This window comes from Planktothrix sp. PLAVEN19ND, assembly GCF_057220675.1.
Genome location: NZ_CM170132.1, coordinates 3,423,261 through 3,480,931, shown reverse-complemented (window position 1 = coordinate 3,480,931; position 57,671 = coordinate 3,423,261). Strand labels below are relative to the sequence as shown.

Here is a 57,671-nt window from a genome sequence, read left to right as displayed (position 1 = left end):
CCTATGTGAATATGGAATTACCTATATGATTCCTAAATACAAAGAGGGAGAGCTAAGACAGATATTATTAGGGAATTTATCTCCTAAATATTCAATTGCTTTAATGGGAGTTATTCAGGTTTTACAAGATCGAAATTTAGTCTTCTGGTTTCAATTTGATACCTTGGAAAAACTCTTGGAAAAAAGCGGTAATATTGGGGATTATTTTGATGTTTAATCGCAGAGAAGGGAATGGGGAATGGGGAATGGGGAATGGGGAATGGGGAATGGGGAATGGGGAATGGGGAATGGGGAATGGGGAATGGGGAATGGGGAATGGGGAATGGGGAATGGGGAATGGGGAATGGGGAATGGGGAATGGGGAATGGGGAATGGGGAATGGGGAAGAAAAGAGTTTACCCTTTAGGTTTTAGTTTTAGACTCCTTTGTCTCCCATAAATTAAGATAAAACTAACTGAGCAAAATTATCAATCTGATCTGTAGCACTAAATTCTTCAAAATAACGACGCACAGAGGGCGGAAACAGTTCAAAATTGAATTGCGTATCTCCGTTGGCAATATCCGCCCAAAAATAACGCAGATGGGGAACTATTTTTTCTGCTTCTTGAGGGGTTAATTTTAACGGGGGATTGGTCAATAGTTTCATCATAAAGGGAAAAGAACGCTCCGCCATCCATTCCCGGGATTTTAATGGTAAATCTGGCCAATCTTCAACGGCGGTAATTCGATGGGATTCTATCTTTAAAACGGGTTTTCCCTGAGTATTGGTATGAACATGAATCACGCGATAGGGATGGGGATAACTGACTAATGATCCCGTAGTAATATCATAAATTCCTTGCCATTCGGCAATATCTTGAACGTGCAAATGTCCGGTAAAAACTAACTGCACCCCCGCCTGTTTTAAAATTTCTAAAAAACGCGGAGCATTTTCTAACATATATCGTCGCCCTAAAGGATTCGTCGCTTGTCCGGGTAAATGTTCAATCACATTATGATGAATCATCACAAAAACCAATTGATTTTTGACTTGAGATAATACCTGTTCTAACCACTCTAACTGTTCCGATTGTAAACAGCCTATTTGATTGCCATGATCATCAAAATGATTGGAATTTAACCCAATTAATTGTAACCCAGGTAAAATTTCCCTGGTATAATCTAAACCTTGGTGATTTTCATAGCCAAAAGCTCGATAATATTGGGGAAATTCCCTCAATCCAATGTGATTTTTATGGCTTTCTAAGGCTGGAAAATCATGATTTCCAGGAATCACATAAACTGGATAGGGCAGTTGGCTTAATCGTTGACTTAACCATTGATGATTTTCCCGTTCTCCATGTTGAGTTAAATCCCCGGGTAAGAGTAGAAAATCTAAATCTAATTCCCCTAAATGGTCTAATGCCAATTCTAAAGCCGGGATGCTCACTTCCACTAAATGGAAACGGTGGGGATGATCCCATATTGTTTCAGGCAAGGCAATATGCAAATCACTGACAATGGCAAATTTAAAATTTAAGTTCATAAGTAAATCGGCAAAAGGGCTGACAAAAAAGGTATTACTCGACGCAATAATTGACAAAATTAAGGTATAATTAAACGTCCATCATTTTGTTAAATTGGATGAACTTTGATCTCTTTACTAAAAGAATATAGCGAAATTAATCCCATTTTTTAAAGAATATTAATAATTTTAACATTACTTCATTATCCTCTCCCCGAACGGTCAGATATTTTTATTTTTACGGATAAAATTGCATCGGCTAAAAAAGGCGGGTATTTGTACTTTTCAATACATAAGAAACGGATTTTTGGAGGTATACAATCCGTATATGTACTCATTTCTTAATGTAACTCTAACAAAAGTTAAAATTATTTAAGAAATGTAATACAATAGTTAAATAATTGTTAAGGATTTTCAGCAGTATTATCGATGCACAAAAACTATTACGGCTTGTTAATCTCCACCCTCAGTCTTCGCCATCGCTGGAAATGGCAAATTATTCTCCCCTATGGCGAATATTTGACCTCCGACGAAGACTATGCCTCCGCAGAAGAAGCGCTCCAGAAAGGAAAATCCTGGTTAGAACGGAAGTCAGCGTTTAATGCCATTAATAGCTGTCTGGCTCAGTTTTATAGTTCGGGGGTACTCAATCCTTCGGAATACAGCAGTCTGATGGATTCTCTGCGGGGAATCACCGAAAGCTGTTCATCCGATTAAATCGGCTTGAATTCATCAATCCAACCTGTCCGAAAATGACCGATTTGATTGGCTTGCCAAATTTTACCACTATTAATATCTAAACCTGTTAACCAACCTTGTCCATAAACCCAAGTATCAATACAAATGGCATAGCCTAAATTAACAGGTTTACCACTGGTTTGACGGGTATGACCACAAACCATCGTTTTTCCCGAAATATGGGGTTTTGCATGATGAAATTTTGCCCCAAATAATTGTTCTGTGGGTTGTTGATTTAGGGGAAGTTGGGAGTCAACATTGCCATGAACAAAAAAATGGTGTTCCGTTTCCCAATAGTTCACACACAGGTTTTCCAGAAATTCCCAATGGTGGGCGGGAATGGTTTCTAACTTAGGTTTTTTTCCGGTGGTAGGATAGGAGGCTAAGGTTTGATCACCCCCCCATTTAAACCAAGCATCGAACTGTTGGGGAGAGTGACGCGCCTCTAACATCAGGATTTCGTGGTTTCCCCGCAGGGCGACTAACTGTCCGGTTTTGTGCAGGGTAATTAATCTTTCCAGTACCCCGTTAGAATCTGGCCCTCGATCCACATAATCCCCTAGGGTAATGATTAAATCATCCCCTTGGAGCTTAATCATAGATAGGAGAGTATCCCAAGCCATTGAACAGCCATGAATATCGGCAATAGCAATAATTCGCATAGTTAGTTATGTACAATAACGGGGGTTCCCACCGATGCCCACTCAAATAACCATTTGGCATGATTGACAGCAACATTAGTACAACCGTGGGAAACGGGTGTACCAAATAGATTATGCCAATAGGCTCCATGAATGGCCATACCCCCGTCGTAGTACATCGTGTAGGGAACATCGGGAACATCATAATCCGGGCCGGTCATGCGGGTAGTTTCGTATTTGGTATAGACTTTAAAGACTCCGGTGCGGGTGGGGGTGTCCGCTTTTCCCGTAGAAACAATTACCGCATAAACAGGTTTATTTCCCTCCCAAGCTATTAAGCGTTGTCGAGATAGATCAATTAAAATCCAACGTTCAGAAGATTGCTGTAATTCCATCATATTACGCGCAATTAGGTTGTGTTGTTCATTGGCGATCGCTAAATTTCCTGGGGAGAATCCGGTGATTAATGTTAACATTGTCGCGCTGGCTATCATTCCCCAAAAACTTGATTTTGTTCTGGGAAAATGGGGTCGTTTGACCGGATTAAACTTGAAACCAGATCGGGTTTTAATTAAGGGGTTTAAAGTTTTCATACTCGACTCCTTGGGTTTGACTTAGCAAGTATAGACATCCAATTGATCGTAGGGGGACGGCGCGCCCATCGGTGTCAACTTACGGCGAAAAGTAGGCGCTCAAACCCGAATTCACGCTGATCTGATCCCAAGTCAATGATCCCCCCTAGCCCCCCTTGGAAAGGGGGGAATTAGAGTTCAAAGTCCCCATTTTTAAGGGGGATTTAGGGGGATCTAATCTCGGCTGTAATCACGGGTTTTCGGCTTAAGTTGACGGACTTTGGGCGCGCCGTCCCCCTACAAGTGATCTTGAATACTGCGATACCTCAAATTGTATTCTGTTGTTGCCTATTCCTTCACCAATTCAAGCAGAAATTTCGGAGAACTGTTGTAGGAGGGTTTGAGTTTTTTGAGCGATCGCTTGCCAATTTTGTTGGGCAATTAAATCCGGTGGAAATAAATCTCCGGCGAGTCCCACCGCGATCGCTCCCGCTTGAATAAACTCAACGGCATTATTTAAAGTTACCCCTCCCGTGGGAATTAAGGGGATATTTCCCATCGGCCCTTTAATACTTCTAATATAATCTACACCCCCGACCGAGGAAACAGGAAATACCTTAACACAACTAGCCCCGGCTTGCCAGGCGGTGATGATTTCCGTCGGGGATAATGCCCCAGGAATTATCGGAATTTCCGCTTGTTTTGCCACCTGAATCATATCAGGGTTGGTATGGGGAGAAAATAGGAATTGCGCCCCGGCTGCGATCGCCTTCTGCACATCTTCAATGGTGAATAATGTGCCAGTGCCGATCAAACATTCAGGCAATTCAGACCGTAATTCCGCAATTAATTCTGGGGCTTGGTCACTATTCCAAGTAATTTCAATTAACCCCATGCCTCCGGCGGCGGTTGCCTGTGCCATTTGTTTTCCTAGTTGCCTTTGACGAGCGCGAATAACGGCGATCGCTCGATATTTTTTTAACCCAGATAACCAAAGTTCAGAAGTCACTTTTAAATTAAAATATCCTTAAAATTGATTAACAATATTACCAGGTTTATTATAGCAGATTTAAGATATTATTTATTTCCTATTCCTAGCTATCAAACTTAAAAATCCATGTTAAAATCAGAAAACTGAAACAATCTTAGCCAAACGGGGGCAAAACCATGAGTGGCGAAAAACGGCGATATGTGAGTGTTGAAGAACAGGAATTGCGACGTCTGAAAGAACACCGAAAGTCGTCTACGTTCTGTACAAAAGGATCTCCCAGAACGGTTAAATGCAGTTCGAGAACAGGCGCGACAAGAGTTCCAGCAACGTTTTGCACCCCTCGAACAGCGCGCCCAACGACAGGAACAGGAAAGCCAACGTTTAAAAAGTAGTTTAGCAGATTTAGAACAAAATACCCAAAAGCGCTTACAGCAACAGCGTCAGGAATTTCAAACCGCAGTTCGAGACTCAGATTGTGGATGGGATTTAACGCCCTATCCCGTGACTTTCCCTGGACATATCCCTAATGAATTTATTGCTAAGGAAAAAGCTAAATTCAATTGGGCAAAACAGGCATGGTTAAAATTAACAACCCTGCAAGATCAACTAAATCAACAACAACTTGCTGCTCAACAACAGTTAACCGAATTTCTTACTAAATTTGATCAATTTTCCCAAGTTCCCAGCCAACAGTTGACAGAATCTATCTCTACTCTCACCCAACAGTTAACAATAATTCAACAACAACTGACCACCGCAACCGCAGAACGTCAGGAACTCCAAACCCAAGTTAATCAGTTAAACCAATCTCAAATAGAATATCAGGAAAAATTAGCCCAAGAAATTATTACCCCGCAAACCTTACTCAATTTTTTTACTCCAATTAACGAACAGTTAACGGCGATTCAAACACAACTTGCAACTGCTAAAATAGAAGCATCAATTCCCGAACCTTTTAACGAACAGTTAACGGTGATTCAAACACAACTCGAATCTGCTAAAATAGAAGAACCAATTTCCGAACTTCCCCCGTCTTTAAAGATACAACTGCGCGAATTTAGCTTTGTAGCACTTACCGTTAATCGTCAAGGACTAATTATTAATTCTCAAACCCACAAAGCCCAAGACTTTCTGGAAGATTTAGGCAACAATATCATTTTAGAAATGGTGTATATTCCGGGTGGGACGTTCTTAATGGGTTCACCCCAGGGGGAAGGAAGTAATAACGAAAAACCCCAACATCAAGTTACCGTTTCGGCTTTTTTGATGGGCAAATATCCCATTACTCAAGCGCAATGGAAACGGGTTGCTAACTTACCGAAAGTTCGCCGTGACCTAAAACCAGACCCTTCTAAATTTAAAGGCGATCGCCGACCTGTAGAAAATGTAAACTGGTATGATGCCGTAGAATTTTGTGCTAGACTATATAAATATACAGGAATAGCCTATCGCTTGCCCAGTGAGGCGGAATGGGAATATGCCTGTCGCGCTGGAACTATATCGCCGTTCTACTTTGGGGAAACGATCACCAGTCAGTTAGCCAACTATAACGGCAGCATAGTCTATGCCAGCGAACCCTCGGGGCAATATCGCCAGCAAACTAATCCCGTCGGGGAGTTTTCCCCCAATGCCTTTGGGTTATATGACCTCCATGGCAATGTTTGGGAATGGTGCGCCGATCCTTGGCATGACAGCTATGCTGATGCGCCAATTCTAGGGAAAGTTTGGGATAATCTATATCAGAATGATAATCGTTATCAAGTTTACAGTGTTGAAAATTTAGTCAACTATTTATTGGATGACGGAAGAATTCGTTGTTTGCGGGGCGGTTCGTGGCTCTACAGTCCCGATTACTGCCGTTCTGCTTATCGTTTCAGGTACGATCCCGACCTCTGCTACAACGTCTACGGGTTTCGGGTTGCTTCCTGCTTTCCTGGCCAGGATTCGTAGGGGCGGGTTCGAGTTAACCTCCAATACTCAGAAATAATTTGTCTAAACCCGCCCCTGACTCAGAAATAATTTATCTAAACCCGCCCTGACCCTACCCCAAAATTTCATCAGCAATTGAAAATTAATGGTGGGGTGGGGCGGGTTTATGATAGTTATTGGTGGGAATTATAAATTTGTACGGAACCCGCCCCTACGGGTTTAGGGAATATTTGATCACCCTGACTTTGCTGGCCAGGATTCGTAGGGGCGGGTTCGAGTTAATCTTTGAAACCCACAAATAATTTGTCTAAACCCGCCCCTGACTCACCCCAAAATTGAATCAGTAATTTAAAATTCATGGCGGGGTCGGGCGGGTTTATAATAGTTATCGCTGAGAATTATAAATTGGTACGGAACCCGCCCCTACGGGTTGTATTGTTAGCCTGTGCTGCCTCACGCTAGATTGGTATTTACAACTGATCGATTGTCACCAACCCGCCTTCTGTAAATTGAATGACGAGTTCTTGCTCATCCAATAAAGCAGTTCCAAGCAAGGGTCGTCTCCCTGTAGCAATAACCAGGACTTCTCGTTCTTCACCATCCCACAGGACGGTGGCTTCGTGAATTGGCAGCAGGACTTCACTGTTATCTGCCAAGTTTGCAGGAGTATCGTGTCTGAAGGGTAAGCCCATCAATGAAACCGCTTCTATTGGAAGACACAGTTCTCCTGTAAAACCTGTATCTATAACAAACTCAATGGGTATGCTTGAGCCATTTGGCAACAAAAACGTCAGCGCGACAGTTGGATGTCTATCTGTCACGATTCCAGAAATCACTGATAGACACGCTCCATGACACCACCAAATGAAACAGCAACGTTGTAGCCGATGCGAATACCAAACAGGCGGGCGTTTGGGTGCTTTTTGCTAAGGTTTCGTGATGCTTGCAACCCAGTTTTATCGACCTCATAATCACCCGTTTCAATGTCGATGATCACCATTTTGCCAATGTTTTCATCGATCTCGACCTTTTGACGAATTCCGCACTCGTACAGTTGCTTTGCACGTCGCGCAACTTCTTCACGGCTTAGAAGGATCGCTTGCATGGGTTGACTCCCGATCGCTACACTATCTGTTTGAGATCCTCCATAATATAACATATAAGGAATATTTGATCACCCGTAGGGGCGGGTTCGAGTTAACCTTGAATACTCACAAATAATTTATCTAAACCCGCCCCTGACTGACTCAGAAATAATTTATCTAAACCCGCCCCTGACCCTACCCCAAAATTTCATCAGCAATTGAAAATTCATGGTGGGGTTGGGCGGGTTTATGATAGTTATTGGTGGGAAACATAAATTTGTACGGAACCCGCCCCTACGGTTTTATTCATATATTCATCCCTAATAATATGACTATTGAACGAATTACATCGGGGTTAAATTTAGATTCAGGCGATCGCTTTTTTATCTTCTACGGAACTAATACCAGCGATACCTTCTGCACTCCAGATTTATTATTACAAGATATCGAACAGGTTTTACATCGTTATTTACAATCCCAAGGTTATCAAAGAATCCTGTTTTATTCAGGAGTGGAAAAACTGTATTTCTTAGATAAAGTATCCCGCGATCGCTGTCTTCCCCAAACTCAATCTAACAATAATTCTGCCCCTTGTCAAGAACTTAGATTTTCCGGTTCATTAGGAAGAAAACGGGGATTATTAGGGCGACAAACTCCCGCACCAACAGTCGCACCCCAACCAACAACCAGCAATGCTCCAACTCGATTACAAGATGTTAATATTCTGCCTATTTTTGAAACTGTCATGCAGGATATTAACCAAAAATCCGTCATTATTTTTACTAATACGGAAGATTTAGGACAATTTGCTAATCACCGCGAACTATTTGGGCGGTTTGTTAATTGGTTACGTTTACCTCCGCAGAATTGTAACCTGTGTATTTTTATTTCTCACCATGAAACTATTGCCAAATTGCAAGAATATTGCGATCGCATTGGTTTCACTCTCCTGTCTAATTATATCAGAAACCGAGATGATTCTACAAGTCAATCCCTAAATTTAGTTCGCCTCTCCTCTCCCGATATTCAAGAAATTAATAACTTACAACAGTATTTTCGGTTACAGGAACAAAAAACCCTAGTTTGGAAAAATCTTAATCAACTCTCCCAATGGATATCGGCGGAAAACCAATCTCTAAAGACTTGGTATCATCGGTTTAAAATTGTTCCTGAAATTTCCCTCACTCAAGCAAAAGCAAAGCGTTGGTTTGTTGCGGATATTAGCACCCAACCTGCTTTAGAAAGGTTAAATCAAATGATCGGTTTATCGAGTGTCAAAACCTTAATTAGTCAACAAATACCCCAGCTAATTGTACAACAACAACGTCAAAAACAAGGACAACAAACCGACCCACCCCGTCTCCATTTAATCTTTACCGGAAATCCCGGTACAGGGAAAACCACCGTAGCGCGATTAATTGGGGAAATATATCGAGATTTAGGATTATTAAAACGGGGTCATGTTCGAGAAGTTGCTAAACAGGATTTAGTCGCTGGATATATAGGACAAACCCCAATTAAGACCAATGAAGTGATTGATCAAGCCTTAGATGGGGTATTATTTATTGATGAAGCTTATACCTTAAGTCAAGGGGGAAATAATGATTTTGGTCAGCAAGCGATTGATACTTTGCTAAAAAGAATGGAAGATGAACGTCATCGACTGGCGGTAATTATTGCGGGATATCTTGATAATATTAATGAATTTTTAGAAAGTAATCCAGGGTTAAAACGTCGCTTACCAACTACGATTATTTTTGAAGATTATACTCCCTCGGAATTGTTGGCTATTTTTCAACAACGGTTATCACGGTTACAGTGTTCGATGACACCGGAATTAGAATTAGCTTTAGTTAGTTTATTCAAGGATTTATATAGACGAAGGGATCAGAATTTTGGCAATGCGGGGGTGGTGGAAAATTTATTTGACAAAATGGATCAATTGCGTTCTCAGCGTGTAATTCAGCAGAATTTAGAACCGTTACAAGAACCTTTTCAACTTCAAGATTTACCCCCAGAATATCGCCAAGAATCTCGAAAAAATGAGCAAGTTTTACAAGAGTTATTACAACAATTAGATCGATTAACCGGATTAGATTCTGTGAAACAGAATATCAAAGAAATTGTTAATGAACAATTAGCCAATCAACAATTAAGAGAAGCGGGAATTTCTATTCATGAAGGTCAGCAAACTCGCCATCTATTATTTACAGGAAATCCAGGGACGGGAAAAACAACGGTAGCGCGATTAATTGGGCAAATTTTTAAGGCGTTGGGACTATTAGAAAAAGGGCATTTTATTGAAGCAAATCGCAGTAATTTAGTCGCCGGATATATAGGACAAACGACCTTAAAAACGAAAGAAGTTATTGAATCTGCCCTAGATGGGGTATTATTTATTGATGAAGCTTATGGGTTAAGTCGGAGTGATTCGGGTCAAGATTTTGGACGGGAAGCGATTGATACGTTAGTACCCATGATGGAAAATGAACGCGATCGCCTAATTGTTATTTTAGCAGGATATACCCTAGAAATGCAAGGGTTTATGAATGCAAATTCAGGGATTAAATCTCGAATTGGTAATATTATTGAATTTCCCGATTATACCGGAGAAGAATTGCATCAAATTTGTTTAGGAATGGGTCAGCAAGGGGGGTGGATAGTTACCCCAGAAGTATCGGAAAAATTGTTAACTATATTTCGAGATATGTATGAAAATCGAGGGCGAAATTTTGGCAATGGTCGAGAGGTAAGAAACCTTTATGAAAAAATGGTACAACGTCTCAAAAGTCGGATTGTTAGAGAGCATTTATCCGGGGAAGGAATGAGAACTTTTAGATTAGAAGATATTCCCAATTAACAAGGGATAATGGTGCGTGCGCGGAGCTTACAAACCCTACTTTGTGGCGGTATCAATGGCGGTTTTAAACTGATTAGAAAAATTAACAGGGGGAACACCAACCATTAAGGCTTCATTGGGGCGTAGATGAATTTCGACATCTCGCTGACGCTGTGTAAATAAACTTGCTTCGGGTAAATGACGAGGGGTTAAAAAATGTACGACTTGATTTGATGAACCTCGCCAACCTTGATTATCATTAAATTCAGGAAGATATTGTCCATCAATTAAAACATCAATTAAGGTTAAAATCTCATCAATAGCGGGGTTGTTTTGGGCTTGGAGTTGTGTTAAAGTAAACCCAGTAAAACAAATAATAGAAATATCCCGTTGTTGACGCAAATTATGAAATAATTCACTCAATGCAGCCGATTGTAACATCGGTTCACCGCCGGAAACCGTTAACCCTTCTGTACCCGGAATTGATAATATATAATTAGCTAATTGTTTCGGATGAATTTCTGTGGCTTGTGTCTGGGGTATCCACTCAGGAGACACACAACCGCGACAGTTAAAACAACATCCCTGCACCCAAATTACAAACCGTTGACCAGGGCCAAGGGTAAGAGTTGCAGGGCAAATTTCAGCAATATTAATTAAGGTCATTTTAGGAATAGGGAGCAGTCAAAAACTTTTGATTATGAACTATTATAACTATGGAGAGAGTGCTGATGACACTGCAAGAATTACAAAACCAAGCATTGCAATTACCAATTAGCGATCGCTGGCAGTTAGTCCAGTCTGTTTTAACCTCAATTCAACAAGAAACTCTGTTATCTATTTCTCCGACTTCAAGCGTTGAATTCATTGCTGATCTTGATCCTTGGACTCAAAGTTTGATCGGTGTAATTCAACTCAATGCAGATGATTTTATTGAGTCCTATATAGATTATTTGGAGGAAAAATACAGTTGAAACGGGTTTTGTTTGATAGTGATGTCTTATTGGATGTTTTGGCTCAACGTCAGTTATTTGTTGTTGCTTCCGCACAAGCATTAAACACAGTGACACAGGGACGAGTCCAGGGATATATTTCAGGTCATGCTGTGACTAATATCTTCTATATCTTGCGTCGTCAAATTGGTAACGAAGCAACAAAGGAATTGCTATCAAGATTATTGCAGCGTATTCAAGTTGTTAGCGTTACAGATGAGGTAATTCGGGCAGCATTAAAAAGCCCTATGACAGATTTTGAGGATGCGGTAACGAGTGAATCTGCAAAGGCGATAGGTTTGGAAGTCATTGTGACAAGAAATACATCAGATTTTCTGGCTTCTTCAGTTCCCGCAATGCGACCAGAGGAGTTTTTAGCAACCCTATCTGAATAGTGTCCTGTGACATCCTAAAAAGAGAAAGTATTAAAAAGTAAAGCGGATTTTTTGTTGCATCTGTTCTTGTTTTTGTCGAGATGTTGATAATTCTTGGTCAATTTCTACTAAAGTTTCCTGTACAGTTTTGAGCAGATGATCAATTTTTTGACAATATGATTTTAATAGTTATGATTTTTCAGTAATTAGGGTTTTTAAAGATTGATTGCGATCGCTAATTCTTTACTTCCGATTTCTGCAAATCGGAAAAGAATCTAGTAGAGGTTGCCAAGAGTTGAGCAGTTTGAATTGAGTTCCCAGGGTTTTAGAAAGAGCGATCGCCCAAGATTCTAAAGTTTCCGGTTCCGTTTCTGATAAATGTTTTAATACTTCAGGGGTAAAAGTTGATGCACAGGTTTGAGTGATAGCATCTATTAACTCAAAGGGTAAACAAATCGTTTCAAATTCCACTAAACTTTGACAGTTTTGAATTTGTTTAATCAGATTCAGAATTGCTGGATTTTGCCGCATAATTTTTATTGTTATGATTAATCTTAGGAAGAAAAATTTTTATAGAAACCGGGTTTCTATTCAGAAATTATTCCATCAATTAAAACATGACCAGGGAACATCTCAGAAACAACATTTCCCAAGGGATATTCTAATCGATTTCCGCTCCTGAGTTCTTCGAGAACTAAATAAGCAATTTGAGATCGATCTACTTTCATTCCGATTCGATATTTAGCATCAGGTGAACAATAGGGTAACTCAATCATATCAGGAAGGGGATGTTGATGTTTCTTTCCTTTTTATTATACTATTAACTAATAAAAAAGAGTATAAAATCCCAAAATTCGGTGAACTTAAATGTTGTTAATCACCAAAATCCCATAACTGGTTTCAAGTAAATATATCTTTTCCCCTTGCCTTGAGTTCCCAATTAATGTTATAGGATGACAGGACGTTTTAATCTGGTTAAGAATCTAACACCAATGGACAAAAAACTTGCTGTTTCTCTTTTGAGTCTTCTTTTCACCGTTAGTTTTCCCCTCTCGGTTTGGGCGGAAACCGTATTAGAAAAAGTCAGCCGGACAGGGGTACTTACGGCCGGGGTGAGGACGGATGCGGTTCCCTTTGGTTATACAGACAAAAACAACACCTTACAAGGGTATTCCGTTGATTTAATTAAACTCATTCAACAGCGCCTAGAAAAACAACTGAATAAACCGATTAAATTAGAATTAAAAACCGTTGACTTAAAAAACAGATTTAATCAGGTAGAAACAGGTAAATTAGATATTGTTTGTGAAGCCACCAGCATCACCCCAGAACGAGAACAAAATGTTGATTTTTCCACTCCCTATTTTACCACTGGGATTCAACTTTTGGCAAGAGAAGCGGATGCAGAACGTTTAAACCCGACCCGCACTTCTGAAACCAAATTGCAAACAATTAGGGAAAGTAATATTACCGTGGGATTCTTATTGGGAACAACAACCGACGATGAATTTCGTCCCATTTATCCTGAAGCGAAATGGCAAGTTATTGGAAGTCGCACCGATGGAATTCGTCGCTTAAAAGCTGGAGAAATTGATTTAATCGCCAGTGATGGAATTCTATTATTGGGCGAATTGTGGCGACAAGGACTAGACTTTAAAGCCTTTCGTTTAGTCCCATCACAACCCCTAACCTTTGAAAATTACGGTTGTATTTTACCTAAAAATAGTTCTCAATGGGGAAATTTAGTCAATCAAACGATTACCAGTGAAGAAAATACCCAACTCTGGAATAAATGGTTTGATCCCAAAACCGGGCGTTTTCCTTATCAACGGTTTCAAACTAGCACAAAATCTTAAAAAAACGAAACCACAGGCTGTTAGTTCCTGTGGTTTTAGTTCTGGGTTTAAGAGTAATTTCTGATGCTTAATCAACGACATGAATTAGCCCCCGTCTTAGGCGTTCAAAAACTTGATCAATATAGGAATGTTCTTCTGAACTCAATGCGTCTTTGGAGAGTAGTAATGACATCAGTAATCGTTGGTCGTTGCGGGTGATTTTTCGAGAGGAAAAAATTTGATTGACCAATCTTTCGACACTAACAGAGGGTTCAGTCATTAACATGGGCAGCACCTACAACCTGATGGGTTCATCCTATATTATTGATTGAATCGCCGATTTTACCAGTGATATAAACCGCGAAATTAGTGTGATTAAAGTCACTTTTTAATCGTGATTTTGATCAAGATAAAACCGAAAGTCCGCTTGGGAACGGTAGCAATTACCCTAATAATATTTTATCATAGCCATAACGAGCTTTTGATTAGTCTGTCCTATGAAACAAAAAATTATCGCTGGTGTTGCTTTGTTAGCAGTGCTTAGTCCCCTAACTCCAGCCCAAGCCGAAAATTTACAACAGACTCAACAACTTTTATCAACCAAACAATGTCAAAATTGCGACCTCAGTGGTGCAGGTTTGGTGTTGGCAAATTTGGTCGGTGCTAACCTCAATGGTGCTAATCTGGTGGGAGCGAACCTCAGCCGAGCTAACCTGACGGGAGCAGACCTGCGGGGGGCAAACCTAGCTGGGGCGAGTTTATTCGGGGCTAACTTAACCGGGGCGAACCTGGCGGGGGCGAACCTCAACGGCACGGATTTAAGAAGTTCCTACCTCAGTAATGCGGTTTTAGATGCCAAAAGTATTAATAATGCTCAGTTAGTAGGTGTTATCGGACTTCCGGCGAGTGTGGGCGATGCGGAGGACTTTTACCGTCTAGGAGTGAGTGAAGCCAAAGCGGGTCATTATGTTAATGCGATTGATTTTTATAATCAAGCCTTGAGATTAGACGAAAAGTTAGCTGCCGCCTATTTTGCTCGCAGTATGGCACTGGCAGATTTAGGGAATTTAACAGCGGCTATGGCTGATGCAAAACAAGCCGAACAACTGTATAAAACTTTAAATTCCCCAGAGGGCGAAAAAATTTCCCTTCAGTTAGTTGAAACCTTGGAATATCGATTAAATCCTCAAGAAAATAAACCTCGCGGTGGATTTGTCGGAATGTTAGAATCGGCAGCTCCGATATTATTAAAGTTGCTGTTTTAATCCAGAAAATCCCAGGAGAAAAACCAATTTAAAAATAGGGGTTGATCTGAGCTAAAATAACTTGATGGTAACTATTCTATTATGGCTTTAGGGGAGTTCAGGGGGGAATGAATCAATGGGCGATCACAAAAATAAATCCTTATGGAATTCGATCAGTCGAAAAGCAGCCAAAGCCAGTCAGTCTTTAACGGAAAAAGCCACCAAAGCCGCTAAACATGGAGTATCCCATGCGGGAGAAGCCATTACCCATAAAGCCACCGAAGCCGGAAAAACGATTCGGGATACGGCAACCCATTCCGTAGAATCCACTTGGAAAAAAGGTCAAGATTGGATGGATTATTTGGGTTCAGAATTAGAAGAACCTTTATCCAATCCCCAAGGAACCGATTGCAGTTTAGATGAACTGTATCATATTTTTATTGCCTATCAAACAGCCGATCAAGGGGGAAATCAAACCGTTACCTTAAAAAACGGTAAAACCTATACCGTTAGAATTCCGCCCCACCGCACAGAAGGAGCAAATTTACGACTCAAAGGCTGTGGAATTCGGGGAAATGATGCCTTTTTAGTCTTGCATAGTTTTTATAACTCAGAATTGAATCTGGATCGACAAATCAATCGTTTAATTAATCAATTCTCTCTCTATGAACAAACTAAGATTAGATGTTTAGAAGCCTATAATCGTCTAAATAATGGACAAGCAACTCAAGATTTTACCGCCTTAGATTTATTAGATTATTTGGTGCTAACCTCTAAACTGTATTCTGATATCGGTCAACGTTATATTATTGCCAGCCATCATTCCCGTTGTTTGACCTTAGAACATTGCTTGGAAAAAGCCTTAGAAACATCGGATTTAGGGTTAGAAGAAAAAAATCAGTTAAAAGGAACCTATCAATATGTCCGTTCAGGGGAAGCGGTTCCCGATTTAGATGCGTTAACAAAAATTGATACGATTATTCTCAATTCCTCCTTAAAATCTAACTTAAAAAAATACTATTTGCGCGGCAGTATTACCGCCAGGGTTTTAACCTTAGATATTCTGATTATTAATACTATTTATAATCAATCCGAATTATCCGAATCCGATAAAAAACGCTATGCAAAAACCTATATTCAACTGCGAGAAGGGAAAAGTATTCTTGATGCTTTAACTTTAATTAGTTTAGATGAATGGATAATCAATGCAGAGATTCCAGCCCTAGGAAAAGTGATTTATCAACTCATCCGTCAACCGGATTTAGCCTTTGATCATGAGTTTGATGATGATGACTATTTAGAAGCCTTTAAAACCATTCAAACAACGATGCAATCTATCTTAGAAAAGCATCAAGATTATCCTGCAACGGATATTCAACGGATTGATATTGCCGAGGTTAAAATAGATCGATTAGCGGAAAAATCCTATAATTCCGTTTCTCGGGGCGGCTTGGGTTTATTATCGGGAAATGTAATTATTAAAGGAGCGATTCCTTTAATGGAAATGACCGCTCGGGTGGCGATCGCAGAAGTAGCACAAAAGTCAATTTCTGATAAAATTCAATTAGGAATTCCGACGGTTTCAGAAACCAGAAATCCCTCCACTGCGATCGGCAATAATTGGATGGCGGTGGGTTCCTTTGGAGAGGGAGAAAAACCGATAGACCATCTATTCGGCGCGGCATTTTATCGGACAATTATGGGTGAAATAGACGGGGTGAGCGGCTTTGCTGAACCCGTTAGTAATAAACCGATTCATCAAGGGTTAGGACTACTGAAACTCTTGAAAGGACAACCGGATAAACAACGGATTATTAAGGATTTGGAAACTCAAATGTATAGGAGGGAATAGGGATCACGGATTTAAGAGGATTTCACGGATTTCACGGATTTTAATCTGTGTCAATCTGCGTAATCTTTTTAAATCCGTGATGGGGAATGGGTAATAGGTAACAAGGAACTTAGAATCACGGTAGAATGGAATGGTTTAAAGATTAAATTGGATGATTTCCCATGACTTCAGAAGCTAATATATCAACGGAATCAACAACGGGCGCGGATGCAATTGATGTGGCGATCGCGAAAGGAATTGACTTTGATGGCACACCCATTCCTCCGGTTAAGTTAGACCTTTACCATCAAGTTATGGGTTTAGAAGCCGGACGTCAACGCAGTGGTGTGAGTAATACCATGCGGTCTCGAATTGTTCGGATTGGTGCTAAACATATTCCCGAAACCGAACTGAATCAATTATTAATTGATGCGGGATTTCAAGGCTTAAAAGAGAAAGAAATCCTGTTCTATTATGGCAGTAAATCCTAAGAAATTGAGTCATCTTTACACTTCTTTAGCGGGTTGGGTTTATTAATGTCCGATTCCTTATGGCAACGGACATGACAATATATACGCTTGTCATTCGGTGCTTGAGCGTAGTCCGAGCTTGGCGCTTAAGCACCGAATCCATTTTCTAAGCACCAAGGGCGACTTCTACATAGCAGAGAATAGAGAATACCATACACCCATTGCCTACTCTGTAAGTGATTATTCCTATTTAGTAAGGGGTCTTTTTTGGGTATATTAAAAAGACGTGCGGCAGAATTGAATAAGTATAATCTTGATTTTTTGTGTTTTAAAACCCTTCAAAACATCAAAATCAATCTTACTACAATTACTTTTATTAATGATTAATTGCGATCGCCAACTCAGAGGTAAAACGAATGCCAGAGAATAATAGTTATATTTGGGCAAAGAATTTAGGGGGCAGTGGTGATGACGTTGGCTATGACATCACCGTGGACAGCGCGGGGAATGTCTACACGATTGGTTTTTTCAATGGGACTGTAGACTTTGACCCAAGTGCAGGAATTTTTAATCTGACTGCTGCTAGGGCTAATGAGAAATTCGTTACCAAATTCGATAGCAATGGCAATTTTGTTTGGGCGAAACCACTGATTGGTGATACTGATGATACCAATGGGCTTAGTAGTATTAGAGTTGATAACTTAGGCTATATCTACACCACAGGCCGCTTTTTAGGGACGATAGATTTTGATCCTGGTGCTGGCGTATTTAACCTGGCTGCGACTCCCGGGGGGCAGGAAGACAGCTTTATTTCCAAATTGGACTCCAATGGCAATTTTGTTTGGGCAAAACAACTGGGGGGGACTCTGGGTGATTTTGTGTATGACATAACTGTAGACAGTTTAGGCAATGTCTACACTACAGGTAATTTTGAAGGGACTGCGGACTTTGACCCCGGTGTCGGTGTATTTAATCTAACTTCTGCCGGACAGGGAGATATCTTTATCTCCAAATTGGACTCCAATGGTAATTTTGTTTGGGCGAGACAACAGGGGGGAATTGATAATGATTTATCAACTCGTATAGTCCTAGATAGCCTGGGAAATATCTACACAACAGGTTCGTTTACTGGCATTGGTGTAGATTTCGATCCGGGTCTAGGTAATTCTAATACTAATTCTCTGGGAAATCCAGATGTTTTTGTCTCCAAACTGGACTCCAATGGTAATTTTATTTGGGTTAAAACACTGGGCGGGACTAATAATGATAGTTCAACTGGTCTTGTCCTAGATAGCTTAGATAATGTTTACACTGTAGGTATTTTTCAAGGGACTGGGGACTTTGACCCCGGTGCAGGTGTGACTGGCTTCACTTCTTTTGCTGGAAGTAATGACATTTTTATCTCCAAACTGGACTCCAGTGGCAATTTTGTTTGGGCAAAACAACAGGGGGGAATTGGTGATGATGTGCCATTCGATATAGCCCTAGATAGTTTAGGGAATGTCTACAACACTGGTCGGTTTCCGGGAACTGCGGACTTTGACCCCGGTGTCGGTGTATTCAACCTAACTTCTGCCGGACAGGGAGATATCTTTATCTCCAAATTGGACTCCAATGGTAATTTTGTTTGGGCGAGACAACAGGGGGGAACTGCTGATGATTCTCCGCGTAGTATCACTGTAGATAATTTAGGCAATGTTTACACTACAGGTTGGTTCAATGGTGTTGCCGACTTTGACTCCAGTGCAGGCACAGTTAACCTTACCAGTAATGGGGGTGTGGACATCTTCATTTCTAAGTTGGGTATTATTCCTTTTGAACCCACTAATGCTGGACTAACAGGAACTACAAGTAGCGACGGGGTTTGGGGAGATTATAACAAAGATGGTGCTTTAGACGCCTTGGTTGCCGGGTTTAATACTCCCACAAAGGTCTATCAAAATAGTCCGGGAAGCTTCACCGCCGTCGCCACACTCCCCGAGGTTTCCAGTGGTGGGATAGCTTGGGGAGATTATAACAATGATGGCAACCTCGATATTGCCCTAGCCGGGTATGATCAATTGACCATTGGAACAGCCCAAATCTATCGCAATGATGGGGGAATTTTTAATAATATTGGGGCTGGATTACTGAATTTTTATCACAGTGATTTAGCCTGGGGAGATTATGATAATGATGGAGATATTGATCTTTTAATTAATGGTAATGATTATTTAACTAATATACCCACAACTAAACTTTATCGGAATGATGGAGCTAACACTTTTGTTGATAGCGGAATTCTACTAATTGGTTTACAAAATGGTTCCGTGGCTTGGGGGGATTATGATAATGATAGGGATTTAGATATCTTAATCACAGGGGAGGATCTATTAGCCCCTTATAGTAAAGTTTATCGCAACGATGGGGGAATTTTTACAGATATTAATGCAGCCCTACCCGGTGTTTATCATGGGGATGCAGCTTGGGGAGATTATGATAATGATGGTGACCTAGACATTGCTCTAACGGGAATTGATAGCCTTACCAATTTAGTTACACAAGTTTATACCAACACGAATGGAGTTTTCTCCCCAGCCGCCTCATTAATTGGTTTAGGTGATAGTTCGGTGGCTTGGGGAGATTATGATAATAATGGCAACCTCGATCTAGTTGTAACAGGTTCCGACCAATCGATTGTTTATCGAAATGAAGGTGCTAATGTTTTTACTAAAATTGCTGCTGGATTAGTGGGTGTTAGTCAAGGTTCAGCCCATTGGGGAGATGCTAATAATGATAGAAAGTTAGATATTTTATTAACGGGTAATAATATTGGTACTCCTTTCGCAGACATTTATCAAAATAATACCTTAATTCCGAATACCCTCCCCACTCCTCCTAGCAGCTTAAATATCCCAATTATCACAGCTAATACGGTTAACTTTAGCTGGAACCCGGCAACGGATATTGAAACCCCTGTAACGGGTTTAACCTATAATTTGCAGGTTGGAACAACACCTGGGGGGTCTGAAATTATTTCGGCTATGCCTTCTTTACCCCAAATGGGTAATGTTAATCATAATCTGAACTGGACATTAAATAATTTACCCTACGGCACTTATTATTGGACGGTACAAGCAGTTGATACTGCCTTTGGACGATCTACCTTTGCACCGGAAGCTACATTAATTGTACCCCCTCCCACCTATAATTTTGGTAGTATTAATTATACCACACCTGAAGGGAATATTAGGGCTATTCCTCCTACGGTAGAAATTATCAGAACAGGGGATATTACCGTCGCAGAAAATGTCACTGTTACAGCTATTTCGGGAACAGCAACTCCAGGAACTGATTATACCACAGGGCCGTTTACTGTTGGTTTTGCAGCCAATCAAACCAATGCTTTTGTCCCAATTGAAATTTTAGGGGATATTGGATTTGAACCCGATGAAACCCTGAATTTACAGATAACTGGATTTAGTGGTTTAGGAGTCGTTGGAACCCAGGGAAATACAACCCTAACCCTAGCCAATGATGATATTAGTGGTGTGGGTATTACTCAAACTGGAAGTAGTTCCGATATTACGGAAGGAGGACTATCCGATACCTATAATATTGTCCTAAATTCGATTCCGACCGCGCCAGTTACGATTACTATTACTCCTTCAAATGCGGAAGTTAATTTAGGTGCGGGGGCGGGTGTTCCCCTCAACTTAAACTTTACGGCGGATGCTACAGCTTTAACTCCTCAAACTGTTACTGTCACGGCTGTTGATGATTTTATTGCGGAGGGAATTCATAATAGTATTCTGGCTCATTCTGCTTTAAGTTCTGACCCCAATTATAATGGTATATTAGTCCCCTTTACGGTAGATGGAATTGTCGCCTCAACGGTTACTGTGAATATCACAGATAACGATATCCCCGGAATTACCATTAACCCCACCAGTGGTTTAAGCACCACCGAAGTTGGAGGGACAGCTAACTTTAATCTCAGCTTAAAATCCCAACCCACCGCCGACGTTACCCTAACTCTTAACAGCAGTAACCCCAAGGAAGGAAGCCTATCAACTTCTAAAATTACCTTCAATTCCACCAACTGGAATCTTCCCCAAACCGTGATCATTACCGGAGTCGATGATAATATTGTGGATGGTAATATTCCCTATACCATTATTACCGACCCAGTTATTAGTCTTGACCCCAAATATAATAATCTTAATCCCGACGATATCACCGTCACTAATACTGATAACGATATCCCCGGAATTACCATTAACCCTACCAGTGGTTTGAGCACCACCGAAGTTGGAGGGACAGCTAACTTTAATCTCAGCTTAAAATCCCAACCCACCACCGACGTTACCCTAACTCTTAACAGCAGTAACCCCAAGGAAGGAAGCCTATCAACTTCTAAAATTACCTTCAATTCCACCAACTGGAATCTTCCCCAAACCGTTGTCATTACCGGAGTCGATGATAATATTGTGGACGGTAATATTCCCTATACCATTATTACCGACCCAGTTATTAGTCTTGACCCCAAATATAATAATCTTAATCCCGACGATATCACCGTCACTAATACTGATAACGATATCCCCGGAATTACCATTAACCCCACCAGTGGTTTAAGCACCACCGAAGTTGGAGGGACAGCTAACTTTAATCTCAGCTTAAAATCCCAACCCACCGCCGACGTTACCCTAACTCTTAACAGCAGTAACCCCAAGGAAGGAAGCCTATCAACTTCTAAAATTACCTTCAATTCCACCAACTGGAATCTTCCCCAAACCGTTGTCATTACCGGAGTCGATGATAATATTGTGGACGGTAATATTCCCTATACCATTATTACCGACCCAGTTATTAGTCTTGACCCCAAATATAATAATCTTAATCCCGACGATATCACCGTGACTAATAGTGATAACGATATCCCGATAATTAACCTCTCCATTGATACCGTAACCGCAACTGAAGCAGAAGCAACCATTGTCACCCTAACCGCAACCGTCGCCGCCGGGGTGACGCAAAATCAAACCCTGGATATTAATATTACGGGAACCGGAATTACTCCCAACGATTATATCCTATCTAATCCTCAAATAGTCATTAATCAAGACACTAATATTGGCACTGTGACTTTAAAGATTAATGATGATAAGGAAGTTGAGGGGGATGAAATAGCCAATATTAAAATCTTAAATCCTTCTTCGGGATTAATATTAGGAACTACAACCGCAGCTAACCTAACTATCGTTGATAATGATATCCCATTAACCTATAATTTTAGTGCAGCTAATTATACCATACCTGAAGGAAATAGTTCTAATAGTTCTCAAGTTATTACCCTGAATCGAACTGGAAATATTAATCTCCCAGAAACCGTTACTTTGAGTATTATCGGAGGGACTGCTACCCAGGGAGATGATTATTTAATTAATAGTTTAACCGTTAACTTTGCTGCGGGTCAAACCCAAGCTGTTTTACCCGTTGAAATCCTAGGAGACACTACCTTAGAACTCGATGAAACTATTGAATTGCAACTCTCTAGTTTTAGTGCTGGAGGAACAGCTGGAAACCCATCAACCACCACCTTAACTCTACAAAATGATGATAACTCTCCCGCAACCATTAACTTTTCCCAATCACAATATCAAACCAATGAAAATGGGACAATTATTGGAAATCAAATTACCTTAAATCGTAGCGGAAATATCTCTCAATCCTCCTCCGTTGAGGTACAACTCAATAGTGGAACAGCAATTGCGGGAGAGGACTTTATTGCGACTCCCATTGTTGTTAATTTCGCCGCCAACGAAACCTCAAAAACCCTGACTATTCCGATTAATGATGATAACGTAGCTGAAAACCCAGAAAACTTAACATTAACCTTAGTAAACCCCAACGCGGGAACCCTGCTTGGAACCCAAACGACCGCCAATTTAGAAATCATTGATAACAACCAAACTGGAATTACGATTAACCCCACCCAAATTTCAGCCACTGAAGCAGGAGTCACCGGAAATTATACCCTAGTTCTCAATAGTATTCCCACGGAACCTGTTACCATTAATTTTAATCTGGATAATCAAATTAATCCTATTACCCCCCTCACTTTTGATCAAAACAATTGGAATACTCCCCAAACCGTGACAATAACTGCAACGGATGATAACTTAGTTGAAGGAAATCATCAGAGTTTAATTCGTCATACCCTCCAAACCAATGATGTACAATATTCTAATGTATTGATTCCCGATGTTACGGTTAATATTACCGATAATGATTCCGCCGGAATTTCTATTTCTCCCTTATTAATTACGGCGACAGAAGGCGGCGCAACCGGAATATTTCAAATCCTATTAACCACCGTACCGACCGCAGATGTCACCCTAACCTTTAAGAGCAATACTCAACTCCAACCTCTACCGGATATTACCTTTAATTCTAATAACTGGAATATCCCCCAAACCGTCACCGTTACCGCAACGGATGATAATTTATTGGAATCCCTCCATCAAGCAATTATTACCTCCACGGTTAGCAGTTCTGATATCACCTATAACGGGTTAAAAACCAATCCAGTTACGGTAGAAATTACCGACAATGATTCCGCCGGAGTCTCGATTAATCCCAATAATTTAGATATTATAGAAGGGAAAAAAACCGAAACTTATAATATTTTCTTAACCACCCAACCCACCGCTCCCGTTACCATTCAATTTAACTCGGGAGACCCCCTAAAACCAATTACAGAAATTACTTTTAATCCTGATAATTGGAATCAACCTCAAACAGTCACGGTAGAAGCGATTGATGATACAGAATTTCAAAATAATCGGACTGCGAGTATTACCCACACCGCTATTAGTTCCGATAAAAATTATAATGGAATTAATATTAGTTCCGTGGCGGTGGAAATTACTGATAATGACCCCCCTCCTACTATTTTAATTAGTTCCCCAACCCTGGGAGTAACCGAAGGAGGAAATAGCAACACCTATCAAATCAGTTTAACCGCAAAACCCACCGCCCCTGTAACAATTGATTTTGAAACAGGCGACCCACTTCAACCCATTTCAGCGATTACCTTTGATGTCAATAATTGGAATACACCTCAAACCGTTACCGTCACCGCCGTTGATGATAATATTGCTGAGTCTGAGTTTATTACCCCGATTCGCCACCGCATCACAACCACTGACCCTCAGTATGCTAAGGTAACACTGCCTGATGTGGTAACGCGGATTACCGACAATGACACCGCCTCGGTCAAGATTACCCAAACTGATAATCGCACCGATGTTAGTGAAGATGGACTCACCGACACCTATAGCGTCGTTCTCAATAGTAAACCCACCGCCGATGTCACCGTGACGATTACCCCCGATAGTCAAACCGACTTAGGTAACGGAGAAGATAGCCCGAAAAAACTCACTTTTACCTCAGAAAACTGGAATAAACCCCAAACGGTGACGGTGAAAGCGGTGGATGATCAAGATATTGAAGATACAATTCATACCAGTACCTTAGTTCATACGGTTAATAGTTCCGATACTAACTATCAAAATCAGGTTCCGATTTTAATTGATGGTGTGAGTAGCACATTACTAACTGTTAATATTACCGAAAATGATGCTCCTTTACCGCCAGGAACAGCCGGAATTAATATTCTTCAACCCCTAAGAACAACCGAACTCTGGGAAGGATTTGGTTCTGCAAATTATAAAGTTGTTTTAACCAGTGAACCCATTGCGAATGTGGAAGTCAATCTTTCCACCGACCCACAGTTAAATGTTAATCAAACCGTCTTATTTTTTACTCCAGAAAATTGGAATATTCCCCAAACCGTTACGGTTAATTCCATCGATGATACCCTAGATGAACGTCAACATACAAGCATTATCACCCATCAAACAATTAGTACGGATAGTCGTTATCAAGGATTATCGGCGGTGAATGAAATCGTAATTCATGATAATGATAATGTGGGCGAGATTATTAACTTAATCGAACCCGATGCAATTGGTGTGGGTAACAAGGATGACCGGGTGACGGGTTCAGTATTTGATGATGTGATTTATGGACGAGACGGGAATGATGATTTGTCTGGAAAAGGGGGAAATGATGTAATTTTAGGTCAAAATAATGTCGATCTTTTATTGGGAGATGAAGGAAATGATGTTTTATTAGGAGGGAGAGAAAATGATTTTATCTTTGGAGGAATTGGAGATGATATTCTGTTTGGGGGGTTAGGAGATGACCGTTTATATGGAGAAGAAAGTAACGATCAACTTTTTGGAGGTTTCGGAAATGATCGTTTAGATGGGGGGGTGGGAACTGATATTTTAACTGGATTTTCGGGGAATGATGTGTTTGTGATTAATCAGGAAACAGCCAGTGATGATCTAAATCAGGTTGATATTATTAAGGATTTTACCCTGACTCAAGATATTATTGAATTATCTCCCAATTTAACCTTTGAACAATTAAATATTATCCAAGGAACCGGGATTTTTATTAATTATACTCTAGTTCAACTTAAATCTAATGGTCAATATTTAGCAATTATCCAGAATATTACAGCTACGGATTTAGATAGTAGTGATTTTATTTAAAACCTTAAAAATTATCATAAGGAATGTCGATAAAGTAAGTGTGATACCTCTTTTTTTTAGACTACGATGGCGTAGCTCGTTGTTGCGCTTGTTGTTGCGCTTTAGCGCATGAGCAGGGACGACGCATCGTAACAACGAACTTTATTATTTATGAATTTGTAATTGTTTTCTCAATTCATCTAAGGAAGAATCGGAGGTTTCTAATAATTCGGGTTCGTCTGGACAGAATTGTAATTCCATGTCAATTTCCGATTTGGGGTAAGATGGAGATTTTGGATCATAAGTAAAGTTTTTATAGTCTTCAGGAAAAAGATTAACAGTGCTTTTTATAATTAATTTACCACTGATCCAACCTTTGCCAGAAGTTAAACTTAGTAATTTACATTCAACAGACTCACTAACATTACTCCAAGAGCTTTGTGTTAATCCTAGGGAAAGTTTTTTATCAATTCCATAGCGATAATTATTAAGAGATTCAAAAATCGGAAGCCTTTTATTTGATGAGTATCTGTCATCATATATTGTTTTATTAAAAAAATCCATCGCGAATTATTTAAAGCGAGCAACAGTAAAAGTATCTTTATCAATCAATAAAAGATCTTCATCACAAGTTAAAGGATAAAAATTATCAGTCATGGGGTTTAACCTCAAAAGCAAATTAATTTTTAAATTATACTAAATTATAGATAGCAAATTTTAATCTGTTGTAGAAATGGCTTGAAATTCAATCATCGTAGGGGCGAGGCGCGCCTCGCCCCTACAGAGTCATGTAGGTATTTTTAAAGTTATCTTTTTAGGTTAGAATATAGCAATCCTCAACGGATGTAAAAACAACCGCCACAATTGTACAATCAAAAACTGCTAATCAATTTGAGAACAAAAAACCGTGAAAATTCTAGTAGTGGGAAATGGGGGACGGGAACACGCGATCGCCTGGACATTACTCCAGTCGCCCAACGTTGAAAAAGTATTTTGTACCCCGGGAAATGGCGGGACAGCCACCCTCAAAGGCTGTGAAAATTATCCGATTTCCGTAGAAGACTTTGAAGGGATCAAAAACTTAGTTCAAAATCAGGATATTTCCCTAGTGGTAGTCGGGCCAGAATTACCCCTCGCCCTAGGAATTACCGACTATTTGCAACAACATAATATTAAAGTATTCGGCCCCAACCAAGCCGGGGCGCAACTCGAAGCCAGTAAAGCCTGGTCTAAAGCCTTCATGGAAGACGCCGGAATTCCTACGGCTAAGGCGGCCGTCTTCACAGATGCAGCCAGCGCTAAGGCTTATATTCAAACCGCTCCTATCGTGGTCAAAGCCGATGGGTTAGCCGCAGGAAAGGGCGTCACCGTTGCAACCACCGTGGAAATGGCCCATGAAGCGATAGATACTATTTTCGCCGGGGAATTTGGCCAGGATAACCTGCGGGTAGTGGTGGAGGACTTTCTAACCGGACAGGAAGTATCCGTACTCGCCCTCACCGACGGGTTAACTATTCGGCCATTAGTTCCAGCCCAAGACCATAAACAGGTCGGAGAGGGGGATACTGGCCCGAATACGGGGGGCATGGGGGCCTATGCTCCCACTCCCATTCTCCCCCCGGAACTGCTGTCTCGCGTGCAACAGTCGGTCTTAGAACCCACTTTAGCCACCCTGCGTCAACGGGGTATTGATTATCGGGGGGTGGTCTATGCCGGGTTGATGATTTCCCCGGAAGGTGAAATTCAGGTATTGGAATTTAACTGTCGGTTTGGCGACCCCGAAACCCAAACGGTTCTCGCCCTCTTAGAAACCCCCCTAGAAGAAGTCCTACTCGCCTGTTGTGAACAGCGGCTAGAACAGGTTGCTTTAACCTGGAAATCGGGGGTTTCTGTGTGTGTGGTATTAGCCTCCGGGGGTTATCCTGGTTCCTATCAAAAGGGCAAAGTGATCACCGGAATAGAAGACGCAGAAGCATCGGGAGCGATCGTATTTCATGCGGGAACTAAACTACAAGACGGCCAAATTCTCACCGACGGCGGACGAGTTTTAGGGGTTACGGCCATTGGGTCTACTTTCAAAGAGGCCATCACCCAAACCTACAAAGCCGTTGATTGTATCAATTTTGAGGGACTCTATTATCGTCGAGATATCGGTTGTCGGGTAACGGTTGATGGTTGATGCTTAGGCTATTCGGCATCTAAATTCCAGATTTCAAAATCCTACAACTCTTGCAATGCGAGCGTCCTCGCTCCCCCTCTACCTCCCCTGCTCCCCCTGCTCCCCCTGCTCCCCCTGCTCCCCCTGCCTCCCCTGCTCCCCCTGCTCCCCCTGCTCCCCCTGCCTCCCCTGCTCCCCCCACCTCCCCTGCCTCCCCTGCCTCCCCTGCTCCCCCTGCCTCCCCTGCCTCCCCTGCTCCCCCTGCCTCCCCTGCTCCCCCTGCTCCCCCGCTTTCCCCGTCTCCTGTTACTATGTATAGTGTGTGTTAACAAAACTTAACGCTGTATTGGGACACAACTCTGGGTCTCTATAGGCAAATATGGTATATGGACAGATCACCAAATCATTCCCGTATCGCCGATGAACACAGAGTTACCCCTCAACCGTCAACCCCCAAATCGTCAACAAATGTTGAAACTCCTCAAAAAAATAGGTGAGATTATTGGCAGATGGTGGTCAGAGTTTACCCTGCAAACTCGGTTAATGGCGGGGGCGACCCTGGTAGTTTCTCTGTTGATGAGTAGTTTAACGTTTTGGGCCGTCAACACGATTCAAGAAGATGCTCGCATCAACGATACCCGTTACGGTCGAGATTTAGGGTTACTTTTGGCCGCCAATGTCTCCCCCTTAATTGCGGAAGAAAAACGGGATGAAGTCGCACGATTTTCCCGTCAATTTTACACCAGTACCTCCAGTGTCCGTTATATGTTATATGCAGATCAAGAGGGGGAAATTTATCTGGGTTTGCCCTTTTCTGATTCGGCGGTACAAAATTCCTTAACCCTGCGGCGGCGGATGCAATTACCCGATAATTTTTTGGCTAGTGTACAGTCAGGAAATTTTGCCGATTTGCCAATGGTGAGACAACATTTAACACCCGCCGGAGAGGTGACGGATGTTTTTGTGCCGATGATGCACAATGGGAATTATTTAGGGATTTTAGCCATTGGAATTAATCCTAATCCTACCGTTGTTGTGTCATCAAATTTAACCCGGGATGTGACTTTAGCGGTATTTGTTTCAATTTGGGTAATGGTAATTTTAGGGGCGGTATTTAATGCTTTAACTATTACTCAACCGATTAAAGAATTAGTCCAAGGAGTTAAAAATATTGCCATAGGAAATTTTAATCAACGGGTTGATTTACCCTTTGGGGGAGAATTGGGGGAATTAATTTCCAGTTTCAATGAAATGGCAGAACGCCTAGAAAGCTTTGAAGAACAAAATATTGAAGAATTAACCGCAGAAAAAGCCAAGTTAGAAACCTTGGTTTCCACCATTGCCGATGGGGCGGTTTTAATTGATGCTGAACTAAATTTAATTTTAGTGAATCCCACCGCCCGACGTCTATTTAGCTGGGAAGGTACAACGGTTATTGGTAATAATGTTCTCAATTTTTTACCGCCAATGGTGGTAGAAGAATTATCACAACCTTTACAAAAAATTGCCAGTGGAAATTTAGATGGCGGAGAGTTTCGTTGTTCCCTGGGAGAACCAACAAATCGGACATTACGGATTTTATTAACCACGGTTTTATTACATAAATCTCCAGGTGCTGAACCCCTTTGTCATAGCTGTATTCATGATACGGATAATAGTTGTGAATTATCCGAACGTCCCCATGTTCAGGAATGTACTTTATATGACTATAATCCGATGTCAAATTCTCCCGGGGAAGACAATTATCGGGAAAGTTTAAAAGGGATTGCAATGACAATTCAGGATATCACCCGTGAGGTCGAGTTAAATGATGCTAAGAGTCAGTTTATTAGTAATATCTCCCATGAATTAAGGACACCATTATTTAATATTAAATCCTTTATTGAAACCCTGCATGATTATGGAGAGGATTTAACCGAAGAACAGCGACAGGAGTTTTTGGCTACCGCCAACCATGAAACTGACCGTTTAACTCGTTTAGTCAATGATGTGTTAGATTTGTCTCGCTTAGAATCCTGTCGTATCTATAATTTTGAACCCGTTGATATGGCACAAGTGGTAGAACAAACTTTGAGAACCTATCAACTAAATGCCAAGGATAAAGGAATTGAACTGAGTAGAGAAATAGAACCAGATTTACCCTTGGTGTTAGGACATTATGATTTATTATTGCAAGTCTTAACTAATTTGGTCGGAAATGCTCTGAAATTTACCACTTCGGGGGGACGGGTAATCATTCGAGTTTATCTATTAGAAGAAGATGATTTTAAGAAAAATCAAGAAGTCGAAGAAATTGAAAAAGGAGGCTGGATTATTTCCCCACCCCCTCCTCGTCCTATCGATTTACATTTAACGGGAAATTCACCTAAAACTCGTTATATTAGAACTGAAGTTTCCGATACGGGAACTGGAATTGCACCGGAAGACCAAGATGCTATTTTTACTCGTTTCTTCCGGGTAGAAAATCGAGTTCATACCTTAGAAGGAACGGGATTAGGATTGTCTATTGTGAAAAATATTATTGAAAAACATCGAAGTCAAGTTCATTTAATTAGTGAGTTAGGCATCGGAACAACCTTTTGGTTTGATTTAGTAGTATCTCAGGAAGAAACGCCATCTTCATCTTTTAGTAATGATGTTTTTATGGGGGAACCCTCGATCTCTATTGCTAAAGGATAGGATCACGAAAATCCATCATGATCGTACTGAATTAATGCAGCAACCGATGAAAAACAGTGATAATAAATGATTAACCTCAGAGGGAACACATCAAAAGTTAGACCTAAATCTTGGTGAAAGCGATTAATTAATCCTTAACTATGCTACAGGAAAATCCTTTCAAACTGGTGATGGGTTATCTGCTGTCGTAGGCGATCGCTAAACTATGATATGATGCACTCGCTTTGTTGATTCTGTTCAGAAAAGACAGATCGCCGTGTTTAGTTATGGTGTTAGGATTCAAGCCTCGGATTGTCCGGCAATGACCGACGACATCTTAGAATCCCTTTTTGGTGTGGCTGTGGGAGTGTCAAACCTTGACCCAAATTCAATTGTTAATTAAGGTTCTTAGCGTGTCACGAATGGGAAAAACTCTATTTTTGCGTTGGTTAATGCCTGGTTTCGTCAGCTTTTTTATCCTGACCTCTCCCGCCAAAGCAGCCAGTCTGCAATCTTGGCAATTTGAAAGCTCTCAAAACCGCCTCAGCTTCACCACCGATGGGGGGGTACAACCCAAAGCTCAACTGCTCTCCAACCCCGCCCGATTAGTCATTGATTTACCCGGAACCAGTTTAGGGGGCGTCAACCGTCAACAATTAATTGGAGGAGCAATTCGAGAAATTCGAGTCGGTCAAGTCGATAACCAAACCACAAGGATTGTGGTGGAATTAGTTGATGGTTATACTCTCGATCCTCAAGGAGTACAATTTAGGGGGATTTCCCCGACTCAGTGGACGGTACAACTACCCTCGCCTCAAGCCGTCGGCACACCTACTCCTACTCAGGTAACAGCAACAACCCGTCCTGCTCTAGCTATACCTCAAACTCCTCCTCTCAGACCTCCTGCACCTGCTCGTCTGCCTGCGACCCTACCTCAACAGACCGTTAATCGTTCTATTTCCCAGCAGCCTCAAACCACCTTAGCTCAAGTCGAGGTGCGGGATAATGGGATTGTGCTGCATACCACGGGCAAAATGGCTGATATTGAATTTAAACAAAGTCAAGATCGGAGTTGGATGACTTTGGATATTCTAGGTGCCACCTTAGCTGCCCGTTCAAACGGCACTGGAAAACAGGTCAACCGAGATGGGGTGACGGTTTCTCAAGTCACCCAACTCTCAAATAACCCCCCAGTCGTTCGGGTAACCATGAGTACCCCGCAACGGAATCAAAACTGGCAAGCCCGGTCATCGGCCGGAGGAGTGGCTGTTTGGCCCCAGGGAAGCACTCCCCCAGCCGTTCAATTGTCGGGGGGATTTGCCCAAATTCGTTCCGTTGAAATCCGCAATCAACAACTTCTGATCCAAGCCGATCAGCCTCTGAACTATAGTAGCGGTTGGGATAATCAAACTCAGTCCTATAGTATTACCTTTTTCTCCGCAGCCTTGGCTGAAGGCGTTGCCTTACCACAACGACAGGTGGGAAGTCCGATTATTTGGACAAGGGTACGTCGGGAAGATCCCCAAACCTTCACCCTGTTAATTAAACCGGCAACCCGGATTGAAGTGGGACAAATTAGCCAAGGGAGCCCTCAACAGCTTGCCTTAGCTTTTGTGGGAGAGGGCTTAGGAACTAGAACTTCGGTTCGTCCCCCCTTTGCTACGGTTCCCACTCCTAACCCCAGACCCTTTCCCCCCAGAACTAATCCTAATCCTTCACCTTTCCCCCCCCGGACTAATCCTCCTCGAACGAATCCCAATCCTTTCCCCTTTCCCCCCCGTACCGTTAATCCCCCCGCTAATAATCCGATTTCCAATGGTCGGGCGGTGGTAATTATTGATCCTGGACATGGGGGTAGTGATGCTGGTGCTGTCGGTGTGGGAGGACTGCAAGAAAAAGATGTTGTCTTCTCGATTTCTCAACAGGTGGCGCAGATTTTGCAGCAAAATGGAGTACAGGCGGTGATGACTCGTTTGGATGATCGCACCGTTGAGTTAGAACCCCGGGTAGACATGGCGAATCGGATAAATGCGACTTTGTTTGTGAGTATTCACGCCAATGCGGCTACGAATGCGGCGGCTAGTGGGATTGAAACCTACTACTACAGCAGCGGAGATCGTCTAGCCCAATATATTCACAACAGCGTGATTAGTAGTTTTTCCCAAATCCCTAATCGGGGTATTAAAACCGCTCGTTTTTATGTGCTGCGAAATACTTCTATGCCTTCGATATTAGTGGAAACGGGGTTTGTCACTAATAATTATGATGCCTATATGTTAGGCGATCCCTCTCAACGGGGGCGCATGGCCCAAGCGATCGCCCAAGGGATTCTGCAATATTTAAGGGATAACCGATATTAAAAGGTCAACAGTTAACAGTTAACCGTTGACTGTTGACTGTTGACTGTTGCCTGCTATATCCATCTTCTAAGAAACCGTATTTGTTGAATGTTGGGGAACCTGTTCAAAACAAAATCATTAAAAACCCCACCTGAAGAATCAGGCAGGGTCTTTAATTAACAATCTAAGCAGTGATTAGACGTCTAGGTAAAACCCTACCTAGTCTAAGTTAGGCATAGAAAGTACAGCTTCCGATTTCCGGTCAATGCCTTTCTCAAAGCCAGCCACCGCAGCCCGGGCGCGACCCGCGTGCCAGAGGTGACCAATCAAGAAGAAGAAGCCCACGATAAAGTGGAAACCAGCCAACCAAGCCCGGGGGTTAACATAGTTAAACCCTTGAGCTTCGGTAATGATCCCACCCACGGAGTTAATCGAACCGTTAGGGGCGTGGGTCATGTACTCAGAAGCGCGACGAATTTGCCAAGGTTGGATATCGTTTTTCAGCTTGTTGAGGTCAAGACCATTCGGCCCACGCAGAGGCTCTAACCAGGGGCCACGGAAATCCCAGAAGCGCATGGTTTCTCCACCAAAGATGATTTCCCCAGTCGGAGAACGCATCAGGTATTTACCCAGACCCGTCGGGCCTTGGGCAGAACCGATATTGGCTCCCAGTTTTTGGTCACGGACTAAGAACACAAAGGACTGAGCCTGAGAAGATTCAGCGTTTGTGGGGCCGTAGAACTCGCTGGGATAAGCAGTATTATTGAACCAAACATAAGAAGCAGCGATAAAGCCCATCAGGGACAGAGCGCCCAAACTGTAGGACAGATAAGCTTCTCCAGACCAGATTAAAGCCCGACGTGCCCAGCCAAAGGGTTTGGTTAGGATGTGCCAGATACCGCCAGCAATGCAGATCAGACCAATCCAGATATGACCACCGATGATGTCTTCCATGTTGTCAACACCGATGATCCAGCCTTCTCCACCAAAGGGAGCTTTAGTTAGATAACCAAAGATCGCCCCTGGGTTGAGGGTGGGGTTGGTAATGATGCGGACATCACCACCACCAGGTGCCCAAGTGTCATAGACACCGCCAAAGAACATGGCTTTGAAGACTAACAGGAAAGCACCCAGACCTAACAGAATCAGGTGATACCCGATAATATTAGTCATTTGGTTTTTGTCTTTCCAGTCGTAACCAAAGAAAGAAGAATATTCTTCTAAGACTTCCGGGCCACGGACAGCATGATAAATGCCGCCTAAACCCAAAACCGCAGAGGAAATTAAGTGCAGAACCCCAATCACGAAGTAGGGGAAGGTATCGATCACTTCACCACCAGGGCCCACACCCCATCCGAGGGTAGCCATGTGGGGGATCAGGATCAAACCCTGTTCATACATGGGCTTTTCAGGAACGAAGTGAGCCACTTCAAACAGGGTCATCGCCCCAGCCCAGAACACGATCAAACCAGCGTGAGCAACGTGAGCGCCCAGCAACTTACCGGACAAATTAATCAGACGGGCATTACCTGACCACCAGGCGAATCCAGTGGATTCTAGGTCACGGCCGCCGACATAAGAAGTATTAGAGAGCGTTACCACGCGGTAATACCTCCTCAGGGAAAATAAAGTTTTCGTGGGGTTGATCCGCAGGAGCCATCCAAGCCCGCAGACCTTCATTTAACAGAATGTTCTTGGTATAGAACGTTTCAAATTCAGGATCTTCCGCCGCCCGTAATTCCTGGGAGACGAAATCATAAGCCCGTAGGTTCAGTGCTAAACCCACAATCCCGATGGAACTCATCCACAAGCCCGTGACGGGCACAAACAACATGAAGAAGTGTAACCAGCGTTTGTTGGAAAAAGCAATCCCGAAAATTTGTGACCAAAAACGGTTGGCGGTCACCATCGAATAGGTTTCTTCCGCTTGAGTCGGTTCAAAAGCCCGGAACGTATTGGCTTTGTCTCCATCCTCAAACAGAGTATTTTCCACCGTCGCTCCGTGAATAGCGCACAACAGCGCACCACCCAAGATTCCCGCCACTCCCATCATGTGGAAGGGGTTCAGCGTCCAGTTATGGAAGCCTTGCAGGAACAGAATAAACCGGAAGATTCCAGCTACCCCAAAGCTAGGGCCAAAGAACCAACTAGACTGACCCAAGGGGTACATCAGAAATACACTGACGAACACCGCAATCGGCCCAGTAAAGGCAATGGCGTTATAGGGACGAATACCGACTAAACGGGCAATTTCCAACTGACGCAGACAAAAGCCGATCAGGGCAAAAGCACCGTGGAGGGCAATAAAAGCCCATAAACCGCCCAGTTGACACCAGCGAGTGAAATCCCACTGAGCTTCTGGCCCCCAGAGGAACAGCAGGGAATGTCCCAAGCTGTTGGCGGGGCTACTGACGGCGGCGGTGATGAAATTGCAGCCTTCTAAATAAGAGCTTGCTAAACCGTGGGTGTACCAGGAAGTCACAAAGGTTGTTCCAGTTAACCAGCCACCGAGAGCTAGATAAGCACAGGGGAACAGCAGAACTCCTGACCAACCCACGAAGACGAAGCGATCGCGTTTGAGCCAGTCGTCGAGGACATCAAAGGTGCCTCTCTCAACTTGCGGCCGTTCGACTGCTATAGTCATTGGGTGAACGATCCTCTTGGGTTTATGTAAAACATTATCCTTCGTGAAGTACCCAGCAATCAATCGGAATTGCGATTTTTGCCTGGGTTGACCCTTTTACTGGTTTGACCTTCTGTGGGAATCATGCCGAACTCTGTTCGGTCGAAGGTCTGACAAAGCAGTTTCTATCCCTTGCGGGATAAACTGTTCAGTAATTTGGTCTAATGCTTATCGCCTCCAGCTTTTTCCCTCGTTTAACCGGGGGACATTTAGCGGTAGACTGTTAAGCAAGTTAACATAACTATATATTACAGTTAACAATTTTGGCAAAGGTGTCAACGGTCAAGATCCACACTCCTAGGTTTCATGAGTACCCAAACAAAGACTACAACGAATCAAATTCTTTCTCAGAAAGTTACGGGTTCCCGTCGTTTCAGCAACTACTGGTGGGCTATTGTGATCACTATTGGCGGTACGGGTTTCCTTTTATCCGGTATTTCCAGCTATTTGAAAATTAATCTTTTGCCCTTCGCCGATCCGACTCAACTGATCTTTATCCCCCAAGGCATTGTCATGGGGTTATATGGAACTGCCGCTTTATTACTGGCTTTGTATTTATGGCTAGTGATTCTCTGGGATTTAGGCGGGGGATACAATGAATTTAACTGGGATACGGGAAAAGTTAATATTTTCCGATGGGGGTTTCCTGGAAAAAACCGCAGGGTTGAGTTCAGTAGCAGCCTTAATGATATTCAATCCATTCGTGTTGATATCAAGGATGGAATTAACCCCCGTCGAGCTTTGTATCTCAAACTCAAAGACCGTCGGGAAATCCCCCTAACCCGTGTAGGCCAACCCCTACCTCTGTCTGATGTGGAAAATCAAGGGGCAGAATTAGCTAAGTTTTTACAAGTCCCCTTAGAAGGACTTTAGAACCTCCGACTGACAAAAAAGTTGAAACCTAAGATGAAAAAACTCAACACACAGCAATGGTTTTTACCAGTTTTGCTGATTTGTGTATTAATCGTTGGTGGCTGTGCTGCTAATACAACCTCCACCGAAACCCAAAATAACAATCCTGTTGGTAGTCAAGCTGCTACACCTATTTCCCAAAATCCAACTCAACCTATGACAACAAATTTACCTCAATTAAATGGAAAAGCTACGGTGGTAATGACGGTCAAAGGATCGCCGATTACGATTGAAGTGGACGGAACGAATGCCCCGGTTACGGCTGGAAACTTTGTTGATCTGGTTAATAAGGGAGTTTATGATGGTCTGGCTTTTCATCGGGTGGTTCGTGAGCCCGATCCCTTCGTCGTTCAAGGGGGCGATCCTCAAAGTAAAGATCCCAAGTTCCCCACCGCTAGATTAGGTACTGGGGGATTTATTGATCCGGCTACCTCGAAAGAACGCATGATTCCTTTGGAAATTAAGCCCAAAGGCGCGGAACAGCCGATTTATAGTAAAACCTTAGAAAGTGCCCGGATCACCGCCGCCCCCGTTTTATCTCACCGTCGCGGTGCTGTAGCCATGGCCCGTTCTCAATTTCCCGATTCTGCTTCTTCTCAGTTCTATTTTTCCTTAGCAGAATTGCCTTTTCTGGATGGGAGTTATGCGGTTTTTGGGAATGTTACCGATGGGATGAATGTGGTTGATCAGATTAAACAGGGCGATCGCATTGACTCGGCGAAGGTGACACAAGGGTTGGAAAACCTGAAAAATTAATGAACTATTAAGAAGTGTAAATATTACGCTTCTTAGGGTGGGTGAAGCCGTGAAACTTGCTCAAACCTTATCATATAGCGGCAAGGACACCCACCCTAAAAATTGCCAGTAAGCTGAAGTCCAGGAAGTCAGAATCACTCTAAAATCCCAATTTCTGATTTCTAATTCCTCACAAATAATGAATGTTATTGTTACTGGTATTGGTTTAATCTCTGCATTAGGAAATTTAGAAACAACCTGGAAACAATTGTTATCGGGTCAGTCAGGAATATCACCCCATCAACCTTTCGGTGAACTTCCGACTAAACCTCTGGCTTTAATTAATAATATTCCTTCCGATCCTACGGAATTATTAGAAAAAGCGATAGCCGATGCCTTAATTATGGCTAATTTAAACCCCCCTTTATTAGACTGTGGGGTTGTCATCGGTTCGAGTCGGGGATATCAGGGAAAATTAGAACAATTAGCCGGATCTTACCCCACCTTACCAAGAAAAGATGAAGGGATTAATTTAAGCAAATTCGTAGACTATTTATCTTTTAATATTGCCTTAAATGCAGCTAAAAAAATAGGTTCTACTGGAATTATTCTATCACCAATGGCGGCTTGTTCTACGGGAATTTGGGCGATCGCCCAAGGATTTGAACTGATTAAAACCAAACAGTACGAACGGGTGATTGTCGGGGCTGTGGAAGCACCCATTACTCCTTTAACTTTAGCAGGATTTGAACAAATGGGAGCCTTAGCTAACACAGGTTGCTATCCTTTTGATCGAAATAGAGAGGGATTGGTTTTAGGGGAAGGTGCGGCTATTTTTATCTTAGAATCAGAGGATTTAGCCCAACGGCGAAAGGCTGAAATTTATGGGGAAATATTAGGATTTGGATTGACCGCCGATGCTTGTTATGGGAGTAAACCTGATCGAGTGGGAAAAAGTGCGATCGCCGCCATTCAAAACTGTTTAAAAAATAGTCATTTATCCAGTTATGAAATTGATTATATTCATACCCATGGAACCGCCACAAAATTAAATGATGACCATGAAGTTAAATTAATTAAACAATTATTCCCCCCAGGTGTTCCAGTAAGTTCAACAAAAGGCGCGACGGGACACACATTAGGGGCGTCAGGAGCGTTAGGAGTGGCTTTTAGTTTAATGGCATTAAACGATCAACTTCTACCCCCCTGTGTGGGTTTAAAAACACCGGAATTTGATTTAGATTTCGTTACCTGCGTTCGTTCTAGTATGGTTAGAAATATTCTCTGTTTTAGTTTTGGATTTGGGGGACAAAATGCTATTATTGCAATGAGTAAAGCCTAATTGTTGTTGGCCGTTGTTGCGCTTCAGCGCAATCTTTACAAGGGCACTCATCCCAACAAAATAACCTTAATTAATTAAAGCTAACTCCAATAAATAATGTCATTAACTGAACGGTTATCAAAAATTAAATGGGAGCATATTCCCTCCACCCTGTCATTATTTTCGGGATGTGGCGGCATGGATTTACCTTTGCATAAGGCGGGATTTAAAGTAGTTTGGGCGATTGATGCGAATAGAGATGCTTGTCAAACATTTCGCCGGAATATTGCGGATGTAATTGTTCATAATCAAATTGAAAATATTAATATTGCTGAACTTCCTGATGCGGATTTAATCACGGGCGGTTTTCCTTGTCAGGATTTTTCAATGATTTGGAAACGTCCGGGGTTAGAAGGAGAACGGGGCAATTTATATACTTATTTTCTGAAATTTGTTCAAGATAAAAGACCGAAAGCGTTTATTGCTGAAAATGTGAAAGGGTTACTCAGTGCAAATAATTATCAAGCAATTCAACGGATTATTTCTGACTTTGAAAATATAGAACCCGGATATTTAGTTAAACCCAAACTGTATAATTTTGCGGATTATGGGGTTCCTCAATTTCGAGAACGAGTATTATTAGTCGGAATTAGAAAAGATACGGGATTTAATTTTATTCATCCTCAACCCGAATATGGATTAAATCGAAAATATCCCTATCGGACGGCATCGGATGCCTTAGCAGGAGTCGAAAATATTTCTAATAATAATGAACATCAAAAAATTCAACCGAGAACCATTGAAATTTTAAAACGGATTAAACCCGGTGGCAATTTTACCGATATTCCTAAAGATAGTGAATATTATGTTAAAGGCATGATTAGTCATGTTTATCGACGTTTACACCCTGACCAACCTTCAACCACTATTATCGCAGGAGGTGGCGGCGGAACTTGGGGATATCATTACGATGAACCTAGAGCATTAACTAATCGTGAACGGGCTCGGTTACAATCTTTTCCAGATGATTTTATCTTTGAAGGATCATTTACAGAAATTCGTCGCCAAATTGGGAATGCGGTTCCTCCTGATGGTATTGTGGCGTTAATTGAAGCGTTAATTCCCTTATTTACAGGGAAATATCAGCCGGTTAATTTATATGAGTTAAGTGAAATTTTACAAAAATTATCAATTAAAGAACGATTGAAATTAGCGAATCAAGAGAACAGGGAATTAGTATCACTCCGGTAGATAATCAGGGTTTAAGGTGTCTTCTTGAGAAAACGGTGATTCTACAGGAAACGTATTAATTGATAATCCCGTTTCATCCGCAGCTAATTCTCTAGCATCTTGATAACATTCTGGGAAAACTTCAAGAAAATATCGCTTTAAACTAGGACTATTTTTAAAATCATTTCGTAATCTTTTGCGATTTTCCCGAATAGTAAATAGCCAGCTATTCGTTCGTTTATCAGATTGATACTTATATTTTAATAGGTGCATTAATAAAATTCTGAGATTACTCTCAATTGCTGATTTTTGACTTCTTCCCATAGCTTCTAATTCTTCAATTAAATTAACCCTATCAACTTCAGCTAATTTTCCATGTTGTAACTGATGAATAGTATTCATTAACCACAAGTGATAATCTTCTTCGTATAAATCAGAAGTTTGTTGAGATTCTGTGATGGGGAGTTGGGTTGTCATGGGATATCCTAGACTCAGTTAATTTTAATTATAGCAAATTAAGGGAACAGGGAACAGGGAACAGGGAACAGGGAACAGGGAATAGGGAACAGGGAATAGGTAATAGGTAATAGGGAACAGGGAATAGGTAATAGGTAATAGGTAATAGGTAATAGGTAATAGGTAATAGGTAATAGGTAATAGGTAATAGGTAATAGGTAATAGGTAATAGGTAATAGGTAATAGGTAATAGGTAATAGGTAATAGGTAATAGGTAATAGAAAGAGTCTATAAAAAATAGGTTGGGTTAAGATAACAAAACCCAACCTATTTTAATTTTGAGGAGTAATTTAGAATGTGAGATCGAGTTTACTGTGGTTACGATAACACCAGCCTAAAATTGTCCCTAAAATGGATAATTTAATCATTTCTAGGGTAAAATAACTTAAGTGTAGTTGGTTCATGCCCTCGGGAATTGTGTTAAATCCATTAAACAGATTTAAGTTAATTCCTAATGCACTCATTTGAGGGGTAAGAATGTAGGTGTAAACCATGGCGATCGCTAACAGAAATAGCGATAATCCTGTGATTGTCCGTAGGCGACTACTGAATTTTTCAGGAAGGTTCATCGCTAAAGCAATTAAACCCGTTAAACCAACCGCCGCACAAACTAATTCAACCCGGTTAAAGACTGAAAAAATCAGACTTCCCGCCGAAGTAAATCCGGTTTCTTCCATCATGCCAGAAACATACATGGTTGGCATAATTACAAAGTCAAGAATTAAACTTCCCGCCATCCATAATCCGAGGGTAGCCAAAACCAGCGTCAGCCAGCGTGTGGGATGATATTCTAGTTTAGAGATAGTAGCCATAGTAATGATTACCTTGTATAGATATATAATTGCTGTCTTTAATTTTTATAATAGCGAATATTTTCACAATAGAATGTGAAGTATTTTGTATAATAAAACTTTACAAAAAAATATAAATCTTTAACTCTTGATTCTTAAACAGGATAAAAACTGAGTTTTGAAATCATTTTTTTAGACAACCTCAATCTTTCGAGAAAACACGGTTTTTTAATTGTAAAAATTGTTACTTTTAGAGGAGATGGTAGGATGGCATGAATTTTTGCTAAAATTAACCCAGATATAATCAACACTAAGAAAAAGGATAAATAATTCAAGTGAAAGCCGTTATTTTATTATCCGGTGGCTTAGATTCTTCAACGGCTTTATACCAAGCAAAAGCCGATGGTTGTGAATGTTATACCATTTCTTTTGATTATCAACAGCGACATCGAAAAGAACTCGAATCCGCGCGAAAAATAGCCGAATTTGCGGGAGTTGTTGAACATCAAGTCGTCACTTTTGATTTGAGTCTATGGGGGGGATCGGCCTTAACCGATAATCGCCTTGATTTACCCCAGGATAGATCCCCGGAAATAATGGCTAAAACTATTCCAATTACTTATGTTCCGGCTCGGAATACTATCTTTTTAAGTTTTGCTTTAGCCTATGCAGAAGCGATCGCCGCTCGTAAAGTTTATATTGGCGTTAATGTATTAGATTATTCGGGTTATCCCGATTGTCGTCCCGATTATATTCAAGCGATCGAAGAAGTCTTTAGATTAGGAACAAAACAAGGTCGAGAAGGTGATCCGATTACGATTGAATCTCCACTAATTCATTTGGCAAAAACAGAAATCATTCAACTGGGAAATCGCTTAGGAGTTCCCTGGGAATTTACTTGGTCTTGCTATGCAGGAGAGGAACAAGCCTGCGGTGTTTGCGATTCCTGCCGTTTACGATTAGCTGCTTTTGCTGAACTCAACTTAACAGATCCGATTGCTTATATTTAGTTGATCAAGGAGGGCGGGTTATCGAGATTGGGGTTGGGTGTATTGAGATTGAGCACCGAAAGCCCGGAAATAAATTTCGGGCTAAAAGCTTAAACCCGTTAAAACGGGTTAAGAAAGATCAGTCTTGAGTCATCTTTAGATGCCGATCGCTCTTAGCCCGAACTTTAGTTCCGGGCTTTTTAGCTTTCTCCTTACGGTTGGTAGAGTTAAATGCGATCGGAAAAGACCTGAGTTCCTTTATCGGCTTCTAAACTATCTCCTTTATTTTGGCCGTCGTGGAAGGCGCAAAGAATCACATCACAGGTTTTTCCCCAGGCGAGTGCCCCAGTTCGATCAATCCCAATGGCCCCAAAATCCCGTTGATGCTCGTGGGCTTCAGCGAAGGATTTTTTAAAGGCGGTCTGTAAAGACTGACCATCGGTGACTCGGATGACAATTTTAGCGGCTAAACACTCATCGAGAATATCTTCCCCAATGCCCGTACAACTCACCCCAGCTTGAGTAGTGGCATAATTTCCGGCTGGAGTGGCGGAGTCACTCACCCGACCAATCCGCTCAAACCCCTTACCCCCGGTGGAAGTCCCGGCGGCTAATTGACCCCGTTGATCTAAAGCTACAACCCCGATGGTTCCGGTGCCTGCGGGTTCGGAAACCACATTAGCCATGGTGCGTCTAAAATTGTCCTTGCGGTCTTCGAGCCATTCCTGTAAGCGTTGGTCGGTGAGGGGGTTATAAAGGGGTAACTGGAGTTCCCGGGCTAATTCGGCGGCGCCATAATCGGATAAAACGTGATCGGAGGCGTCTTGTAGGACGACGGCCAAATCTATAGGATTTTTCACCCGTGAAACGTTAATCACGCCACTAAAACGCTGTAGGGTTCCATCCATTAAGGCGGCACTCATGCGGATTTGGCCATCGGATTGCAGGACGGAACCTGTGCCTGCATTAAATCGGGGATCGTCTTCTAGGAGTTGACAACCACGGACTACCGCTTCTTTAGCACTCGCTCCTCGGAGCAGGAGGGGATAAACTTGGTCAATCACTTGATAGAGGGATTTGCGTACCGCTTCTAATCCGCCTTTACCTTGCAGGGAACTACCAGCACCGCCATGAATAATTAGTTTAGGTTGAACGGCCATGAATGTATGATAAAAATGGATAATTTTTAAGCGCAACGGCGACGACGACAACGTTCGGAACAGTATTTGACTTCCTCCCAACAGTCGGCCCATTTTTTTCGCCAGGTGAAGGGGCGATCGCAAACGGGACAAATCTTATTCGGTAAGTCGGACTTCGAGCGCTGACGTGCCATGCTAAGTTATTGAAGTCGCTTTAATTCAGGAATGATCATATCATTTCCATGTCACAGACCTTACCGTATACCCCCTTAACCCCGATCCGAATTGTGTTAGTGGAACCCGCCGGGCCTTTAAATGTGGGTTCTGTTGCCCGGGTGATGAAAAATATGGGGCTTGGGCAGTTAGTATTAGTGAATCCTCAGTGCGATCCCCTAGGGGATGAAGCGAAAAGAATGGCGGTTCACGCTGGGGATATTTTAGAAGGGGCGATCACGGTGTCTTCTTTACCGGAGGCTTTAGTGGGATGTCAACGGGCGATCGCCACCACGGCCAGATCTAGATCCGATGCTTTACCTACGGATTTAGAAGATCCCAGAACGGTTTTACCTTGGTTATTAGATTGTCCCTCGGCTTTGATTTTTGGGCCGGAAGATCGGGGATTAAATAATGATGAATTGAGTTATGCTCAACGATTTCTGCGAATTCGGTCTAGTTCTGTTTATCCGTCTTTAAATTTAGCCCAGTCGGTGGGGGTGTGTTGTTATGAATTACGATATTGTGTGTTAGAACCTCAAGAGAGGACAAAAAACTTCCCAGAAATTCCCCCGGCTTCTACGGTTCCCTTAGAGGTCTTAGAGGGTTATTATCAACAGTTGGAAGCGATGTTACTCAAGATTGGATATGTCTATCCCCATACCGCCAATAGTCGGATGAAAAAATTTCGGCGTTTGTATAATCGAGCTAATTTAACCTCGGAAGAAGTGGCGATGTTGCGTGGCATTCTCAGTCAAGTAGAATGGGCGTTGTCAGTTATCAGTGATCAGTCATCAGTTATCAGTTCAGGAGTGAACAGTCAAGAAGTTATCAGTCCTGGGGGCTAAGTCTCCTTGTCGTTACCAGTAATCAGTAATGAGTTGAGTAGTGAACCTATTTATTTACCCTTAACTCCTAACTGTTAACTCTGACACTGATAACAGATCACTGAAAAGTAAAATTCTAGTCAGGTGTTTAGGTGTGGCTCAACGATCTCCTCGTCAGTCGTTATTCTCAATCTTTTCCTTTAATAAGTCTGGCTCTAAGTCCTCTGAGCCAAAATCCCGTAATGGCAAGGTTTCTCAATCACAACCTAAGCGTCGATCTCGTCGGTCTCCGGCTGATCCGGTGAAAACAGCCCCTCGTCGCTCTCCATCCCCGGAACCACGGCAGAATCATGATTCTGGCCGTTCGGAGTCTTTTGATCCCCTGCTCTCTCAACTGCGACAAAAACCCGTCCCGCCTAAATCTCGTAAACCCCGATCAACCCCTGGTAAACGCCCATCTAATGGGGCTACGGGTGCTTCTGTTTTGCCCTTTCGCAAGCCTACTGATCCGGCTCCCCGTCGTTCTCGCAGACCGGAGGGGGTTATGGCTCCGGCTCCGACCCTTCCGCTTGCCCCTAGGGATAAATCAGTAAAACGGGTGAGAAAAAAACGTCGGGTGTCTCCGATGGTTTATGCCACCCGGTTACTAATTTTAGGAATAGGGATTGGTGTGATTTCGGGGACAATTTTATCAGCTTTAAATGCCTTGGGTCGTTCTAGTGTTGCGGCGGATCAGACCGTAAATTTAAGCCTGGAAGAACAAAATTCTAAGTCTTCTAATGCTTTAGTTTCATCCCTACAATTAACTCAAGAAGCCTCGGATTTAAAAACAGCAATTCTGGGTTTGGCGAAGGATTCACCTAAGTTAAAACCAGGGGTATTTTTAGTAGATTTAGATACGGGAAAGTATGTGGATATTCAGGGGCAAGAGGCATTGCCAGCCGCCAGTACCATTAAAGTTCCGATTTTGGTCTCATTTTTCCAAGCAGTTGATGAAGGCAGGCTACGTTTAGATGAAGTTTTAACCATGGAGGCAAAACACGTTGCTAAGGGGTCTGGAGAATTGCAAGATAAACCAGTTGGAAGTAAATTTACAGCCCTGGAAACGGCAAATTTAATGATTACCAACAGTGATAATACCGCCACAAATATGTTAATTGATCGGTTGGGTGGGATTGAATCCTTGAATCAACAGTTTGCTTCTTGGCAATTAAAACAAACTCAAATGCAAAATATTCTTCCTGATTTGGAAGGAACAAATAAAACCAGTGCTAGGGATTTAGTTAATTTAATGGCGGACATCAATCAGGGAAAGTTAGTTTCTTTGAAATCCCGAGATTTTATGTTAAGAATTATGCAGCAAACTCGTAATCGTTCTTTATTACCCAGTGGTTTAGGAGAGGGAGCGTTTATTGCTCATAAAACGGGCAATATTGACTCGGTTTCTGGGGATATTGGTTTAATTGATATGCCTAATGGTAAGCGTTATTTAGTGGGAGTTTTAGTTGAAAGAGAAGCGGATGATCCCCAAGCTAATGAACTAATTCGTCAAATTTCTTCTACTATTTATCAATATTTTGATACTGCTACCGAATCTGAACCTAATCCCGGTTCGCAAACTCCCCCCGATCAGGTTCAAGATGATCAACAATAATTTGTTCCAAGGTGTGTAAGCACTAGCCCACACAGCATATAACTGTTTAAAGATAATTTTAATAAAAATATTCTCTAAAAAAGAGATAAATTCAAACTAAACCCCGGTAGTATCTCCTCACCGGATAGTTCTGTAGGAAAATTTCTCAATTCTACGGTTTTTTCCCTGCGATAAATTTCTACCTGTTGCTGTTGGGGATTAATTAACCAACCTAATTTCACGCCTCCATCCAAATATTCTAACATTTTCCGTCGCAGGGGTTCTAATTCATCCGTTGCTGACCTTAATTCTATGACAAAATCCGGGGCAATGGGGGGAAATTTCCGTCGCTGTTCGGGGGTGAGATTTTCCCAACGTTCTTTTTTAATCCAAGCAGCATCGGGGGAACGATCTGCACCATTGGGAAGTTTAAAAATAGTTGAAGAACTAAAAGTATAACCCAGTTGAGTTTGACGATTCCAGATTCCCAAATCTATGATAAATTCCGCTTCTCGATTTCCACTTTCTCCCCCGACCGGAGACATAATTGTTAATTCTCCTTGAGTATTTCTTTCAAATTTTAATTCTCGGTTATTTTGACAAAGTTGATAGAATTGTTCATCACTAAGGCAAACTCTATCTAGGTTTAATATCACAGGACTAATAACCATATTGTTAGTTTTAGAGTGCGATCGCTATTTCTGATTATACTATGTTAAAATAGGCGGAGATGATCCTTTCCACCCTCCTATCCTTTTCCCCTGAGATTAAAAATCAAGAATATTCCCGCTTTTTGTGGTACAGTCGGTAACGCTTTTGAGGAAACTGTGAAAAAATATATTGAAAACCAAAATACTTGAATGCGCCTAAAGCCGCAGCACCTATCCCGACCCCTGAAGGGGTGGGCTTGCGGCGCGGACAGAATTTGTCAGGGCATGACGGATCTGGCTCGTTCGAGCGAAAGCATGGGGAGAAGATCGCCGCTGCTGTTGATCAGCAATTTGATACAGTAAGCGAACTTCGATGAGCCATGAATAAGAATCCCCCCGCTTCGGCGGTGGGGAGTATGTCAAAATATGTAAACAAACGCTTAAGGTAAAGGGCAGTCTAAAAAATGCGGGTTGCGATCGCAGGAGCAGGTTTAGCGGGCATGGCTACGGCAATTGGCCTAGTGGATGCCGGACACGAAGTAGAGATTTTTGAATCCCGTCCCTTTGTCGGGGGTAAAGTCAGCAGTTGGATAGACCCGGAAGGCAACCATATTGAAATGGGGTTGCACGTCTTTTTTGGCTGCTACTATAACTTATTTGAACTGATGCGGAAGGTGGGGGCGATTGACAACCTTCTGTTAAAAGACCATACCCACATTTTTGTTAATACCGGGGGAAAAACGGGAAGTTTGGACTTTCGCTTCCTTACCGGGGCTCCCTTTCACGGGTTGAAGGCATTTTTCACCACCTCCCAACTCTCGGTAATTGATAAACTGCAAAATGCGATCGCTTTGGGTACTAGCCCCATTGTCCGAGGGTTGGTAGACTTTGAAGGGGCGATGAGGACTATCCGCGAGTTAGATAGGGTGAGTTTTGCGGACTGGTTTCGCAGTCATGGGGGTTCTGAGGGTAGTCTAAAACGAATGTGGAACCCAATTGCTTATGCCTTGGGATTTATCGATACTGAGAATATTTCTGCTCGGTGTATGCTAACGATTTTTCTATTTTTTGCCACCAAAACAGAGGCATCTATGTTGCGAATGTTGGCAGGATCTCCGGCGGAATATTTGCATAAACCCATTGTGAATTATTTGGAACAAAGGGGCGTTAAAATTCATACCCGACGCCGAGTTAGAGAAATACAATTTCAGGAAATAGAAGGTAAAACCTATGTGACGGGAATGGTAGTAGCAAACGGAGAAACCGAGGAAACAATTATTGCCGATGCCTATGTTTTTGCCGGGGATATTCCAGGGGTACAAAAAATGATTCCCCCTGCTTGGCGAAAATGGTCGGAGTTTGACAATATTTATAAATTAGAAGCGGTTCCCGTGGCAACGGTACAACTGCGTTTTGATGGTTGGGTGACGGAATTAAATGATCCCCAAAAACGTCAACAACTCAAAGAAGCGGCGGGAATTAATAATTTATTATATACAGCCGATGCGGATTTTTCCTGTTTTTCTGATTTAGCATTATCAAGTCCGGCGGATTACTATAGAGAGGGACAGGGATCTTTATTACAGTTAGTTTTAACCCCGGGTGATCCTTTTATTAAACAAAATAATGAAGAAATTGCCCAACACGTTCTTAAACAAGTTCAGAATTTATTTCCCAGTTCACGGGAACTGAATATGACTTGGTATAGTGTGGTTAAATTAGCTCAATCTTTGTATCGAGAATCCCCGGGAATGGACGCTTACCGTCCGGCTCAAAAAACTCCGGTTGCTAATTTCTTTTTAGCTGGAAGTTACACCCAACAGGATTATATTGATAGTATGGAAGGGGCAACTATTTCAGGAAGACAGGCGGCTAAGGCTATCTTAGAAACCAACTTTTCCGATCTGAAACCTTCCCCTGTTGTTGCTGGATAATTGAGAATTTCATAAATAATTATTAGTCGAGAAATTATATTTTTGACTAATAATTATTTGGGATAAATATTGCAGTGTCAGCGTTCTCGCTGACTTGCCCAAACCGATGTAATATGAAATCTGTAAATATTTTCTACACATTCCTCCTGTAGAGACGTTGCATGCAACGTCTCTACAGGAGGGCTAGGGGGGATCGTCTGTAGCGTTTATAATTAGATTTCATATAAGCTCGATAAAATAATCCCAGTGAGTGCGGACGCTAAAATAATCCCTGTAGCTTATTTGAGTAGATATTGATATAATTAAACAATAATTGAGTATATTAAAACGGATAAATTCAATTAGGTAAAATCTTTGTAACTTTGTAAATATTATGGCTGATTGGTTAGAACATAGTGTCCAAGTTGAAGTTCCGGTTCCCATTGATGTCTCTTGGAGTTTATGGTCAGATTTAGAACATATGCCCCGTTGGATGAAATGGATTGATTCGGTTAAAATTTTAGAGGATAATCCTGATTTATCTCGTTGGAAATTAGCAACAGGTAATTTTGAATTTAGTTGGTTATCGCGGATTTTAAAACAAATTCCTAATCAAATTATTCAATGGGAATCAGTAGATGGTTTACCGAATCGGGGGGCAATTAGGTTTTATGATCGCCATGGGAGTAGTATTGTTAAATTAACGATTTCTTATGCTATTCCAGGGATTTTAGGACAATTGATGGATAATTTATTTTTGGGTGGAGTAGTGGAGTCAACTATTCAAAAAGATTTAGAACGATTTAGAGATTATGCCATAGAATTCTATAGTAGTTCTTCAAATTAACTTCCGTTAAAATCCTTATTATGAATTTACCCTCCTTTTTATGGTTATGGAAAATTGCAGCTTGGTCGATGGGATTTTCTATCTTCGCTTATGTATTGTTAGCAATGACCGGAGGATGGATGCTATATTCCCGCACAAGGAAACAACCTCGACCTAACGGACTCAGAACTTTTCATTACCTGATCGGTGGGGGGATGGTGGGTTTAGTCTTAATTTTACTAACCGTTGGTTTAGTGGGAACTCTCGGGTATTACGGGAATTTAGGACATTCAATTCATCTAGCCGCCGGATTCATTGTAGTAGGTTTAGTATTAGGGTCGGCTGGGAGTGCTACCCAAATTAATCCCAAAAATCCCTGGGCGCGCCCCCTTCATCTTAGCCTAAATATGGGCTTATTTTTTGCTTTTACTGCGGTTTCTTTATCCGGGTGGGTGATTGTTCAGAAATATTTACCTTAATTTAATTATTAATACCAAATCTGGTGATCAATAGATTAAAACTATAGTTTTTCAACACAACTCAATCAAATCGGGAGTAAAATACTATTCTTAACCTTAACCTCTGTTTAGACCCCCAATGACCTATCTCTACGAACTTCAAAAAGCAAGATAGAATAGGTATAGAATTGATGGAAGTAGGATTCCCATTTAGCAATTGCAAGGATTGTAACTGCCGATTGGGTACATCTGGTGGTTGTACAGAATCATTGTTCTGAGAAAGTGGGTGCAAATACAACCTCGTTTACTGCCAAATAGCACGTTTAAGGTCACACGCCATGAAATTGCGAAAAAAAACACTGATCATTATTGGTGCTGCCCTGATTGGGTTAATCGTGGCAATGTATATTAGTGCCTCCTTGTTGCTAGTACATGATTTTAGTCAATTAGAAAGTCAGTATGTCCGTCAAGATATTATTCAGGCTTTAAATGCGATTAATGATGATTTAGATAGTTTGGACTTAATTGCTCAGGATCAAGCGAAATGGGATGACACCTATAGCTTTATTGACGCTCGCAATTATCAATATATTGCTTCTAATTTAGTTGATACTACCTTTGCCGACCTGCGACTCAATTTATTGATTCTGATTAATTCTCAAGGTGAAATTGTTTTCAGTAAAGGATTTGATTCCCAACGCCATCAGGAAACACCGATTCCCCCGAGTCTTTCCCCCCATCTTGCCTTAAATCGTCCCCTTTTAGCCAGTCTCAAACAACCCGATTTAACCCCTGTTGCCCTTCAAGGAATCATTGTTTTACCAGAAAGTCCATTACTGATTGTTTCACGACCGATTTTGACCAGTTCCGCATCGGGGCCAAGCCGAGGAGTCTTGATTTTAGGACGTTATCTTGACCCCTCAGAAATTCAAAGATTGCAGGAAATTAGCCAACAGTCTTTGAGTTTGAATCCTATTGTTGAGGAAATAGCCAGTAGTCCGATTCTATTATCGCCGCAACTTCAACCCTATCCTGAAACCATTATTGATCCTAAAGCTATTCAGTTGCAATCTTTGAATGTAGAAACAGCGATCGCCTCCGCCACTATAGCAGATATTTATGGGGAACCCAAATTACTGTTACAGGTTCAAGTTCGCCGTCCTATTTATCAACAAGGTCAGACGACTTTAGCCTATTTCACCTTATTTTTATTAGGGGTTGGGTTGATTTTTGGAGGCATCACCCTATTATTGTTAGAAAAATTAGTGCTTTCTCGACTCACCCATCTGAATAATTCTGTGAATGAAATTAGGGAAACGGGAAATTTGAGTTTAAGAATTGAGGCGACGGGTCAGGATGAATTATCGAGTTTAGCAGAAGCGATTAATGGAATGTTGCAAGCCCTAGCAGATGCCCAAGTTCAGGGTCAAGAAAGTGAGCAACGCTATCGGTTAATGGCGGAAAATTCAACGGATATGATTACCCGCCATTCTCCCGAAGGAGTATTTTTATATGCCTCTCCCGCCTGTCGCAGTTTATTAGGATATGAACCGGAAGAATTGATCGGAAATCAGTTACCGCGTTTTATCTATCCCGATGATTTAGATGTAATTATTAAAGCCTATAGAATTATTTTACAACAAAATGTTATCTACACCATTGAATATCGAATTTGCCATAAAAACGGCGATTATATTTGGTTTGAAACTACCAGTAGTTCCATTCGAGATGCCACCAGTGGAAGTGTGTATGAAATTATTGGGGTATCCCGGGATATTACGGAACGGAAACAGCGAGAACAACAACTACAAGATAGTGAATCTTCTATTAGAACCCTCTATCAAATTACCTCTTGTCAGGACTTCACCTTTGACACTCGACTGCACGCAATTTTAGAATTAGGCTGTACTAAATTTGGGTTAGAATATGGGATTTTATCCGAGGTTAAAATTGATCATTCCCTATCCAAAGAAGATGGTCAAGAAGAACATTATTCCTATAAAATTATAGCTGTAATTGCTCCTAATCAGTCGATTCAAAAGGAACAAATTTATAAACTAGAAGATACCTTTTGTCAAGTCACCATTCAGGCTAAACAACCCCTTTATTTTGAATCGATAAAATTTTCTGGTTTGCCCTTTTGTCCCGCCCATAATATTTTCCCCATTGAAGCCTATATGGGAACCCCAGTCATTGTAGAGGGAGAGGTTTATGGAACCCTCTGTTTCTGGAGTTCTCAAGCCCTATCAGAGCCATTTCAAGCCGTAGATAGAGATTTATTAAAATTAATGGCACAATGGATTGGCGGTGAAATTGAACGTCAAGAAACCGCTAGTGCTTTAGCAAAAGCCAGGGATCAAGCCCTAGCAGCAACCCGGGCAAAAAGTGAATTTTTAGCTACTATGAGTCATGAAATTCGGACGCCCATGAATGCGGTGATTGGGATGACGGGATTATTGTTAGATACCACCCTAACTCCCATGCAGCAGGATTTTGTGGAAACCATTCGCAGTAGTAGTGATGCTTTACTATCTTTAATTAATGATATTTTAGATTTTTCTAAAATTGAATCGGGAAAACTAGATTTAGAAAATCATCCCTTTTATTTAAGAACTTGTATTGAAGAATCCCTAGATTTATTAGTTACTAAAGCAGCCAGTAAAAATCTGGATTTAGCCTATTTAATTGATCCTTGTACCCCCACTCAAATTATTGGGGATATGGCGCGATTACGTCAAGTTTTAGTTAATCTTTTAAGTAATGCGGTGAAGTTTACTGACAATGGAGAAGTCGTTGTATCCGTTACAGCAGAAAAACTCAATGATTCTAATATTTATTCTGATAAAATTCAGGAAAAACAACCCGAGAAAGAAAGTTCTATAAATTCTCCACTATCCTGTTCTTTCTATGAAATTAAATTTGCTGTTCAAGATACGGGGATCGGCATTCCTGCGAATAGAATGGATCGACTTTTTCAATCTTTTAGTCAGGTAGATTCTTCCATTAATCGTCAATATGGTGGTACGGGTTTAGGATTAGCGATTAGTAAACGATTAGCGGAACTCATGGGGGGTCAAATGTGGGTAGAAAGTCAAGGGGCGACGGCGGGAGATCCTCCGGTAAATTTTAAACTTGAACAATCATTAGATTCCTTTTGTCTGTTAGATGAAGATGAGCATAAAACTGAAAAAATCAACCTAAATCGTCAGGGTTCAACCTTTTATTTTACCGTTGTTACTGAGTCCTGTTCTAATTTATCTCCCGAATGGTCAACCCTGAATGAATTAGCGGGAAAACGGTTATTAATTGTCGATGATAATGCCAGTAGCCGACAAATGTTAAAGCTACAAACCCAGGCTTGGGGAATGTCAAGCCGAACAGTTAAAAATGGGTTTAAAGCACTGGAATGGTTGCAGCGTAAACAATTTGATGTTGCTATTATTGAAATGGAAATGGCATTGATGGACGGGTTAACTTTAGCCAAACAAATTCGTCAATTACCGTCTTATCAAAAGTTACCCTTAATTTTATTAACATCCGTGGGAGGAGAAAACTTAGGTAAATCTAAATCGATTGAAATTGCAGCCTGTTTAAATAAACCCATTAAACAATCCCAACTTTATAATGTATTAATTAATATTTTAGGAAAGGAACCTTTAGAAGTTCATGTCCAGAGTCAAACCTATTTACACAGTCGAAATCGCGGAACATTGCGATCATCCCAGGATATTCCTTTACTAGCTGAAAAATTACCTCTAAAAATTCTATTAGCAGAAGATCATTTAGTTAATCAAAAAGTAGCATTACAAATTTTACAACGAATGGGATATCGGGCGGATGTGGCGGGGAATGGTTTTGAAGTCTTAGAAGCGTTGCGTCGTCAACCCTATGATGTGATTTTAATGGATATGCAAATGCCGGAAATGGATGGGTTAGAAGCGTCCCGTCAAATTCAAAAATTATATGGCAATTCCGAGAAATCTCAACCCCTGCGACCGAGAATTATTGCGGTGACAGCAAATGCTATGGAAAGCGATCGCCATGAATGTATTAGTGCGGGTATGGATGACTATATTAGTAAGCCAATTCGCATAGAACAATTGATCAATGTTTTAAGTAAATGTCAGTCCTCAACCCAACCCCCAAATTTAGAGACTGAAATCACCCCCTATAACTCCTTAAATCGAACTTTAAATCCATCGATTTTAGATGCTAAAGTTTTACAAGGATTACGAGAGGTAGAAGCCCTAGAAGAAGTAATTGAGATTTACTTTGATACCGCCCCGGAATTGTTAGAAAATATTACCAAAGCCATTGAAAAAACAGACTCCGAGGCTTTACAACCGGCGGCCCATTCTTTAAAATCTATTAGTGGCACCCTCGGTGCTTTCGGATTATCAGAATACTGTCAAAAATTAGAAACCCTAGCCCGTCAATGTAATCAAACTCAAAATCCCTTATCTCAATCTGAAACCGAAAAAATATATGCCCAAATTCAAACTGAATTTGAGCAAGTTAAAACGGCACTACAACAGGAATTAAATCCCAGCACCATCTAAAAATTGTTGAATCGTTCTATCTTTTATGCGACAATGGGTAGGCGTCGAAACAGAGTATTCTTGACCATAATTGGTTGTTTGTTCCTGAACCGATAGCCTGTTTGGACTAGGACAGTATTCCAATTTCAGAGCAGCTTCTAATTGATTTTGAGCCACAGAGGATTGTTGTTGCAGGGACTGTACTTGTTGTTCCAATAGTTCAATCCGATCTACTAACATCCGAATCACTTGCGCCTCTGAGTCGGGAAGACTACCATGTTCCAGGGGATCAATCCGCACCCCCGAGCGATAGACAATCCGACCCGGAATCCCGACCACGGTACAGTTAGCCGGAACATCCCGCAAAACCACCGATCCGGCCCCAATCCGAACATTTTCCCCCAATTGAATATTACCTAAAACCTTGGCTCCGGCACCGACCACCACATTTTCCCCCAGGGTAGGATGGCGTTTACCGCTTTCTTTCCCTGTGCCTCCCAGGGTGACACCTTGATAAATCAGGCAAAAATCCCCTAGAATAGCCGTTTCACCAATCACAACTCCCATACCATGATCGATGAATACGCCCTTGCCAATCACCGCCCCAGGATGAATTTCGATTCCCGTTAGAAACCGAGCCAGATGGGAAATCAGGCGGGGAATAAAGGGAAGCCCCAAGGCATATAACCCGTGTGCTAGGCGGTGGAATAATAAAGCCTGAAAACCGGGATAGCAGAATAGGACTTCTAACCAGTTGCGAGCGGCAGGATCACGCTCAAAGATAATGCGGAAGTCATGTTGAAGGGTCTTGAGCATTGATTAATAACCCGTTGTTGTTATACAGACCACTATTCCTATTTTAGAGGATGAAGGCATTTTGATCGGGTTTGCCACAGGTTCTTTTCAGGTGCGGGTTTCCGAATTGATCCTTAAAAGATAAGTTTTCCTAATTAATATGCCGTTAATATTCGCTTGCTTAATTATGTTTTTGGCGGTGCTGGTCATAGAGGGGGGGATTTTCTCTATCATTGATGGGATTACAGGACTACACCTACCCAATTCGTTCGGTTTAGTCGTACTATTAGTCCTACTCTCTTGGTGCTTGGAAGATTAAACTAGGGTTGATGGTTAACCCACAACAAAAATCTATATTAAAATCTGGGGAATTATGGAAACTAATTATTCTTGGGGTCGGAATCGGGATGTTCGTCAAACGGAAATCTCCTGGCGAGCCAATCAAAAACGAGAAATTCGTCCTCTCTATCGTGCGGTTTTTTTAATGTTACTCACAACCCTAGCCATGGGTGTGCATTCTTTTCGGTTGGTGCAACTGCAACTGGTAGATGGTCAGAAGAACCGAGAACGGGCTGACGAGAACCGAATTCGCCTGATTCCGATTCCCTCGAATCGGGGTTATATTTTAGACCGCAATGATAAACAATTAGCCGCCAATCGTCTCACCCGGGCTTTATATGTTTGGCCGAAGGAACACACCCCCGAGGAATGGGCAAAAATTGCTAAAGTGCTCAGTCCAGTGATTAATATAACTCCTGAACGAATTTTAGCCCCGATTGAAAAGGCTGGATATCAGTCCGCAGCCTCCGTCAGAATTAGTCAGTTTTTGACCCCCCAGGCCTTTATTTGGTTGGGAGAGAAATCCTTACCTGGTGTGGAAGTCAGAAGCGAATCTAACCGTTATTACCCCCAAGGAAACTTAGCTTCACAGATCCTTGGCTATATTGGTGAAGCCACCGCCGAGGATTTGAAAAAACACCCCCAATGGCCGATGGGGATGGTTGTGGGACAGTTAGGGATTGAAGCCCAAGCCAATCAGAAACTCTCCGGGGTGTGGGGTTCCCGCTTGATTGAAGTCAACAGCATGAACCAGGAATTACGGGAACTGGGCGATAACGAATCTAAAGGGGGGGAAAATGTGAGATTAACCCTCGATTTGGATTTACAAAAAACCGCCGAAGCCGCCCTGGGAGATCGTCGGGGGGCGGCGGTGGCCTTAAATGCCAAAACCGGAGAAGTTTTGGTTATGGCCAGTAGTCCCCGATTTGATCCGAATATGTTTACTAAACCCATTAGCCAAAAACAATGGGAAGAACTGCAAAATGGAGATGATCCGTTTTTAAATCGCGCTTTGCAGGGGTATCCACCGGGGAGCACCTTCAAAATTGTCTCCTCCGCCGCCGGCATGGGTTCGGGTAAATTTAGTCCCGACTCGATGCTCGATACTTATAGTTCGATTACGGTCGGGGGAATTACCTTTAATGAGCATAGTGGGGGTTACGGGCTGATTGGTTTTAGAGATGCCCTCGCCTTTAGTAGTAATACATTTTATTATCAATTGGGGATGACCGTTGGCCCGGAAGCGATCGCTGAGTGGGGGAAACATTTAGGGATTGGGAACAACAGTTTAAAACTTTTAGGGTTACAGGAAGGGTCAGAGGGATTTATCCCCACTCCAGAGGATAAGGAAAAAACCTATGGGGAACCCTGGTATTTGGGGGATACGGTAACTATGTCCATTGGTCAAGGGGCTGTATTAGCAACGCCGTTGGAGTTGGCGGTGATGGTCGCCTCGATCGCCAATGGCGGATATCGGGTTAAACCCCATCTCTTGGCAGATTTGACCCAGACCCCGGCGGCTAAACCCGAACCTACGGGACTAAAACCCGAAGCGATCCAGGTGATTAAGGAGGGACTCATTTCTGTGGTTCAGTACGGGACGGGTCAAGGGATGAATGATGGTTCAATTCCTTTGACTGGGGGCAAAACCGGAACCTCGGAAGTATCGGGACAAACCGATCACTCCCTGTATGTGGCTTTTGGCCCGGCCCAAAATCCTGAAATTGCGATCGCGGTTGTGGTGGAAAATGGGGGTTATGGATCTAAATCTGCCGCCCCCATTGCTAAGGCAATATTTCAGACTTATTTTTCTAAGAAAAAGTAAATCTTCTGGGGTCGTAGGGGTAATTCATGAATTGCCCCAGGGCTGTTTCTAGGGTACGGTTAACACCAATTTACCTTTCATTCCTCCAGCTTCTAATAGTTTATGAGCTTCCGATGCTGATGCTAAGGGAACAGTTTGATTGACTAATATTTTTAATTTTCCTTCATCAATTAATCGAGCACATTGTTGCAGAATTTTAGTCTGATCTAATTGATCATGAATCCGAGCTTGTAACATCGGCGTTAACATTAACTCTAAACTAATCCGTAAATTTCTTAACCGAGCCTCTTTCAAATTTCCTAATTTGGGATCGGGTTCCAAAATAGTTACTAAATCCCCATAATTTTTAACCGCAAAAACCGTTTGATAAAAAACCTCATCGCCAACGGTATCAAAGGCTAAATCAACCCCTTCTCCCCCCGTCCATTCTAATATTTGATCGACAAAATTAGTTTCTTTATAATTAATCACCAGATCTGCCCCTAACTCCTGCACTAAAGCAGCAGCATCGGCGGAACTGACGGTGGTGGCGACTTCTGCCCCTTGCAATAGG

Annotated in this window: 47 protein-coding genes (2 of these 47 cut by a window edge); 27 read left to right on the top strand and 20 right to left on the bottom strand. The window is 41.9% G+C overall.

Translation table 11 applies throughout. The features are described from left to right. On the top strand, window positions 1-217 hold the 3' end of the coding sequence (locus AC2D3N_RS15295; protein ID WP_079681490.1) for a hypothetical protein. Its footprint begins 383 nt before the window's first position; only the last 217 of its 600 coding nucleotides appear in the window; the start codon falls outside the window, past its left edge; the stop codon is at window positions 215-217. Next, window positions 210-413 carry a hypothetical protein gene (locus tag AC2D3N_RS15290; protein ID WP_484691378.1) on the top strand — a complete coding sequence of 68 codons (204 nt, stop codon included), beginning with the start codon at window positions 210-212 and terminating at the stop codon, window positions 411-413. Before AC2D3N_RS15295 ends, AC2D3N_RS15290 begins: the two co-directional genes overlap by 8 nt. A 26-nt stretch (window positions 414-439) precedes the next feature. Here the strand turns inward: AC2D3N_RS15290 and AC2D3N_RS15285 are convergent, their stop codons facing one another. After that, window positions 440-1,525 carry a metallophosphoesterase family protein gene (locus AC2D3N_RS15285; RefSeq protein WP_484691377.1) on the bottom strand — a complete coding sequence of 362 codons (1,086 nt, stop codon included), beginning with the start codon at window positions 1,523-1,525 and terminating at the stop codon, window positions 440-442. 408 nt (window positions 1,526-1,933) lie between these two features. Here AC2D3N_RS15285 and AC2D3N_RS15280 point away from each other — a divergent pair, with 408 nt between their 5' ends. Then, a complete protein-coding gene (locus AC2D3N_RS15280; RefSeq protein WP_079681488.1) occupies window positions 1,934-2,221 on the top strand; it encodes a hypothetical protein in 288 nt (95 codons plus the stop codon). Here AC2D3N_RS15280 and AC2D3N_RS15275 read toward each other — a convergent pair. From AC2D3N_RS15275 to AC2D3N_RS15265, 3 genes are all read right to left on the bottom strand, one after another. Next, complete coding sequence (locus AC2D3N_RS15275; RefSeq protein ID WP_079681485.1) at window positions 2,218-2,904, bottom strand: metallophosphoesterase; 687 nt, start codon at window positions 2,902-2,904, stop codon at window positions 2,218-2,220. The two genes, AC2D3N_RS15280 and AC2D3N_RS15275, sit on opposite strands and share 4 nt — an antisense overlap. Window positions 2,905-2,906: 2 nt before the next feature. Further along, complete coding sequence (locus AC2D3N_RS15270) at window positions 2,907-3,359, bottom strand: L,D-transpeptidase (protein ID WP_234996843.1); 453 nt, start codon at window positions 3,357-3,359, stop codon at window positions 2,907-2,909. A gap of 460 nt (window positions 3,360-3,819) precedes the next feature. Continuing rightward, entirely contained in the window at window positions 3,820-4,464 is a 645-nt protein-coding gene (locus AC2D3N_RS15265) for a bifunctional 4-hydroxy-2-oxoglutarate aldolase/2-dehydro-3-deoxy-phosphogluconate aldolase (RefSeq protein WP_484691376.1), read from the bottom strand. Between the two features lie 483 nt (window positions 4,465-4,947). On the opposite strand from AC2D3N_RS15265, the gene AC2D3N_RS15260 reads away from it, so the two are divergent. Beyond that, on the top strand, window positions 4,948-6,396 hold the full coding sequence (locus AC2D3N_RS15260; protein ID WP_484691375.1) for a formylglycine-generating enzyme family protein: 1,449 nt from the start codon (window positions 4,948-4,950) through the stop codon (window positions 6,394-6,396). Between the two features lie 449 nt (window positions 6,397-6,845). On the opposite strand, the gene AC2D3N_RS15255 is transcribed toward AC2D3N_RS15260, so the two are convergent. Further along, window positions 6,846-7,211, bottom strand: coding sequence for a clan AA aspartic protease (locus AC2D3N_RS15255; protein WP_079678570.1), 366 nt, complete (start codon window positions 7,209-7,211; stop codon window positions 6,846-6,848). Continuing rightward, window positions 7,208-7,480, bottom strand: coding sequence for a hypothetical protein (locus tag AC2D3N_RS15250; protein ID WP_484691374.1), 273 nt, complete (start codon window positions 7,478-7,480; stop codon window positions 7,208-7,210). Before AC2D3N_RS15250 ends, AC2D3N_RS15255 begins: the two co-directional genes overlap by 4 nt. Before the next feature lie 308 nt (window positions 7,481-7,788). Between AC2D3N_RS15250 and AC2D3N_RS15245 the strand changes: the two genes are divergently transcribed. Then, window positions 7,789-10,320 (top strand): AAA family ATPase, encoded by a 2,532-nt coding sequence (locus AC2D3N_RS15245; protein ID WP_484691373.1) that lies wholly within the window; start codon window positions 7,789-7,791, stop codon window positions 10,318-10,320. 36 nt (window positions 10,321-10,356) lie between these two features. Here AC2D3N_RS15245 and AC2D3N_RS15240 read toward each other — a convergent pair whose 3' ends face one another. After that, on the bottom strand, window positions 10,357-10,965 hold the full coding sequence (locus tag AC2D3N_RS15240; RefSeq protein WP_484691372.1) for a 4Fe-4S single cluster domain-containing protein: 609 nt from the start codon (window positions 10,963-10,965) through the stop codon (window positions 10,357-10,359). Window positions 10,966-11,030: 65 nt separating this feature from the next. On the opposite strand from AC2D3N_RS15240, the gene AC2D3N_RS15235 reads away from it, so the two are divergent. Then, complete coding sequence (locus AC2D3N_RS15235) at window positions 11,031-11,273, top strand: hypothetical protein (protein WP_484691371.1); 243 nt, start codon at window positions 11,031-11,033, stop codon at window positions 11,271-11,273. Further along, on the top strand, window positions 11,270-11,686 hold the full coding sequence (locus tag AC2D3N_RS15230; RefSeq protein ID WP_484691370.1) for a PIN domain-containing protein: 417 nt from the start codon (window positions 11,270-11,272) through the stop codon (window positions 11,684-11,686). Before AC2D3N_RS15235 ends, AC2D3N_RS15230 begins: the two co-directional genes overlap by 4 nt. 222 nt (window positions 11,687-11,908) lie before the next feature. On the opposite strand, the gene AC2D3N_RS15225 is transcribed toward AC2D3N_RS15230, so the two are convergent. Then, window positions 11,909-12,196 carry a hypothetical protein gene (locus AC2D3N_RS15225; protein WP_484691369.1) on the bottom strand — a complete coding sequence of 96 codons (288 nt, stop codon included), beginning with the start codon at window positions 12,194-12,196 and terminating at the stop codon, window positions 11,909-11,911. Between the two features lie 56 nt (window positions 12,197-12,252). Further along, window positions 12,253-12,393: a hypothetical protein gene (locus AC2D3N_RS15220; RefSeq protein ID WP_484691368.1), complete on the bottom strand. Its 141-nt coding sequence runs from the start codon at window positions 12,391-12,393 to the stop codon at window positions 12,253-12,255. A 264-nt stretch (window positions 12,394-12,657) separates the two neighbouring features. Here AC2D3N_RS15220 and AC2D3N_RS15215 point away from each other — a divergent pair, with 264 nt between their 5' ends. Next, window positions 12,658-13,521, top strand: coding sequence for an amino acid ABC transporter substrate-binding protein (locus tag AC2D3N_RS15215; RefSeq protein ID WP_079678560.1), 864 nt, complete (start codon window positions 12,658-12,660; stop codon window positions 13,519-13,521). Window positions 13,522-13,588: 67 nt separating this feature from the next. On the opposite strand, the gene AC2D3N_RS15210 is transcribed toward AC2D3N_RS15215, so the two are convergent. Beyond that, window positions 13,589-13,786 (bottom strand): hypothetical protein, encoded by a 198-nt coding sequence (locus tag AC2D3N_RS15210; protein WP_079678558.1) that lies wholly within the window; start codon window positions 13,784-13,786, stop codon window positions 13,589-13,591. Between the two features lie 211 nt (window positions 13,787-13,997). Between AC2D3N_RS15210 and AC2D3N_RS15205 the strand changes: the two genes are divergently transcribed. The 4 genes from AC2D3N_RS15205 (at window position 13,998) to AC2D3N_RS15190 (ending at window position 25,651) form a co-directional block, all read left to right on the top strand. Then, a complete protein-coding gene (locus AC2D3N_RS15205; RefSeq protein WP_484691367.1) occupies window positions 13,998-14,765 on the top strand; it encodes a pentapeptide repeat-containing protein in 768 nt (255 codons plus the stop codon). Between the two features lie 115 nt (window positions 14,766-14,880). Further along, window positions 14,881-16,596: a hypothetical protein gene (locus tag AC2D3N_RS15200; protein ID WP_484691366.1), complete on the top strand. Its 1,716-nt coding sequence runs from the start codon at window positions 14,881-14,883 to the stop codon at window positions 16,594-16,596. A gap of 161 nt (window positions 16,597-16,757) precedes the next feature. Then, complete coding sequence (locus tag AC2D3N_RS15195; protein ID WP_079678553.1) at window positions 16,758-17,066, top strand: small RNA NsiR4-regulated ssr1528 family protein; 309 nt, start codon at window positions 16,758-16,760, stop codon at window positions 17,064-17,066. A gap of 395 nt (window positions 17,067-17,461) precedes the next feature. Then, window positions 17,462-25,651, top strand: a complete 8,190-nt coding sequence (locus AC2D3N_RS15190) for a Calx-beta domain-containing protein (RefSeq protein ID WP_484691365.1) — start codon at window positions 17,462-17,464, stop codon at window positions 25,649-25,651. Window positions 25,652-25,795: 144 nt separating this feature from the next. Here the strand turns inward: AC2D3N_RS15190 and AC2D3N_RS15185 are convergent, their stop codons facing one another. Further along, window positions 25,796-26,194 (bottom strand): hypothetical protein, encoded by a 399-nt coding sequence (locus tag AC2D3N_RS15185; protein ID WP_484691364.1) that lies wholly within the window; start codon window positions 26,192-26,194, stop codon window positions 25,796-25,798. Window positions 26,195-26,537: 343 nt separating this feature from the next. Here AC2D3N_RS15185 and purD point away from each other — a divergent pair, with 343 nt between their 5' ends. The 3 genes from purD (at window position 26,538) to AC2D3N_RS15170 (ending at window position 32,806) form a co-directional block, all read left to right on the top strand. After that, entirely contained in the window at window positions 26,538-27,809 is a 1,272-nt protein-coding gene (gene purD, locus AC2D3N_RS15180; protein ID WP_484691363.1) for a phosphoribosylamine--glycine ligase, read from the top strand. Between the two features lie 447 nt (window positions 27,810-28,256). Further along, window positions 28,257-30,467, top strand: coding sequence for an ATP-binding protein (locus AC2D3N_RS15175; RefSeq protein WP_484693763.1), 2,211 nt, complete (start codon window positions 28,257-28,259; stop codon window positions 30,465-30,467). A gap of 356 nt (window positions 30,468-30,823) precedes the next feature. Beyond that, on the top strand, window positions 30,824-32,806 hold the full coding sequence (locus tag AC2D3N_RS15170) for an N-acetylmuramoyl-L-alanine amidase (RefSeq protein WP_484691362.1): 1,983 nt from the start codon (window positions 30,824-30,826) through the stop codon (window positions 32,804-32,806). 198 nt (window positions 32,807-33,004) lie between these two features. Here AC2D3N_RS15170 and psbC read toward each other — a convergent pair whose 3' ends face one another. Both psbC and psbD read right to left on the bottom strand, forming a co-directional pair. Beyond that, window positions 33,005-34,387: a photosystem II reaction center protein CP43 gene (gene psbC / locus AC2D3N_RS15165; RefSeq protein ID WP_079678543.1), complete on the bottom strand. Its 1,383-nt coding sequence runs from the start codon at window positions 34,385-34,387 to the stop codon at window positions 33,005-33,007. Beyond that, complete coding sequence (gene psbD, locus AC2D3N_RS15160; protein WP_079678541.1) at window positions 34,371-35,429, bottom strand: photosystem II D2 protein (photosystem q(a) protein); 1,059 nt, start codon at window positions 35,427-35,429, stop codon at window positions 34,371-34,373. The genes psbC and psbD overlap by 17 nt, the downstream gene beginning before the upstream one ends. A 345-nt stretch (window positions 35,430-35,774) precedes the next feature. Between psbD and AC2D3N_RS15155 the strand changes: the two genes are divergently transcribed. The 4 genes from AC2D3N_RS15155 (at window position 35,775) to AC2D3N_RS15140 (ending at window position 39,687) form a co-directional block, all read left to right on the top strand. After that, window positions 35,775-36,341 (top strand): photosystem I assembly protein Ycf4, encoded by a 567-nt coding sequence (locus tag AC2D3N_RS15155; RefSeq protein ID WP_079678540.1) that lies wholly within the window; start codon window positions 35,775-35,777, stop codon window positions 36,339-36,341. Window positions 36,342-36,374: 33 nt separating this feature from the next. After that, complete coding sequence (locus tag AC2D3N_RS15150) at window positions 36,375-37,136, top strand: peptidylprolyl isomerase (protein ID WP_484691361.1); 762 nt, start codon at window positions 36,375-36,377, stop codon at window positions 37,134-37,136. A 178-nt stretch (window positions 37,137-37,314) separates the two neighbouring features. Beyond that, on the top strand, window positions 37,315-38,457 hold the full coding sequence (locus AC2D3N_RS15145; protein ID WP_484691360.1) for a beta-ketoacyl-ACP synthase: 1,143 nt from the start codon (window positions 37,315-37,317) through the stop codon (window positions 38,455-38,457). A gap of 96 nt (window positions 38,458-38,553) precedes the next feature. Beyond that, the gene (locus AC2D3N_RS15140) at window positions 38,554-39,687 is read left to right on the top strand and encodes a DNA cytosine methyltransferase (protein ID WP_484691359.1); all 1,134 of its coding nucleotides are present in this window, start codon (window positions 38,554-38,556) and stop codon (window positions 39,685-39,687) included. On the opposite strand, the gene AC2D3N_RS15135 is transcribed toward AC2D3N_RS15140, so the two are convergent. Together AC2D3N_RS15135 and AC2D3N_RS15130 are read right to left on the bottom strand one after the other, a co-directional pair. Continuing rightward, window positions 39,676-40,143 carry a DUF29 domain-containing protein gene (locus AC2D3N_RS15135; protein ID WP_484691358.1) on the bottom strand — a complete coding sequence of 156 codons (468 nt, stop codon included), beginning with the start codon at window positions 40,141-40,143 and terminating at the stop codon, window positions 39,676-39,678. The genes AC2D3N_RS15140 and AC2D3N_RS15135 overlap by 12 nt on opposite strands. 329 nt (window positions 40,144-40,472) lie before the next feature. Further along, entirely contained in the window at window positions 40,473-40,994 is a 522-nt protein-coding gene (locus AC2D3N_RS15130) for a hypothetical protein (RefSeq protein ID WP_484691357.1), read from the bottom strand. Between the two features lie 314 nt (window positions 40,995-41,308). Between AC2D3N_RS15130 and queC the strand changes: the two genes are divergently transcribed. Then, entirely contained in the window at window positions 41,309-41,983 is a 675-nt protein-coding gene (gene queC, locus AC2D3N_RS15125) for a 7-cyano-7-deazaguanine synthase QueC (protein WP_484691356.1), read from the top strand. Window positions 41,984-42,189: 206 nt separating this feature from the next. Here the strand turns inward: queC and AC2D3N_RS15120 are convergent, their stop codons facing one another. Together AC2D3N_RS15120 and AC2D3N_RS15115 are read right to left on the bottom strand one after the other, a co-directional pair. Beyond that, complete coding sequence (locus AC2D3N_RS15120; RefSeq protein ID WP_484691355.1) at window positions 42,190-43,122, bottom strand: isoaspartyl peptidase/L-asparaginase; 933 nt, start codon at window positions 43,120-43,122, stop codon at window positions 42,190-42,192. Window positions 43,123-43,148: 26 nt separating this feature from the next. Continuing rightward, window positions 43,149-43,295, bottom strand: a complete 147-nt coding sequence (locus AC2D3N_RS15115; RefSeq protein ID WP_079678532.1) for a DUF2256 domain-containing protein — start codon at window positions 43,293-43,295, stop codon at window positions 43,149-43,151. A 48-nt stretch (window positions 43,296-43,343) separates the two neighbouring features. Here AC2D3N_RS15115 and AC2D3N_RS15110 point away from each other — a divergent pair, with 48 nt between their 5' ends. Both AC2D3N_RS15110 and AC2D3N_RS15105 read left to right on the top strand, forming a co-directional pair. Further along, on the top strand, window positions 43,344-44,162 hold the full coding sequence (locus AC2D3N_RS15110; RefSeq protein ID WP_484691354.1) for an RNA methyltransferase: 819 nt from the start codon (window positions 43,344-43,346) through the stop codon (window positions 44,160-44,162). A gap of 133 nt (window positions 44,163-44,295) precedes the next feature. After that, window positions 44,296-45,795 carry a serine hydrolase gene (locus AC2D3N_RS15105; protein ID WP_484691353.1) on the top strand — a complete coding sequence of 500 codons (1,500 nt, stop codon included), beginning with the start codon at window positions 44,296-44,298 and terminating at the stop codon, window positions 45,793-45,795. A 74-nt stretch (window positions 45,796-45,869) separates the two neighbouring features. On the opposite strand, the gene AC2D3N_RS15100 is transcribed toward AC2D3N_RS15105, so the two are convergent. Beyond that, window positions 45,870-46,445, bottom strand: coding sequence for a Uma2 family endonuclease (locus AC2D3N_RS15100; protein WP_484691352.1), 576 nt, complete (start codon window positions 46,443-46,445; stop codon window positions 45,870-45,872). A gap of 443 nt (window positions 46,446-46,888) precedes the next feature. Here AC2D3N_RS15100 and zds point away from each other — a divergent pair, with 443 nt between their 5' ends. From zds to AC2D3N_RS15080, 4 genes are all read left to right on the top strand, one after another. Then, complete coding sequence (gene zds / locus AC2D3N_RS15095; protein WP_484691351.1) at window positions 46,889-48,358, top strand: 9,9'-di-cis-zeta-carotene desaturase; 1,470 nt, start codon at window positions 46,889-46,891, stop codon at window positions 48,356-48,358. Window positions 48,359-48,731: 373 nt separating this feature from the next. Then, entirely contained in the window at window positions 48,732-49,184 is a 453-nt protein-coding gene (locus tag AC2D3N_RS15090; protein ID WP_079681479.1) for an SRPBCC family protein, read from the top strand. Between the two features lie 20 nt (window positions 49,185-49,204). Next, window positions 49,205-49,642: a DUF4079 domain-containing protein gene (locus AC2D3N_RS15085; protein WP_484691350.1), complete on the top strand. Its 438-nt coding sequence runs from the start codon at window positions 49,205-49,207 to the stop codon at window positions 49,640-49,642. 317 nt (window positions 49,643-49,959) lie between these two features. Then, window positions 49,960-54,180, top strand: a complete 4,221-nt coding sequence (locus AC2D3N_RS15080) for a response regulator (RefSeq protein ID WP_484691349.1) — start codon at window positions 49,960-49,962, stop codon at window positions 54,178-54,180. On the opposite strand, the gene cysE is transcribed toward AC2D3N_RS15080, so the two are convergent. Further along, the gene (cysE, locus tag AC2D3N_RS15075; RefSeq protein ID WP_079681476.1) at window positions 54,160-54,975 is read right to left on the bottom strand and encodes a serine O-acetyltransferase; all 816 of its coding nucleotides are present in this window, start codon (window positions 54,973-54,975) and stop codon (window positions 54,160-54,162) included. The genes AC2D3N_RS15080 and cysE overlap by 21 nt on opposite strands. A 352-nt stretch (window positions 54,976-55,327) precedes the next feature. Between cysE and mrdA the strand changes: the two genes are divergently transcribed. Beyond that, window positions 55,328-57,118: a penicillin-binding protein 2 gene (mrdA, locus tag AC2D3N_RS15070; protein ID WP_484691348.1), complete on the top strand. Its 1,791-nt coding sequence runs from the start codon at window positions 55,328-55,330 to the stop codon at window positions 57,116-57,118. A gap of 48 nt (window positions 57,119-57,166) precedes the next feature. Here mrdA and AC2D3N_RS15065 read toward each other — a convergent pair whose 3' ends face one another. Then, window positions 57,167-57,671 carry the 3' portion of a zinc-dependent alcohol dehydrogenase family protein gene (locus tag AC2D3N_RS15065; protein WP_079681474.1) on the bottom strand. The gene runs 497 nt beyond the window's last position, so 505 of the gene's 1,002 nt are visible here — the last part of the coding sequence; its start codon lies beyond the right edge, outside the window — the gene reads right to left on this strand; its stop codon occupies window positions 57,167-57,169.

What these genes read in the sequence shown, in the direction of transcription:
- AC2D3N_RS15290 (WP_484691378.1), top strand. Translation starts at nt 210, where the DNA reads ATGTTTAATCGCAGAGAAGGGAATGGGGAATGGGGAATGGGGAATGGG.
- AC2D3N_RS15285 (WP_484691377.1), bottom strand. Translation starts at nt 1,525, where the DNA reads ATGAACTTAAATTTTAAATTTGCCATTGTCAGTGATTTGCATATTGCC.
- AC2D3N_RS15280 (WP_079681488.1), top strand. Translation starts at nt 1,934, where the DNA reads ATGCACAAAAACTATTACGGCTTGTTAATCTCCACCCTCAGTCTTCGC.
- AC2D3N_RS15275 (WP_079681485.1), bottom strand. Translation starts at nt 2,904, where the DNA reads ATGCGAATTATTGCTATTGCCGATATTCATGGCTGTTCAATGGCTTGG.
- AC2D3N_RS15270 (WP_234996843.1), bottom strand. Translation starts at nt 3,359, where the DNA reads ATGTTAACATTAATCACCGGATTCTCCCCAGGAAATTTAGCGATCGCC.
- AC2D3N_RS15250 (WP_484691374.1), bottom strand. Translation starts at nt 7,480, where the DNA reads ATGCAAGCGATCCTTCTAAGCCGTGAAGAAGTTGCGCGACGTGCAAAG.
- AC2D3N_RS15245 (WP_484691373.1), top strand. Translation starts at nt 7,789, where the DNA reads ATGACTATTGAACGAATTACATCGGGGTTAAATTTAGATTCAGGCGAT.
- AC2D3N_RS15240 (WP_484691372.1), bottom strand. Translation starts at nt 10,965, where the DNA reads ATGACCTTAATTAATATTGCTGAAATTTGCCCTGCAACTCTTACCCTT.
- AC2D3N_RS15235 (WP_484691371.1), top strand. Translation starts at nt 11,031, where the DNA reads ATGACACTGCAAGAATTACAAAACCAAGCATTGCAATTACCAATTAGC.
- AC2D3N_RS15225 (WP_484691369.1), bottom strand. Translation starts at nt 12,196, where the DNA reads ATGCGGCAAAATCCAGCAATTCTGAATCTGATTAAACAAATTCAAAAC.
- AC2D3N_RS15220 (WP_484691368.1), bottom strand. Translation starts at nt 12,393, where the DNA reads ATGAAAGTAGATCGATCTCAAATTGCTTATTTAGTTCTCGAAGAACTC.
- AC2D3N_RS15215 (WP_079678560.1), top strand. Translation starts at nt 12,658, where the DNA reads ATGGACAAAAAACTTGCTGTTTCTCTTTTGAGTCTTCTTTTCACCGTT.
- AC2D3N_RS15210 (WP_079678558.1), bottom strand. Translation starts at nt 13,786, where the DNA reads ATGTTAATGACTGAACCCTCTGTTAGTGTCGAAAGATTGGTCAATCAA.
- AC2D3N_RS15205 (WP_484691367.1), top strand. Translation starts at nt 13,998, where the DNA reads ATGAAACAAAAAATTATCGCTGGTGTTGCTTTGTTAGCAGTGCTTAGT.
- AC2D3N_RS15200 (WP_484691366.1), top strand. Translation starts at nt 14,881, where the DNA reads ATGGGCGATCACAAAAATAAATCCTTATGGAATTCGATCAGTCGAAAA.
- AC2D3N_RS15195 (WP_079678553.1), top strand. Translation starts at nt 16,758, where the DNA reads ATGACTTCAGAAGCTAATATATCAACGGAATCAACAACGGGCGCGGAT.
- AC2D3N_RS15190 (WP_484691365.1), top strand. Translation starts at nt 17,462, where the DNA reads ATGCCAGAGAATAATAGTTATATTTGGGCAAAGAATTTAGGGGGCAGT.
- AC2D3N_RS15185 (WP_484691364.1), bottom strand. Translation starts at nt 26,194, where the DNA reads ATGGATTTTTTTAATAAAACAATATATGATGACAGATACTCATCAAAT.
- AC2D3N_RS15175 (WP_484693763.1), top strand. Translation starts at nt 28,257, where the DNA reads ATGTTGAAACTCCTCAAAAAAATAGGTGAGATTATTGGCAGATGGTGG.
- psbD (WP_079678541.1), bottom strand. Translation starts at nt 35,429, where the DNA reads ATGACTATAGCAGTCGAACGGCCGCAAGTTGAGAGAGGCACCTTTGAT.
- AC2D3N_RS15155 (WP_079678540.1), top strand. Translation starts at nt 35,775, where the DNA reads ATGAGTACCCAAACAAAGACTACAACGAATCAAATTCTTTCTCAGAAA.
- AC2D3N_RS15150 (WP_484691361.1), top strand. Translation starts at nt 36,375, where the DNA reads ATGAAAAAACTCAACACACAGCAATGGTTTTTACCAGTTTTGCTGATT.
- AC2D3N_RS15145 (WP_484691360.1), top strand. Translation starts at nt 37,315, where the DNA reads ATGAATGTTATTGTTACTGGTATTGGTTTAATCTCTGCATTAGGAAAT.
- AC2D3N_RS15140 (WP_484691359.1), top strand. Translation starts at nt 38,554, where the DNA reads ATGTCATTAACTGAACGGTTATCAAAAATTAAATGGGAGCATATTCCC.
- AC2D3N_RS15135 (WP_484691358.1), bottom strand. Translation starts at nt 40,143, where the DNA reads ATGACAACCCAACTCCCCATCACAGAATCTCAACAAACTTCTGATTTA.
- AC2D3N_RS15130 (WP_484691357.1), bottom strand. Translation starts at nt 40,994, where the DNA reads ATGGCTACTATCTCTAAACTAGAATATCATCCCACACGCTGGCTGACG.
- AC2D3N_RS15120 (WP_484691355.1), bottom strand. Translation starts at nt 43,122, where the DNA reads ATGGCCGTTCAACCTAAACTAATTATTCATGGCGGTGCTGGTAGTTCC.
- AC2D3N_RS15115 (WP_079678532.1), bottom strand. Translation starts at nt 43,295, where the DNA reads ATGGCACGTCAGCGCTCGAAGTCCGACTTACCGAATAAGATTTGTCCC.
- AC2D3N_RS15110 (WP_484691354.1), top strand. Translation starts at nt 43,344, where the DNA reads ATGTCACAGACCTTACCGTATACCCCCTTAACCCCGATCCGAATTGTG.
- AC2D3N_RS15100 (WP_484691352.1), bottom strand. Translation starts at nt 46,445, where the DNA reads ATGGTTATTAGTCCTGTGATATTAAACCTAGATAGAGTTTGCCTTAGT.
- zds (WP_484691351.1), top strand. Translation starts at nt 46,889, where the DNA reads ATGCGGGTTGCGATCGCAGGAGCAGGTTTAGCGGGCATGGCTACGGCA.
- AC2D3N_RS15090 (WP_079681479.1), top strand. Translation starts at nt 48,732, where the DNA reads ATGGCTGATTGGTTAGAACATAGTGTCCAAGTTGAAGTTCCGGTTCCC.
- AC2D3N_RS15085 (WP_484691350.1), top strand. Translation starts at nt 49,205, where the DNA reads ATGAATTTACCCTCCTTTTTATGGTTATGGAAAATTGCAGCTTGGTCG.
- AC2D3N_RS15080 (WP_484691349.1), top strand. Translation starts at nt 49,960, where the DNA reads ATGAAATTGCGAAAAAAAACACTGATCATTATTGGTGCTGCCCTGATT.
- cysE (WP_079681476.1), bottom strand. Translation starts at nt 54,975, where the DNA reads ATGCTCAAGACCCTTCAACATGACTTCCGCATTATCTTTGAGCGTGAT.
- mrdA (WP_484691348.1), top strand. Translation starts at nt 55,328, where the DNA reads ATGGAAACTAATTATTCTTGGGGTCGGAATCGGGATGTTCGTCAAACG.